The 57,671-nt window shown below is 57.6% G+C and carries 38 protein-coding genes (2 of these 38 cut by a window edge); 12 read left to right on the top strand and 26 right to left on the bottom strand.

The features are described from left to right. The 4 genes in view from G6L01_RS20560 to G6L01_RS20545 are tightly spaced (at most 17 nt apart) and all read left to right on the top strand, a layout consistent with a single transcriptional unit that may run on beyond the window. Window positions 1-820: the 3' portion of an ABC transporter permease gene (locus G6L01_RS20560; protein WP_070165437.1), read on the top strand. Its footprint begins 152 nt before the window's first position; the window shows 820 of its 972 coding nt (coding positions 153-972); the start codon falls outside the window, past its left edge; its stop codon occupies window positions 818-820. Window positions 821-822: 2 nt separating this feature from the next. Beyond that, entirely contained in the window at window positions 823-1,848 is a 1,026-nt protein-coding gene (locus G6L01_RS20555; RefSeq protein ID WP_070165436.1) for an ABC transporter ATP-binding protein, read from the top strand. After that, a complete protein-coding gene (locus G6L01_RS20550) occupies window positions 1,845-2,831 on the top strand; it encodes an ABC transporter ATP-binding protein (protein ID WP_070165435.1) in 987 nt (328 codons plus the stop codon). Before G6L01_RS20555 ends, G6L01_RS20550 begins: the two co-directional genes overlap by 4 nt. A 17-nt stretch (window positions 2,832-2,848) precedes the next feature. Next, window positions 2,849-3,793 carry an acetamidase/formamidase family protein gene (locus G6L01_RS20545; protein ID WP_070165434.1) on the top strand — a complete coding sequence of 315 codons (945 nt, stop codon included), beginning with the start codon at window positions 2,849-2,851 and terminating at the stop codon, window positions 3,791-3,793. A gap of 48 nt (window positions 3,794-3,841) precedes the next feature. Here G6L01_RS20545 and G6L01_RS20540 read toward each other — a convergent pair whose 3' ends face one another. The 9 genes from G6L01_RS20540 to G6L01_RS20500 form a co-directional block, all read right to left on the bottom strand. Next, entirely contained in the window at window positions 3,842-5,653 is a 1,812-nt protein-coding gene (locus tag G6L01_RS20540) for an acyl-CoA dehydrogenase family protein (RefSeq protein WP_070165433.1), read from the bottom strand. A 77-nt stretch (window positions 5,654-5,730) separates the two neighbouring features. After that, window positions 5,731-7,419, bottom strand: coding sequence for an acyl-CoA dehydrogenase family protein (locus tag G6L01_RS20535; RefSeq protein ID WP_070165432.1), 1,689 nt, complete (start codon window positions 7,417-7,419; stop codon window positions 5,731-5,733). Next, window positions 7,416-8,996: a PfaD family polyunsaturated fatty acid/polyketide biosynthesis protein gene (locus tag G6L01_RS20530; protein WP_070165431.1), complete on the bottom strand. Its 1,581-nt coding sequence runs from the start codon at window positions 8,994-8,996 to the stop codon at window positions 7,416-7,418. Before G6L01_RS20530 ends, G6L01_RS20535 begins: the two co-directional genes overlap by 4 nt. Window positions 8,997-9,011: 15 nt before the next feature. Next, entirely contained in the window at window positions 9,012-16,121 is a 7,110-nt protein-coding gene (locus G6L01_RS20525; protein ID WP_070165430.1) for a beta-ketoacyl synthase N-terminal-like domain-containing protein, read from the bottom strand. Further along, window positions 16,118-23,416: a type I polyketide synthase gene (locus tag G6L01_RS20520; protein ID WP_174089300.1), complete on the bottom strand. Its 7,299-nt coding sequence runs from the start codon at window positions 23,414-23,416 to the stop codon at window positions 16,118-16,120. The genes G6L01_RS20525 and G6L01_RS20520 overlap by 4 nt, the downstream gene beginning before the upstream one ends. Before the next feature lie 94 nt (window positions 23,417-23,510). After that, window positions 23,511-24,398, bottom strand: a complete 888-nt coding sequence (locus tag G6L01_RS20515) for a thioesterase domain-containing protein (RefSeq protein ID WP_139190114.1) — start codon at window positions 24,396-24,398, stop codon at window positions 23,511-23,513. A 34-nt stretch (window positions 24,399-24,432) separates the two neighbouring features. Next, entirely contained in the window at window positions 24,433-24,714 is a 282-nt protein-coding gene (locus G6L01_RS20510) for an acyl carrier protein (RefSeq protein ID WP_070165427.1), read from the bottom strand. Between the two features lie 50 nt (window positions 24,715-24,764). Then, on the bottom strand, window positions 24,765-25,223 hold the full coding sequence (locus G6L01_RS20505; RefSeq protein ID WP_070165426.1) for a DUF2269 family protein: 459 nt from the start codon (window positions 25,221-25,223) through the stop codon (window positions 24,765-24,767). 374 nt (window positions 25,224-25,597) lie between these two features. Continuing rightward, entirely contained in the window at window positions 25,598-26,896 is a 1,299-nt protein-coding gene (locus G6L01_RS20500; protein WP_174089299.1) for an NAD(P)/FAD-dependent oxidoreductase, read from the bottom strand. Window positions 26,897-27,696: 800 nt separating this feature from the next. On the opposite strand from G6L01_RS20500, the gene G6L01_RS20495 reads away from it, so the two are divergent. Beyond that, window positions 27,697-28,677 (top strand): mannonate dehydratase, encoded by a 981-nt coding sequence (locus G6L01_RS20495; protein ID WP_070165425.1) that lies wholly within the window; start codon window positions 27,697-27,699, stop codon window positions 28,675-28,677. Between the two features lie 13 nt (window positions 28,678-28,690). On the opposite strand, the gene G6L01_RS20490 is transcribed toward G6L01_RS20495, so the two are convergent. Continuing rightward, window positions 28,691-29,311 carry a nucleotidyltransferase family protein gene (locus G6L01_RS20490; RefSeq protein WP_070165424.1) on the bottom strand — a complete coding sequence of 207 codons (621 nt, stop codon included), beginning with the start codon at window positions 29,309-29,311 and terminating at the stop codon, window positions 28,691-28,693. A 258-nt stretch (window positions 29,312-29,569) separates the two neighbouring features. Here G6L01_RS20490 and G6L01_RS20485 point away from each other — a divergent pair, with 258 nt between their 5' ends. The 5 genes from G6L01_RS20485 to G6L01_RS20465 are packed head-to-tail and all read left to right on the top strand — an operon-like array spanning window position 29,570 to window position 34,406. Next, window positions 29,570-30,715: an extracellular solute-binding protein gene (locus G6L01_RS20485; protein ID WP_070165423.1), complete on the top strand. Its 1,146-nt coding sequence runs from the start codon at window positions 29,570-29,572 to the stop codon at window positions 30,713-30,715. Continuing rightward, complete coding sequence (locus G6L01_RS20480) at window positions 30,715-31,608, top strand: ABC transporter permease (RefSeq protein ID WP_070165422.1); 894 nt, start codon at window positions 30,715-30,717, stop codon at window positions 31,606-31,608. Before G6L01_RS20485 ends, G6L01_RS20480 begins: the two co-directional genes overlap by 1 nt. Window positions 31,609-31,618: 10 nt before the next feature. Next, window positions 31,619-32,428, top strand: coding sequence for an ABC transporter permease (locus G6L01_RS20475; RefSeq protein WP_070165421.1), 810 nt, complete (start codon window positions 31,619-31,621; stop codon window positions 32,426-32,428). Window positions 32,429-32,467: 39 nt separating this feature from the next. Next, complete coding sequence (locus G6L01_RS20470; protein ID WP_070165420.1) at window positions 32,468-33,550, top strand: ABC transporter ATP-binding protein; 1,083 nt, start codon at window positions 32,468-32,470, stop codon at window positions 33,548-33,550. Beyond that, complete coding sequence (locus tag G6L01_RS20465; protein WP_070165419.1) at window positions 33,543-34,406, top strand: glycerophosphodiester phosphodiesterase; 864 nt, start codon at window positions 33,543-33,545, stop codon at window positions 34,404-34,406. The genes G6L01_RS20470 and G6L01_RS20465 overlap by 8 nt, the downstream gene beginning before the upstream one ends. Here the strand turns inward: G6L01_RS20465 and G6L01_RS20460 are convergent. The 13 genes from G6L01_RS20460 to G6L01_RS20400 form a co-directional block, all read right to left on the bottom strand. Further along, window positions 34,385-35,224: an inositol monophosphatase family protein gene (locus G6L01_RS20460; RefSeq protein ID WP_070165418.1), complete on the bottom strand. Its 840-nt coding sequence runs from the start codon at window positions 35,222-35,224 to the stop codon at window positions 34,385-34,387. The two genes, G6L01_RS20465 and G6L01_RS20460, sit on opposite strands and share 22 nt — an antisense overlap. Before the next feature lie 158 nt (window positions 35,225-35,382). Continuing rightward, window positions 35,383-35,847 carry a cyclic nucleotide-binding domain-containing protein gene (locus G6L01_RS20455; RefSeq protein WP_012653944.1) on the bottom strand — a complete coding sequence of 155 codons (465 nt, stop codon included), beginning with the start codon at window positions 35,845-35,847 and terminating at the stop codon, window positions 35,383-35,385. Window positions 35,848-35,882: 35 nt separating this feature from the next. After that, the gene (locus G6L01_RS20450; RefSeq protein WP_070165417.1) at window positions 35,883-38,597 is read right to left on the bottom strand and encodes an ABC transporter transmembrane domain-containing protein; all 2,715 of its coding nucleotides are present in this window, start codon (window positions 38,595-38,597) and stop codon (window positions 35,883-35,885) included. 178 nt (window positions 38,598-38,775) lie between these two features. Further along, window positions 38,776-40,128, bottom strand: coding sequence for an adenylate/guanylate cyclase domain-containing protein (locus G6L01_RS20445; RefSeq protein WP_070165416.1), 1,353 nt, complete (start codon window positions 40,126-40,128; stop codon window positions 38,776-38,778). 195 nt (window positions 40,129-40,323) lie between these two features. Next, window positions 40,324-42,039 (bottom strand): adenylate/guanylate cyclase domain-containing protein, encoded by a 1,716-nt coding sequence (locus tag G6L01_RS20440; RefSeq protein WP_070165415.1) that lies wholly within the window; start codon window positions 42,037-42,039, stop codon window positions 40,324-40,326. A 162-nt stretch (window positions 42,040-42,201) separates the two neighbouring features. After that, window positions 42,202-43,032, bottom strand: a complete 831-nt coding sequence (locus G6L01_RS20435; RefSeq protein WP_070165414.1) for an MBL fold metallo-hydrolase — start codon at window positions 43,030-43,032, stop codon at window positions 42,202-42,204. A gap of 167 nt (window positions 43,033-43,199) precedes the next feature. Then, on the bottom strand, window positions 43,200-45,131 hold the full coding sequence (locus G6L01_RS20430) for a putative bifunctional diguanylate cyclase/phosphodiesterase (RefSeq protein WP_156584134.1): 1,932 nt from the start codon (window positions 45,129-45,131) through the stop codon (window positions 43,200-43,202). 48 nt (window positions 45,132-45,179) lie between these two features. Then, window positions 45,180-45,686, bottom strand: coding sequence for a putative pterin-binding protein (locus G6L01_RS20425; RefSeq protein WP_070165412.1), 507 nt, complete (start codon window positions 45,684-45,686; stop codon window positions 45,180-45,182). A gap of 784 nt (window positions 45,687-46,470) precedes the next feature. Further along, window positions 46,471-47,622, bottom strand: coding sequence for a SphA family protein (locus G6L01_RS20420; protein ID WP_139190113.1), 1,152 nt, complete (start codon window positions 47,620-47,622; stop codon window positions 46,471-46,473). A gap of 121 nt (window positions 47,623-47,743) precedes the next feature. Next, window positions 47,744-48,973 carry an MFS transporter gene (locus G6L01_RS20415; protein WP_081344089.1) on the bottom strand — a complete coding sequence of 410 codons (1,230 nt, stop codon included), beginning with the start codon at window positions 48,971-48,973 and terminating at the stop codon, window positions 47,744-47,746. A 522-nt stretch (window positions 48,974-49,495) separates the two neighbouring features. Beyond that, window positions 49,496-50,236 (bottom strand): IclR family transcriptional regulator, encoded by a 741-nt coding sequence (locus tag G6L01_RS20410; RefSeq protein ID WP_070165409.1) that lies wholly within the window; start codon window positions 50,234-50,236, stop codon window positions 49,496-49,498. Window positions 50,237-50,439: 203 nt separating this feature from the next. Continuing rightward, window positions 50,440-50,964, bottom strand: a complete 525-nt coding sequence (locus G6L01_RS20405; RefSeq protein WP_070165408.1) for a sigma-70 family RNA polymerase sigma factor — start codon at window positions 50,962-50,964, stop codon at window positions 50,440-50,442. Between the two features lie 182 nt (window positions 50,965-51,146). Further along, window positions 51,147-51,647 (bottom strand): YciE/YciF ferroxidase family protein, encoded by a 501-nt coding sequence (locus tag G6L01_RS20400; protein ID WP_070165407.1) that lies wholly within the window; start codon window positions 51,645-51,647, stop codon window positions 51,147-51,149. A 401-nt stretch (window positions 51,648-52,048) separates the two neighbouring features. Between G6L01_RS20400 and G6L01_RS20395 the strand changes: the two genes are divergently transcribed. Together G6L01_RS20395 and G6L01_RS20390 are read left to right on the top strand one after the other, a co-directional pair. Continuing rightward, window positions 52,049-53,107: an MDR/zinc-dependent alcohol dehydrogenase-like family protein gene (locus tag G6L01_RS20395; RefSeq protein ID WP_081344088.1), complete on the top strand. Its 1,059-nt coding sequence runs from the start codon at window positions 52,049-52,051 to the stop codon at window positions 53,105-53,107. 107 nt (window positions 53,108-53,214) lie between these two features. Continuing rightward, window positions 53,215-53,931 (top strand): Crp/Fnr family transcriptional regulator, encoded by a 717-nt coding sequence (locus tag G6L01_RS20390; RefSeq protein ID WP_070165713.1) that lies wholly within the window; start codon window positions 53,215-53,217, stop codon window positions 53,929-53,931. Window positions 53,932-53,970: 39 nt separating this feature from the next. Here G6L01_RS20390 and G6L01_RS20385 read toward each other — a convergent pair whose 3' ends face one another. The 3 genes from G6L01_RS20385 to G6L01_RS20375 form a co-directional block, all read right to left on the bottom strand. Continuing rightward, a complete protein-coding gene (locus G6L01_RS20385; protein WP_081344087.1) occupies window positions 53,971-55,053 on the bottom strand; it encodes a sensor histidine kinase in 1,083 nt (360 codons plus the stop codon). A gap of 2 nt (window positions 55,054-55,055) precedes the next feature. Then, a complete protein-coding gene (locus G6L01_RS20380) occupies window positions 55,056-56,498 on the bottom strand; it encodes a DUF7125 family protein (RefSeq protein WP_070165406.1) in 1,443 nt (480 codons plus the stop codon). Between the two features lie 314 nt (window positions 56,499-56,812). Further along, window positions 56,813-57,671, bottom strand: the 3' end of a protein-coding gene (locus G6L01_RS20375; protein ID WP_070165405.1) for a sensor histidine kinase. Its footprint extends 908 nt past the window's final position; 859 of the gene's 1,767 nt are visible here — the last part of the coding sequence; its start codon lies beyond the right edge, outside the window; it ends in the stop codon at window positions 56,813-56,815.

Genomic DNA, 57,671 nt, shown 5'->3' with positions numbered 1-57,671 from the left:
GATCCGCAAGGAATTCGGCTTCGACCGGCCGCTGCCGGTGCAATATGGCATCATGATGAAACGGCTGTTCATTACCCAAGATCTCGCCTCCTTCGTCAATCGCGGCATGAAAGTCGTGCCGCAAGTGACGGCTGCTGCCCCCGTCACCCTGTCGCTGGTGTTCGGCGCCGCTGTGCTCTGGGTGATCGGCGGCATCGCGGTCGGCGTCATTGCCGCCATGGCCCGCGATACGGCACTGGATCGCGGATTGATGGTGCTGGCGCTGATCGGGGTTTCCATGCCGGTCTACTGGCTGGGCGAGGTGATGAACCTCATTTCCCAGCACCGCTTCCACGACACGATCTTCTTCTCCTGGGTGCCATCGCTTGGCTACAAGCCGTTTTTCAGCGACCCTGCAGGCTGGTTCAAGACACTGATTATCCCATGGTGTACACTGGCCGCCCTTTATATCGGCATCTATGGCCGGGTGCTGCGGGCAACGCTGGTCGAATCCTATCAGGAGGATTTCATCCGCACCGCCCGCGCCAAGGGCCTCAGCCCATCGCGGGTCATGCTGCACCATGCGCTGCGCACCTCACTCATTCCATTCGTCACCATGTTCGGGCTGGATTTTGGTGCGCTGGTCGGCGGCTCGGCGCTGCTGACGGAAGTGGTGTTCGGGCTGAACGGCGTCGGACGCCTGACCTATCAGGCCCTGCTCAATCTCGACCTGCCGATGATCCTCGGCACTGTCATCTACGCCTCCTTCTTCGTCGTCATCGCCAATGCCCTGGTTGATGTCGTCTATGTGCTGATCGATCCGCGCGTGCGGGGAAGCTGAAAATGACCCAGACCGAAAAACCCCTGTTGCTTGATGTCAACGGCCTCAGCGTCTCCTTCGCCACCGATCGCGGCTATGTGCGGGCCGTGCGCGATGTGTCCTTTAGCGTGCGCGAAGGTGAAATCCTGTCTGTCGTCGGTGAATCCGGCTCCGGCAAATCAGTGACCCTCTTGTCGCTGCTCGGCCTGCATGACCGCAAGACCACGCGGGTGGACGGCACTGTCACCTTTCGCGGCCAGCGCATTCTGGAGATGTCGGCAAGCCAGATGCGGCGCATTCGCGGCAAGCAGATCGGCCTGATTTCCCAGGACCCGATGACGGCGCTGAACCCGGTGAAATCAGTGGGCTGGCAGATCGCCGAACAGATCCGCGCCCATGAGCCGATCTCGGCACGGGCGGCAAGGCTGCGGGCCATTGAACTGTTGGGCGAAGTCGGCCTGTCCAATCCGGGCGAGGCCGTAGACCGCTATCCGCATCAACTGTCCGGCGGCATGCGCCAGCGCGTCGTCATCGCCATGGCGCTGTCCTGTAGCCCGGCGCTGCTGGTGGCCGATGAGCCGACAACGGCGCTGGATGTGACCGTCCAGGCACAGGTTCTCGACCTGTTGATCCGCTTGCGCAAGGATTTCGGCTCGGCGATCATTCTCATCACCCATGACATGGGCGTGGTCGCCGAAGTCGCCGACCGGGTGGCGGTGATGTATGCGGGCCGCATTGTTGAACGCGGCACCACCGACCAGATCTTCTCGACACCGATGCATCCCTATAGCTGGGGCCTGATGGCCTCGATCCCGCCTTTGACCGGACCACGCCTGAAGCGGCTGAAATCCATTCCCGGCATGCCACCCACGCCAGACAGCCTGACGGAGGGCTGTGGATTTGCACCGCGATGTATGTTTGCGCGGGAGGGCTGCGCGGCACATCCGCCGTTGCGGCGCATGGGAGAGCAATCGGCACTCTGCGTGCTGGACGGGCCGGAACGTGAAGCCTTTCGCCAAGACATCCTGCCACTGGAGACCCTGGCATGAGCGAGACATCTCACACCACGCCCCTGCTCTCGACACAGGATCTCACCAAGAGTTTCACTGTCGGCAAGACCATGCGTCCCGGCTCCGGCAAACTGCTGCGCGCCGTCGAAGGCATCAGCCTCGACGTTTATCCCACAGAGACCCTGGGGCTTGTCGGCGAATCCGGCTCCGGCAAATCGACGCTCGGACGCTGCCTGACACGGCTCTATGATGTCAGCGGTGGATCGCTGACCTTTGACGGACAAGACATTACCAAGGTGGACGGCAAGGCGCTGAAATCGGTGCGGCGCAAGATGCAGATGATCTTCCAGGACCCCTCCGCCTCGCTCAATCCGCGCCGCAAGGTGCGCGATGTGCTGAGCGAAGTGCTGAAGGTCCATAAGATCCGCGAGGGTGGCGCTATCGAGGACCGGTTGGCCGAGCTGATGGATCTCGTCGGGCTCCGGCGTGAATATCTGGACCGCTATCCGCATGAATTTTCCGGCGGCCAGCGCCAGCGGATCGGCATTGCCCGGGCCTTGGCGGTCGAGCCGAAGATGATTGTCGCCGACGAGCCGGTGTCGGCGCTCGATGTGTCGGTGCAGGCGCAGATCGTCAACCTGTTCAGTGAGTTGCGCGAAAAACTCGACCTCACCTATGTGTTCATTGCACATGATCTGGCCGTGGTGCGGCAGGTCTCAACGCGGGTGGCGGTGATGTATCTCGGCTCCATCGTCGAGATCGGCGACACGGATGCGCTCTATGCCAATCCCAGCCATCCCTACACGCAGGCGCTGCTGTCGGCCATTCCGCAGCCGCATAAGCGTGACAAGCGCGAACGCATCCTGCTGACGGGCGAGATTCCAAGCCCGCTCAATCCGCCCGGCGGCTGCAAGTTTTCCACCCGCTGTCCTTATGCAAAGGATATCTGCCGCGACCTGCGGCCACCGCTGACGCCTGCCTCGGCAGAGCGCAAGGTCGCCTGTCATTTTCCGCTGGATTGAAGAAAAGGGAGCCCGCCATGTGCATCGCCTGCACCCACACCATCCACCGCGCCCAGCATCACTTCGGCTGGGACAGGGATTTCAAACCGGCGCTGGTCGCAAAACCAGGCGAAACAATCCTGTTTGAATGCATGGATGCCTCCGGCGGCCAGCTCAGCGCCGATGCAACGCCTGCGAGCCTTGCGACCCTGGATTTTGCCGGGATCAACCCGGTTTCCGGCCCGGTTTATATCGAGGGCGCCATGCCCGGCGATGTGGTCAAGGTCTCCATCCGCAAGTTTCATCCCTCCGGTCTCGGCTGGACCGCCAATATTCCGGGCTTTGGCCTGCTGGCCGATCAGTTCAAGGACCCGGCCCTGCATATCTGGCACTATGATGCGGTGTCCATGGCCCCTGCCCTATACGGCCCAGGCGGCAAAGTGCCGCTAAAACCCTTCGCCGGAACCATCGGGCTTGCGCCAGCCGATCCCGGTCCGCATTCGGTCGTGCCACCGCGCCGAGTTGGCGGCAATCTCGATATCCGCGATCTCGCGGCGGGCGTGACGCTTTATTTGCCGGTTGAGGTCGAGGGCGGATTGTTTTCGGTCGGTGACACCCATGCTGCGCAAGGCGATGGCGAAGTGTGCGGCACCGCCATCGAAAGCCGGATGGATGTGGAACTGACACTGGATCTGGTGAAGGGCATGGCCCTGCAAAGCCCGCGCTTCACCGTCACCGAACCCGTCACCCGGCACCTGGACGGCGCGGGCTATGAGGTAACGACAGGCATTGGGCCTGACCTGATGACCGGCGCCCGCGAGGCGGTGATGCGGATGGTCGATCTTCTGGCCGCCGAGCATGGCATGGCACCGGTCGATGCCTATATGCTTTGCTCGGTCTGCGGCGATCTCAGAATCAGCGAAGTGGTCGATATGCCGAACTGGGTGGTGAGCTTTTATTTCCCCCGGATCGTTTTTGCCTGATGGCATGACGAAGGCCGCATACGCAGCCTTCGTCAATGTCTTCGCGTATCAGCTATTGGTCAGCAGCTTGCCGCCCTGTTCCATGCTTTCACGGCTTCCCGCATATTCGAAGGGGAAGACCGAGAACGCCCGGTTGGACTGGTAGAGATCACCGATCACCTCGATCAGGCCGGACACGTCTTCCGGCTCCGGCAGGAACTCGGTCGGGTACATCCAGTGCATGATCCGCTTCAGGCAATAGCCAAGCCAGCCCGATCCATCCGGTAGAGAAGCAGGCATGCCACCGGCATTGGCCACGGCAAACTGGATGCAGCAGGCGGCGGCATTCAGGCTGCAATAGCGGTCCGTCAATGCATAGAAATTGGCGCTGTTGGAAAATCCACGACCGAGTCTCGCCTGAGCCTCGCGCCGGGCCTGATCCAGCTTGACGACCTCATCCATCACGCTCACTGCCAGCGCATATTCGCTCTCTGACACCAGCGGCTTCAACTCACGCAGTGCATCGGGAAGGCCCGCCAGACTGATATCATCGCCATTGCCGGAGAGGCCGAGCTTGCTCCAACGCGGCGGCCCAATCGGACGGCGGATATCGTAGATATCATCCAGCAATGCCCGGCGCGCTGCATCGAACGGCTGTTCACGAGCGGCCAGCGCCTTGCCAAGTGCCAGTTCCATCTGGCTGCCAACGACGCGCATATTCACATAGCTATTGCCATCGACAAAGCCGGTCATGCCGATATCGCGCAGCAATTTCTGGAAGACGCCGTGGCCGAAGCCATCGCGCATGTAGAAGCGCGCGCCGATCACGGTTGCCAGGCTTTGCAGCGATTGCTCCAGCCGCTTCGGCACCAGATATTTGGAAATCGAGGAATAGAGGAAAAGCTGGCGGGGCAGGCAATGCACCAGCCGGGTGGCGGAAGCGACCATGATTTCCGAAATCATCAGATCGGTATAGGCATCGGCGATCTGGCGACGGCTGACCGGCAATTCGATCACCTTCTGGTTGCCATAGAGGCTTCGATTGGCAGCAAAGCCATAGGCCAGCCGCAAGCCGGTATCGACGGCGCCGAGGCACATGGCGGCCACGCCAAGCCGCAGGGATTGCTGGCTTTTCAGCGACACTTCCAACCCCGCGCCTTCGCGGCCAAGCACCTGACCAACCGGCACCTTGGCATCTTCGTAGCGCACCCCGCCCAGCGGCAGGCCGCGCACGCCATAAAGACGCTCATTGGGCAGAACCCGGTAATTCTTGCGCTCAAGATGACTACGATCGACGATCAGCATGGTGTGAGAAACCGGCGAAATCGCCTCGTCGGTGCGGGCATGGACGATCATCGCACCAGCACGGTCGGCAAAACCAATCGGCCATTTTTCGCCATTGACGCGGTAGAACTCACCATCCTTGATCGCCGTTGTCTCGTTGGTCAGAAGGTCGCTGCCATGGCGGCCTTCGCTCAACCCCCAGGAAATCGAGCCACCAGAGGCGACGAAGCGGCCATATTCGCGGATCTGCTCTTCCGTGCCGCAGGTGACAATTGCCAGATAGCCGATGAAGGGCAGGATGGCGATGGTTGCCAGCGTCATATCACGGCGGGCAATGGCCCGGTACATTTGCAGGGATTCCGGATAGGAAAACATCATGCCGCCAGCGCCTTCCGGCACCAGCCACTGGCTGATGCTTTCGCCCACCAGCGCATCATAGGGACGAGCGGGAAACCGCTCTGCTTCATCATCGGCCATGATCTGCGCGAAGGAGGCCGGTGCTGCCGTATCCCACGGATCGCCCATGGCCAGATCCAGCTGCCGCAATGTCGCCAGGACCTCGGCAGACCCTTTTTTCTTCACCTCGGGAAATAGCATCTGAAACTCCTGATCAAAATGTCTTGCATGGCCCTGTCGAGACCACCTGAAAAAACTAGAAAAATATTCGACCACCGCTAAACCGCAGCGTGCCGCCTTCCATCGTCGTAAACCTCTTCAGCGGGCCCCATAGCGTCAGCGAGACTATGCCAGGCCGCCTGGTAGAACTGATCTTCTCCGCCGAAGGCATAGCGATCACCGGCCAACAGGCGTTGCAGCATGAAGGGCAGAAGCGCATCCCCGCCTTCAGCCAGTGCCGATAGCGCGCAGCAGGACACGGCATAGAGCCTTGCAAATTGCGCCCCGGCATTGACGGCTTCCGGTCGTTCACCCTGGCGCAGGGCCAGCAGTTCAGCCATGCCCTCTTCCAGGCTGGCAAAACGTGCTTCTGCCTCATGCAGCGCGTCCACCACCGCACGATCCTGCTCGGATGCCGCCTTGGCAAAGCGGTCAGCAAGCCCGGGCAACAGATCCGTCAATGGCTCGCCTGCCCTGTTCAGCATCGGCACTTTGGCAAGCACCATGGCCGGGCAAGGCGACGACGGTGACAGCTCCGCCTGCAATTGCGAAAACAGCGCATCGGCAAGACCCGGCTCCAGTTTGGAGCGGCGCTTCGTTAGACTGGGCAATTGATTGGCCAGCATGCCGAGATTAACCTGCGGATTGATATCCATATATTGCGCCACTTCACCGTCGCGTCGCAATTTCTGAAGGATCGCCGAGACCGGCTCCTCCGCCAGCACAGACCGGGCACCCAGGGCTGCCATCAGGCTGGTGAAAATCCGGCTGCTGAATTCCTGAGCGATCTGCTTGGCCACCGCCGCCGCCACCGGAAAATGCTGAGGACGGAAAGACGCGAAGCGGGCCGCAGCCTTTGCGACACTGTCCATGATCCGGTAATCGGCATAGGCACCCGCCAGTAGGAAATGCTGGTGCGGATGGCCACCATTCGCCTGTTTGGCTATCTCGCCATAGGTCAACCGCAAGGCGCTTTCGCAGGGGCCGAGCATGGCACCAATCGACAGAAGCTTGATGACGGATTCGGCGCGAAACACCAGTTCGATGCCTTCGCCCTCGCCGCCCACCCGGTTTGCAGCATTGACACAGGCCACGTCGATATCGACATCGGCGACATCAATGCCGCGCATGCCGGACAGCTCTGCGCGCGGATGCGGCAGGGTGGATTCCCATTGTGGCTGCCGGTCGATCAGAAACAGCGAGAAGGCCGCCGGTCCGCCTGCACCCGTCTTGGCCATAACCATCAAGGCCCGCGCCTTTTCGGCCTGACCAACCAGCCATTTGCGGCCATTGATCACATACCAGTCACCCTGACGTTCCGCCTTTGTCTGGTTGTTGATCAGATCGCTGCGAATGCCGGGTTCGTTGACGGCAAGGGCAATGCTGTTGCCCGCGAGCAGCCAGTCCGAAAAGATCTTGCGCTGCGCCTCGGTGCCAGCCAGATCGAGCACGGTGATGGCCCCGATGGAATACATCAGCCGGGGCATAAGCGATGGATTACGACCCGCCAGAAGGCGCGCCATTTCAAGCACCGCTTCCAGATCCACCAATTCCCCGCCCGTATTCCAATGGGCTGGAATAATCTGCCGGATAAAGCCGGACTCGACCAGTGCCGTTGCCTGAAGGTCGAGACTATCGCCGTCAAGATCAGCCTTCACGGCAGTGGCGAAGGAAAAGGGGTGGTCGTCTTCAAGCGGATCGCCCAACAGCGTCCGCAACCGGTTAAGATAGGAGGCAGATGTTGTCATAGCGGCGCAATCTCATAGGACATCGGATGGGGGAAGCGAACACCGGCCATGGCCAACCAATGCAACCGCGTCTCAAAGGCCGCGCCCTGCAACAGATGGGTGGCGACATCCACCACTCGGCGTCCCTCCGGCTGTTCCAGATAGGTGCCAGCCGTCCATTCGTTGAAGTCACCAATCGCCGGACCGCTCCAGATTTGGTAGTCGATCTGGCGGCCCTCTTCCCCGGCATTGGCCCAATGGGATGCCTTGCCGAGATAGGCGCGAAACACCAGCGCCATCTTGCGCTTCGGATCGGCCTCTGCCTCCGTGACCTGTTTGGGGTCGCGGCCGACAAAATAATCCGCCGTCATCCGCCAGACATCGGCAAGGCTCTGCTTGAACAGTTTCTGCTCCAGCTCTTGCACCACCGGTTCCGGCAGAGCATCCAGACTGTCATAGCGGCGATAGAGATCGTAGAGCATCTTGGCGCGGCTGGCGAACAGCGTGCCGCGCTTCAAGACCTGCAACTCCACCCCCAGCTCGAACATGTCGGCGGCGGGTGCCATCGTGGTATCGGCAAAGCCGCATTTGGCCAGAAGGGCGCGCACCGAAGGCGATGAGCCGGATTCCTGGCACGCCTGGTTGACCGAACCAGTCACCACATAGGCGGCACCCGTTGCAAAGGCAGCGGCGATTGCCTTGGGCGAGCCAAGCCCCCCGCCGACACCGATGCGGATCGGCTTGGCATAACCATTCTTCTCAGCCACTTTCTGCGCCTGCCGCAGCAGGATCGGCAGCAGCACGACCAGCGGCCTGCGGTCGGTATGCCCACCGGAATCGGCTTCAGCGGTAATGTCGTCGGCAATCGGCACCTGGGCCGCCAATGCGGCCTGTTCCTCGCTGATCACACCCTGGGCCAGCAGCTTTTTCAAGATGTTTTCCGGCGCTGGCTCCATAAAGACCGAGGCCACTTCCGAGCGAGAGACCTTGGCGATCAGCCGATGGCCGATATCGATGCTGCCATCCTCGCGGCGGCGAAGGCCAAGCGCCCGGTAGCGCACCAGTGCAGGCGTCAACCCCATGAAGGCGGAGGCTTCGACAATGGTGACACCATAGCGCAGCAGAATATCGATCAGGCCGTTTTCCATGGCCGGTTCACTGGGGCTATGGATAAGATTGACCGAAAACGGCGCACCCTGAAGCGCCGAGGTAATCTTGGCCAGCGCCTGATCGACCTGCTCCAGCCGGACCCCGCCCGCACCGTAGCTTGCCAGAAACCCCTGCTGCGCCAGCGCAATCACCAGGTCCGGCGAGGCGATGCCATTGGCCATCGCGCCTGCCATATAGGGGAAGCTGAGATCGTAGCGGGCCAGAAAATCCGGGTCCCCCAGCGCACTTGGCGCCAGGGCTGGGTAGCGGCAGACCACTTTGAAACCGGCTTCCAGCGGCTCCAGTTCCGAGGTCACCCCAAGCCGGGTGCCATCGCTGACCACCGCGCCGGGCTGATCCAATTTCTGCAATTGCCGACGGATTGACGGGGTATCCCAGACAATAGCAGGCGTTGCGGAGGCGTCTTCAAATCGTGCATTGATCGTCATGATATCCTCCTCGGATTAAGCCGGTTTGATGGAAATGCTCATCGACAGCGCTTCATAGATACGCAGCCGGTCATTGAACAAATCGGTATCGGCAATCACCACCAGACCTTCGCCTTCCCGGCGGATTTCCTTGATATGCACTTCGAGGCCCATGCGCTTGTCAGTGCGCAGCAATTGGCCGCGATAGCGCCAATTGACCGGCACGCCGACCGCAATGCCGAAGCGTGGATTGGCAATCCCCGCGTCCAAACCTGTTTGGATGGCAAAGAGCTGCATGGCTTGCAGGATGGCCTCCAATCCAAGCGAGCCGGGCATGACCGGATCGCGGTGGAAATGGTTGGTGAAATACCATTCGCCCGCATCAATCGTCCGCTCGCCCTTGACATAGCCGAGGCCGAACTTGCCGCCCTCGCGCACCAGGCTTGCCTGATGCAGCAGCCGGAACCGATGGCCGGGCGGCAGCCGCCAATGGGGCTTGTCCGCTGTACCGGCAAACAGATGCGCGGAGGCCGGGTTCAGAAGATCGAATTCCTCGGCTTTCGCGCTGTTTTCCTCCAGCCAGAACTTGCTGAGCTTGCCCTGGTCAAGGCCAAGCTGGTTTTCCAGCGCCCGCTTGGTGAAGTAGCCGAAGGAAGATTGGCCCTGATAGAAAGGCTGACCATCAACCTTCAGGTTGAAGTCGAAGTTTTGCAGGATCGAATCCGTCACCATCGCATTGCTGAGCAGTTTCTGGCTGTGGCGGATCGTCCTGCCGCGCACATCCGGGTCGGAAAGATAGACCGCCGTGCCATCCAGATTGCGGATCGAATATTCCTTATCGGGATATTTCAGGGTTGGCCCCAGCGCATAGCCATTGAGAATGGCTGCCTGAAGCGCCGATTCCAGCACCACGAAATTCGGGATATGCGGATGGCTGTTTTCCTGGAAATACCAGCTGTCGGCAGCCGCATCATATTCGGTATCCATCACGGCACCGGGGACCAACTGGCCGCGCGTGCCTGTGGTTTCCAGGCAGCGATCGACAAACTGGAAGCAACCATTCGGAATATGCGGGGCGCGCAATTCCTCGCCGTAAATGTTGAATTCCGGGCCGAGACCGATGCGCAATTCGCCCTTGGCCGCGTGGTGCATGCTCATTTCATTGAGCACGACCTTTTCACCGCTCTTGGTTTTGCGTCCGCTGAACCAGGTCGGATCGCCAAAGCGCGGCTCAACCGAGACGCCGGGCTTTTCCACCACCTGCAAGCCCAGATTGGACACACGCACCAGCGGCTTGCCATGCTCATCATAGATCAGCACATCGGCGATCACATAGGGACGCGGCAGCAGGGCGCTTTCCTGAATGAACAGCTTATAGTGGACCTTTTTCACGTCAGGGGTGATCTGGCCACGGACCGTGATCTGCATTTCCCGGTGAGTGACCGGCTCAAACACCCCATCGGCAAAGCATTGATGCATGCCATTGGCGATCAGATAGACCTTGAGCAGCTGGGTTGCGCCTTCGGCGATCAGCGACCCCGGCAGGACCGGATCATCAACAAAATGCGAGGTATAATACCAGCCATCGGCGTCAAAGCTCTTTTCGGCCTCCATGACATAGTGTTCGCCCTGCCAGGAGCCGATATCGGTGACACGGTCAATCATCAGCAGCATTTCGGGCGGCAGTCGAATGGAGCTGCCGCTTTCCGGATGCTGCGAACCGGGGCCGAAGACCTCGCCGATCCGGCCCTCGGACAGCGCCACCAGATCGGATTTTTCCAGCGTGTCGCGCACCCGTGGCAGAAGGGGTTTGACCAGAGTGAGCGGGGCTGCGGGCGGTTGCTTGATGACAACGCCGCCACCGGCATTCAGCTCATCCTCGGTGAAGAAACCGGCGCAACCGCTGTGCAATTGCAGCGCCAGTTCGCCATCGACATAGCCGTCATAGCGGAAGAAGAACAGCAAGCCATCGCCCTGCCAGACGAACCGGTCGATGGTGATGTCAAAGCGCAATGTACTGCCTGCCTGCGGCAGGCGGCCGTAAAAGCTCAACCGCCCATCCAGCAGCCGGTATTTGCGGACACCCTTGTTCTTGAAATCAATGCCCAGCAGCGCAACCAGCAGCAAATCCGACTGACCGGATTCCACGGCAATGCCTGGAGGCATCTGGCCGTCGATCAGATACCAGGCGTCGGCTGGAACATCATATTCTGTTGTCAGCGAGCAAGGCTTGTATTCCCCGAACGTGGCATCGACCTTGGTGACCCGCGACACGAAGAAATAGGGCGGCGCTGGCAGACGAACCCGAACCGGATAATCATCAATTGGCGCAAATTGCGCGCCCAAGGCATCGGCAACCTTGCCGCTGGCAAAGGTCAATAGATCCTGTTCATCCAGAAACCAGCCCTTTTCCTGCTTTTCACGGGCGCTGGCAGGCAGTACGGAGGCCACGGCAACAGGTGCTGGCGTCGGCGCAACGGGTGCAGGCGCAAGGGCGACAGGCTGAGGTGCCTCAATCTCCAATACGGCAGGCGCGGCATCAATGGTTGCCGGATGGGACAGGCTACGCTGAGCTGGCCGTACCCCATGTGCCCCATTTCCGTGTGCCCCATTTCCGGCATGCTCGCGCCAGATCTGCACGAGGTCGGACTGGGTTTGCAGGAACGTTTGATGGCCGAGGCGCTGGCGCTGCAAAAAGGCTTCGACAGCCTGGGCGATCCGCTGAGACTTATCCTGGCTGATGGTAATATTCTTGGCCATGAATGGTTGATCCGCTTCGACAGGTTTCGGGGAAAGAGATGGAAGACCGGGATTTGGTCTTGCTGGCTGATAGTCCGGCTGGACGTCGTCTTGGGTGTCGTCATCCAGCAATTCGTGGACAAAGCTGGTGCCTTCGAGGATGAAGGCTGCCGTCGGCCCCCAAGCAATAGACCTTGCCACAGCGCTGGGCGTGAATGGCAGCGCTGCAGCGGGTTTGGTTTCCATCGGCCTGATCGCATCGCCAGCAGTGGCACGCAAAGCCGCACCGCCCGGTTGCAGGCTGATGACGGTTTTGGAACGTTCAGCCTTTGCCCCAGGCACCAGGCTGGTAAGATCGACCCTGACACCGTGAGAAACCAACCGGGCAAGAGCCGCAAGCAGGCTGCGCCCATCATCGGCCCCACGCTGGTTAAGATTGATCGACAGATAATCCCGACCTGTGAGGCATGAATTCACCCAGCGACTGCATGTGGCCGAAGGTCCGCATTCGATGAATATCCGGTAGCCATCGTCATAGGCCTTATCGACCAGCCGCACGAAATCCACCTCAGAGCACATCACATCGGTAATGGTCCGCGACAGGCCTTCACGGCTGAAATCCGTCATCCGCCCATAGGTCGAGGTGGTATAAAGATGCAGATTGTCCGCTGGTGCTGTGGTCGGATGATCGTGCAGGGCGGAAATCTGATGCGCGACCCTTTGCAGCAGCGGCACATGCAGGACATGTGAGACCGGGCTGCGATAGGCGGAATAGCCTTCCAATTGCTTGACCAATGCCGTTACCGCTGCGGGCAGACCGGCAATCACCACTTCCTTGGGGCCATTCACATGGGTGATGAACACATCGGAACGAGGAGCAATCGCGTCGCGCACCGTCTCCACCGGAGCAAGCAGCACATAACTCGACCAGACCTGATTGTCGCGGACCTCAGGCCCAATATCGAATGTGTCGCGCACCGCCTGACGGGGACCGCCAATCGAGGTTTCGAACAGTGGCAGGTCGTTGCGCAAGCCATGCTGGTCTATCGGCCAGATGCCATTGGCAAACAACATGCTGACTTCGCCCATGGAATAGCCAAGCGCACCATGGGCCTGCACACCGAACTGGTCCCGCAGCAAGGCGGTATACATCAGGGCAAAACCGACACCGGTCTTCATCATTGCCGCAATGTCCTGCTGCATCCCGGCTTCGGTCTGCATCAGTCGCACAGTCGCGTCCTGCCCGGGCTTGTGGCGCGGATAGAGCTGGTCATGGCAGAGGGTTGCCGCCGGATCATCAACAAATTGCTCGAAAGCACGCAGGCTGTCGGGGTAACGGCGCAGCAATGTGCGTCCCAGATGCGGATAGCTGTTAAAACCACCGGGATACATGAAGGCGATCTTGCCCTCTGCGCCCTGTGGCCGGTCGGTAAAATAGCTGCCCGCAGGCGTCTGGAACTCCACCCCTTGGCCTTCACCCAGGAATTTCTGCGCCTGACGCGCTTCGGTCAGCAATTGCGCCGGATCTCGACCAGACAGGACCAACACCCGTGCACTGGGCCTTTCACGAAGATTGGCTAAGGCTTCGGTTTGCAATGCCTGCCATGGCGTTCCCTGTTCAAGTGCCGCGATGACCGTAGCAAGAACACCCACGAGGGCTCCCCGGTTCTCGGCTGCGACCGGCAGGAAGGGTGGGTAATCGGCTTCCGGCTGGCGCAGGGTTTCCACCACCGCTTCGCTGAGACGGAAGGCGGCGTAGCTGCCGAACGGTCCAGCGGCACCCACGCCCGCCACAAGCGGACGGCTCCGCTCCTGGCGCGTCCACGGCACGCTTTCGGCCAGAATCCCAAGCCCGGCCTGTTCGATGGCGACCGCCAAAGGCTGGTTCACCTCCGCATTCAGCCAGGCCGGTGGCGTGGCCGGAAGATAACGGCCCGAAAGGCATAGCGCCGCCCGGATCAAGGCCGCCATGGGCTGGGCAACCTTGCAATGACCGCTCAAGTGTTCAACGCCGCAGACGACCGCACCGGGAGCATGGGTGGCAACCGCCGCCAGTTCCGCCCCATCGCCGCCGACCTGTCCGGCCATGTCCATCAGATCAAGGCTGTGTCCATCGACAATGGTCGCCAGTGCAACCGCAATGGCACTGTCCTCACCTTTGCCCATATGACGGATGGAAATGTTATCAAGTACCGCATAGGGTGCAGCACTTGCGCCCAAACCGGCGGGAGCAAGCAATATCGCACCCGCGCCATCGCCTAAGGATTTGGCGGCTTGTGGGTTCGCACCCGCAGAGCCGGCCTGTTCCAGCGCATAGGCTTCCAGACCGGCATTGAGATCAACCGCGACAATCAGCGCTGCTTCCGCCTTGTCATCGGCAATCATCAACCCGGCCTGTTCAATGGCATAGGCAACGCCCAGCATTCCAGCCGAAAGCGTGAAAACCGGTCCAGTGAAATTCCATTGCGAGGCAATGCGGCTGGCGCAGATATTGCCGATATAACTGGTGATTTCCGTGGAGCGCAGCGGTCCCAGAACAGCGCGTTTGCAGGCCTCGATCAGGCCGTGACGCTCATCCTCGCTGAGCTGAAGACCCTGCCGCACCAGCGCCTGGTCTATCCAATCCGGCACCAGCGTGCGGCCTCGGCGCAGATGGGCGCTCAGATCCAGCTCCAGCACCACCAGTACCGCCACCGGGCGGGCGGAGCGCTTTTCGCCGATATGGCCATAGCCAGCATCGGACAGCGCCTCATTGGCCACCTTTAGCACCAGTCCCTGCTGGGCGTTGAAGGCTTCGGTTTCGGCAGGAGGGATACGATTGCGAAGGAAATCAATGTCATAGGCGTTGATGGCAGCCTGAGGTGGCGCATCGGCAGTAACCGTAGCGCCACGCCAGCGACGATTGGACGGTTCGGCCCAGACAGGCTCACCGCCAAAAGACGCCGCCTCGAAAGCCTGGAGGCTGGCGGCATTGCCGTAATGGGCGGCCATGCCCCGGATTTCCAGCGGCGGCGGTTGGAGGGTTTTTGCCGCGCCATTATCTCCTTGCGTCCGTTCCCCTGAGAACGTCCGGTCATCGGAGACGATCATATGCGCATTGGTGCCGCCAAAGCCGAAGGCGGAAATGGCCGCATGACGCTTGCCAGCCGGTGTCGGCCAGCTCTGGTTTTCGACCACCAGCCGCTGCTCCATGCCCGGCGCGTCCATGCTTTTTTGCAGTTTTCCAATGCCGGGCGTAGCCGGAATGGTACCTTCCTGCATGGCCAAGATAACCTTGGCCAGACTGCTCATGCCTGCCACAGTCAGAAGATGGCCGACATTGGCCTTGACCGAACCGATCAGCGGGAAATGCTGCTTATCCGCACCGAAAAAGCGTTGCAGCGATGTCAGTTCTGTGCGGTCGCCAAGCGGCGTGCCGGTGGCATGGCATTCGACGTAATCGATCTCTTCAGGCTGCACGCCGGTGCGGGCATAGGCGCGCTGATAGGCCAGCCGCTGGCCATCGGCATTGGGGACAAGCATATGCTGACCCGTGCCGTCATTGGAGAGGCCGACACTTTCGATGACAGCGAGGATGATGTCATTGTCGCGCAGCGCATCTTCCAGCCGCCGCAGCACGACGACGCTGGCACCCTGACCCGTGACGATACCATCCGACGTGCTGTCGAAGGGCTGGCTGACGCCATTATTCGGAAAGGCACCGAGATCGCCGAAGGAGACATGGATCAGCCAAGGGTCGGGCAGGCAGACGCCCCCCGCCAGCATGGCATCGGCCTGTCCGCTCCGCAGATAACTGGACGCAAGTTCGATGGCGTAAAGGGAGGAAGAACACGCAGCATCAAGGCTAAAGCTTGGGCCGCCGAGGCTCAAGCCTCGTGTTACGGCATAGATGCCATCGGCGCTGAGCACACCATGTTCGGCGGGTGGTGCCGTCAAAGACGTGTCCACCAACGTCCCGGACGAAAGCCCGAGACCGTCTTCCAGCCCTGCGGCTATTTCCCGCTCCCAGACCGGGACAACGGCATTGTTGGAGGCGAAGGTCGGGAAGGTATAATTACCAAGCACCATGCCAACCCGGCCAAGATCGACCCGCTCGCCAAGCCTGCTGGTCTGCAAGGCCTCTTCGGCAACCCGTCGGGCCAATTGCCAAGGCAGATCGAGGCCATCGCCGCCTTCATCTGCAAGGCCCTTGGTCACCTCGTCCAGATCGACGAAGCCGCCGCGGAGCCAGCGAACCTGATCAACATCCTCCTGACTATCCCTGAGATAGAAAGGGTCGATCCGGAAGTCCTTGACCCCGCCCGTCGAGCGGGAGTCGTTTTTTGCAAGGAGGTTGCGCCAATAACTATCCAGGTCGTTGGCACCTGGAAAGCAGAGCGACAGGGCGGTGATCGCGATGCGGCTCATTTAACAGCCTCGACGGATTTTGATCCCTGCGCGCCAGACTGCGCCTCGTCACGCTTGACCGTGGTGGCCACCAATTGCATCTGCAAGCGGCCATCAAGGTCATAGCCCGTCAGTTCCCAATCCAGTTCCTGGGCGCGGCTGGCCTTGAGGCGGGCGGCAATCAGCCAATCTGATCCAGGTTCAGGGCGGCTCGTCAGCGTCGCCGATCCAAGCCGCATCGGCAGGCTTGGGCTATCAGCTTCCAGCCGCGTTGCGGCCAGCGCTGCTTGCAGCACCGCATCGACAGAGACAGCATCCAGCAATGTGCTGTCAGCAAATCCGTTCAGTGCCGCACTATGGATGGCCGCGGGCTGGGCGATGCGGAACAGGTAGCTCGCGGTTTCCAGCTTCCTGTAGGTCTTGAGCATTTGCAGGCTCTCGCCATGGAACAGCGTGCCGTCCGTATAGAAGCCATTGGCAGGTGTCGAGGGTTCCAGCGAAGGCAGAGCTTTGCCCGGCTGTGGCGGCATGAAGGCGGCCTTGCGCAGCAGGATATTATCCGCCTTGTAGCGTGGGCGACCAGACCCATCGGCCAGCATCACATCCAGCCGGATGGTTTCTTCCGTCTCGGCGCGGAGTGCGCTGAGCGACAGTTCGAAATCACCGCGCCAATCCTTGTTGATGACAAGGCCGTTCAACACGTTGAACTGATCGAAGCCCGAGAATGTCCAGCCTGGAAGCAGGCTTTCCAATCCATCCGCAACGAGGCCAAGTACGAAGGCGGCTGGTACGACAGGACGTCCCTTGATCTGATGATCGGCCAACAGCAAGGACTTCGTCCAGTCGTGGCCGCTCAGCGCCAGCCGCCTCGGTGCCTGTGGCAATTCGGCAAAGGGGACGAAGCGGGCATTGATCGGCTTCAACCCACCCACCAGGACTGCGCCGGTTGCTGGCAGAGGCATGGCGGTTTCCCGGGCAAAGAACTGACCACCGATATCGCGTGGGATGATCGGAACGCCGCGTTTCATGAAGATATCGCGGATTTCCGGCGTCACCATGCCGCCAAGCCACGGGCCCCAATTGATCGCCCTGACATCGACACCCTTCACCGACTGGCTGGCGGCGAAGCGGTTGAGCATTTCATTGGCCATGGCGTAATCGGCCTGACCCGGATTGCCAAACAGACCGGCAACCGAGGAAAACAGCAGAACGCGGTGGAAGGGCTTGCCCGTCAGCGCCTTGATCAGACCGGCCAGACCGAAAATTTTCGGCGTGAAGACACGGTCCATTTCGCTGATTTTCTTCTGGGCAATCGCCGCATCGGCAAGCGCGCCAGCCCCATGCACAAGGCTGATTTTCGCGGCCTTCTGAATTTCGGGGTGATCGCCGAGGCTGGAAATCGCCGGAGAGGAAATATCGAGCGACAGATAGCTGGCATGGCTGCCGAGCTTTTCAAGCGCGGCCAGCAAGTGGCGGATTTCACGGCCCGCCAGAACCCCACGCACTGTCTGATCGATCAGCTTCGGTGTCACCGGCGCTTTCCCTTCGCGCAGTGCGGCAAGGGCTGCGCCCTTCAATTGCGCGTCGGTTTCGAGACCTGCAGCCCAGGCCGGTTCGGCTTCAAGCGCGGAGCGACCCAGCAGGAGGAAGCGGCGAGGAGCGGCAGAGGCTAAGGCCAACACGCAATCGGCTGTCACACCCCGGGCACCACCGGTGACGATGAACAATTCATCGGGATCGGCAACGGTCACGGCATCACTGGAGGAAATCGCCTCGATGGAAGGCTTCCAGCGCCCCTGCCCGTCAACACCGATTTCGGTAATGCTGTGGCGAGCATCGAACACTTCCTGCACCAGCAGATCGGCAGCGGTAGCATCTTCGATCTGCGGCGCAATATCGACGGCGCGGGCAAAGATATGGGGTGCTTCGGCGGCATAGGTCTTGACCAGGCCGGACAAGGCACCCGCCGCGACCGTTGCAAGGCTGCCGTCCCGGTAGCCAAGGGCTCCATCCATCCGCGACAGCGTCATGAACACCGTGCGACCCTGGGAAGCCCGCGCCGTGAGCGGCGTGATCGACAACTTGGCGAGCAGCAAGGCCCGTTTCAGCCAGAGAACCGATGCATCACTTTCAGCGCCGGGAAGCGCGTTGTCGATTGTCTTGGGGTGAACATAGATCACCCCATCCCATGGACCCTGAGCTTCGAATTGCTGTTTCAGCTCGGCTTCGTCCTTGCCAGCCGCCAATTGCGGACCAGACTTCGAGGAGACCTTACCTTCGAACCGCAGCCAGACAGCTTCGATACCCTTGCTTTTCAATCCCTTCTGAAGGGCAAGGATCAGGGCATCATCGGTACCGGTCAGTAGAAATTTTGCTCCCTTTTGAAAAGCCTGCTGCGTCACCAGATCGAGCGGAGCTGGCAAAAGGGTGACGACACCGCGCCCGATCAGATCGTCACCATCCTTAAAAGAAGCGAGAGCTGCCTCTTTCTGCTGGGGCTCCCCAGCGTTTGAAGCCTCCCCCTCGGCAAGGGTCAGAATTTGGGCCAAGGTGCGCAATTCACCCATACGATCAGGGGAAAGCTCCGCCATTTGCGGCAGGCGCTCCTTCAAGGCGCCGAGAATTTCCACGCGCTTGATCGAGTCGATGCCGAGATCAGCTTCGAGGTCCATATCGAGGTCGATGACATCGGTTGGGTAGCCGGTCTTTTCACTGACGACGGCGAGAAGTGCTTCGCGGACAGCGCCAGCGGGCAGTCCGGCAGTTTCAGGAACAAGTGCCTGTGTCGGAGCGAGCGCCGGGACGACGACAGATGCCGGGACAGGTGCAGCCGCCGGGGCAGCAGGCGCATCCGTGACCGCACCTTCGGTGGCCAATGCCAGAATTTGGGCCAGCGTGCGCAATTCACCCATACGATCAGGCGAAAGTTCGGCCATTTGCGGCAGACGCTCTTTGAGCGAGCCGAGGATTTCCACACGCTTGATCGAGTCGATGCCAAGATCGGCTTCGAGGTCCATGTCGAGGTCGATGACATCCGAGGGATAACCGGTCTTTTCGCTGACGACAGACAGCAGGGCTTCCCGCACAGCTCCGGCCGCAACAGCAGGAGAGGTCGCCGCCGATACGGGAGTAGCGATAGAGACGGCGGCGGGCTGTGCGACCGGAGCAGGAGCGGCGGAACCAGCCAGTTCCAGAATTTGGGCCAGCGTGCGCAACTCACCCATGCGATCAGGAGAAAGTTCGGCCATTTGCGGCAAACGCTCTTTCAGCGAGCCGAGGATTTCGACGCGCTTGATCGAGTCAATACCGAGATCGGCTTCGAGATCCATCTCGAGATCAATGACATCGGCGGGATAACCGGTTTTTTCACTGACAACCGCCAGCAAGGTTTCCCGGATGGCTCCGGCCGCGACAGCCGGGGCGGATGCCACTGGTGTCGGGGCGACGATGGACGCAGCGGCGTGCTGCGCGGCCGGAGTGGCAGAGGCTTGAAGCGCCGGGGACGCAGAGCCTGCCAGTTCGAGAATTTGGGCCAGTGTGCGCAGCTCACCCATACGATCAGGGGAAAGCTCCGCCATCTGCGGCAGGCGCTCTTTCAGCGAGCCGAGGATTTCCACACGCTTGATCGAGTCGATACCGAGATCGGCTTCGAGATCCATGTCGAGGTCGATGACTTCTGCGGGATAGCCGGTCTTTTCACTGACGACAGCCAGCAAGGTATCGCGGACAACTGCTGCTGGCGCAGCGGATGCGGCAGCAGGAGCCGCGGCCTGTGAAACCGGCGCAGCAACAGGCTTTGCGGGGACAGGAGCCGACGGGGCCACGGCAACCGGTTTGGCGACTGGGGCCTGAACCGGGGCGGCAACCGGCGCAAATGCCGGGGCTGCGACCGCAGGTTTGGCGGCGGCAACAGGTGCGGCATGGGCGACAGCGGTTTCGATCATCCGCTTGACCGGTTCATGCCTTGCAGGCTCATGCTCAACCGTCCTGACGCGAGCAACGGGCAGTTCGCCCTGACCAAGAAACAGGCTGGGCAGGCTGCGCATGAATTCCCGATGGGTGAGGTTGGTTTCCTCGTGGATCTCGCAGAGCATATCCACATGCGCGGCGCTCAACTCGCCTGCATTGTGCACCAGGGCTTGCAAGGCGCTTTGCTCGAACTTGAGATATTCGCGATGCAATTCGCCATTGGACCGCGCCAATTCAGCGACGATATCGCCGCCACCGAGAGCCACGGCTGGCTCAGACGAGGATTCATTCTTCAGGATGGACATGGGTTTCTCCGCAAATGACGATCTGGAGGCAGGCGCCGTCAGGGCAACGGCTTGTTTGGGTGCCAAAGGCTCGGACGGCTTTTGCACGGATGCCGCTTTAATTGAGAGCGCCGGGGATGGCGCAGGAACGCCGAACGCGACATTTGCAGCGACTGGCTTTGCTGGTTCCGAACGGACAGGAGCTGGGGCAGCAGCCAGCGGCTTTGCGGCGACAGGCTGTGGCGGCGTGGGAACCGGTTTAGGGGCAACCACAACCGGATTGGCCAGCGCCTTGGCAAAGGCCTCCTTGCGGGACGGTGAGACGTAATTCATGCCATTGAGATTGATCTCGCCCTTCTTGGCCGGAGCCTCGATAAGGCCTTCGGTCCCGACCGGGCTTTCAAGTGCAATACCGGCAACCGCCAGATCCACCACCGCTTCGATAAGACCGGCATCCGCCTTGTCGGGCTGACCATGGTCAAGCGCGATTGCCAGATGGGGCCGGTCGCCGAGAATATCGGCGGTCATTTTCGACAGCGTCGAGCGCGGGCCGAACTCGATGAACACGCGGATGCCATCGGCATACATCTGCTCAATGATCTTGACGAATTCGACCGGCTCGCGCAACTGCCCCTTGAGTTGAGCGGCAACATCCGCAGCCGATGCAGCATAGGGCTTGCCATTGCGATTGGCATAAACCGGGATCTGCGGCACGGCAAAACTGGTCTGGTCGATCCGCTCGGCAAATGCGGTGACAGCGCCTTCAACCTGCGGCGTGTGAAACGCCCCGGCAACATTCAACCGGACAAAGCCGATGGAGGCGGCCTTGAGGTCGGCTTCGAATTTCTCGATGGCCTCGACTGCACCGCCAACCACGGTCTGCTTCGGCGTATTCAAATTGCAGAAATGAACGCTGCCCTTGGTGGCGGCAATCAGGCTTTCCAATTGCTCCCGCCCGGCTTTGACAGCCGTCATCGTACCAGCACCATCGCCGGTCACGGCAGCCATGGCATCGCCACGCGCCTTGGCCAGGCTTGAAAAATCGGCATCGCTCAAGGCCCCGGAGGCCCAAAGCGCCGTCAATTCGCCGAAGCTATGGCCAGCCACCGCTTCCAGCTTGAGGCCAAGATTTTGCAGCCAGCGATAGTGACCTGCCGACAGTGCGCCAATTGCCGTTTGGGCATATTGCGTGCGGCGCAAGGCCTGTTCCTGTGCCTTGCGATCCGCATCGTCAAAGGCCGGGATCGGGAACATCACCTGGCTGAGGGGCTGGGCGCCGTCCTTGGCAAACAAGGTATCGGCCGCACCGACGAAATCGCCGAGCGCTGGAATGGCGACCGCAGCCATGCGGCCCATATTGGGATGCTGCGACCCCTGTCCGGCAAACAGGCCGGCCAGCTTGGCATTTGCAAATGCACTGGGGCGGAAAGTGATGCCCTTTGGATGACGCCATTCGGTTGTGGCATGGCGGCTGTCGAGCAATTGGATCGCTTCACTCAACAGAGCGCGGCGGCTGGTCTCGTCTGCGGCCACTAGGCCCAGGCGCGGATGGTTTTCAGGGATTGAAACGTCGAAAGGCCAGGCAGTTTCGCCTGTGGCGGTGAGAAGGTCTTCACAACGCTTGCGCAAAGCCGCAACCGTCGGGGCTGCAACGACGATGGGTCGCGGCAGGACGCTGCGCAGCTTCGGTGCCTTCGCGGTCTGTGGTGCTTCCTCCAAAACGAGATGGAAATTCGTACCACCAAAGCCGAAGGCGCTGACACCAACCCGGCGCTTGGCGGTCTTGGGATCGCGGAACCAGGGACGCGCCGTGGAATTCAGATAGAGTGCCGTCTCTTCCAGACCCAGCTTCGGGTCCGGCCTGTTAACATTGATGGTCGGGGGCAAGACGCCGTGCTGCAAAGCAAGCGCTGCCTTGATGGCGGAAGCGGCCCCCGCTGCTGCCTTTGTATGGCCGATCTGCGATTTGACCGAGCCGAGCGCGATGGGCGAAGAAGACCCATCATTGTCCCAGCTCTTCAGGAAGGTCTTGAGACCATCCACTTCGGTCGCATCACCCACCGCCGTGCCGGTGCCATGGGCCTCCCACAGGTCAACATCATGAGGAGAGATGCCCGCCTGCTGATAGGCGCGTTGCAACGCCTTGACTTGTCCGGCGGCGCGCGGTGCGTAAATGCTCTTGAACTTGCCATCGCTGGCCGAACCGAGACCCTTGATGACGGCATAGACCTGGTCGCCATCGCGTTCGGCGTCTTCCAGCCGCTTCAGCAGCATCATGCCGATGCCTTCGCCAATCAACGTGCCATCGGAATTCTCATCAAACGGCGAAATCACCCCCTTCTTGCTGAAGGCGGGCGTCTTGGAAAAGCACATATACATCAGGATTGTGTTTTCGGCGTCGCAGCCGCCGGTCAGCATCATGTCGGCGCGACCGCTGTGCAGCTCATCGACGGCCATGCGCATAGCCGCCAGCGAACTGGCGCAGGCCGCATCCACCGTGCAATTGATGCCACCAAGGTCGAAGCGGTTGGCGATACGCCCGGCGACGACATTGCCCAACATGCCGGGGAACGAGTTTTCCTCCCAAGGCGCGTAGGCAAGCTTCAACGTCTCGACGATATCGTCAACCTGGGCCTTGGGAAGGCCCCGGCTCTCCAGAACCTTCTGCCACAGCGGATATTGCAGGCGCGAGGTTAGCGGCGTCACCAGCGAATTGGCACCGGTAATACCGAGCACGACGCCAGTCTTTTCGCGGTTCAGCTTGGCATGTTCGTAGCCCGCATCCAGAAATGTCTGCTTGGCGACGCTGAGGCTAAGGATCTGTAGAATGTCAGTGACATCGAGCTGAGACGGCGGCAGACCGAACTCGACTGGATTGAAGGCCGTTTCAGGAATGAAGCCGCCCCGGCGCGCATAGGTCTTGTCAGGCGTTGAAGGATTTGGATCGTAGTAATCGGAGATTTTCCAATGGGTCTCCGGCACGTCCTTCAGGCAATCCTTACCTTTGACAATATTGTTCCAGTATTCATCGGCATTTTTTGCTTCCGGAAATAAAGCTCCCACGCCAACAATTGCGATAGGAGAAAAAACATCATATGCGCGCTGCGAGAACCCGTCCATTATTCGGCCCCTTCCAAAAGGTTTTCGTCAATATATTTCAAATCAAACGGTGCGATATATTTTCAATATGTGTTGAAATGTGATCCAGGGCCTGTTGCTCCAGCAACATTTCGTAATGGCCCAGCGGCAGGTTCGAGACGGTGAGATTGGGTGCCAACTGCCCCCACCCCATGTCTTCATGCAGGTGAAATATCTCGTATAATGGGTAATCCGACCGAACCAGATGCACGGGAAACCCGTAGGATTGCGGCTTGTGCGCAAGGATGACCGCGATATTACGGTTCATTCCCCGCGAAAACTCCCGGTAGACTTTGGAAAATCCGACAAAGCTGGTGGTTTCCGGCAGACCGCCATTGGCGATCAATTGAAGACGCATCAGCTCGATCAGATCGTCTTCCGACAGGCGATGGGCATCGCTGCCTGCCACTTCCCAGGCAACCCGCTTCAGCGCCCGCATATAGTCTGTGAACCAACGAACTCTGACCACCTGTGAACGGCTGAGGGTAATCAACCGCTCTGTCTGTGTCCCATCCATCACGCCATTGAACAGGCGTGGTGCGATGCTGTCGAGCAGGACGGCGCCGCAAGCGCCGTCCTTACGCCGGCTTGCCATTTCGCAAGCCAGCACGCCTCCAAAAGACCAGCCCAGCAGACAGAGCCGCTCAGTGTTCCAGACCTCACCCAAATCCGCGATTGCTTCATCGGCAATCTCCCCGAGAATGCCCTCGGGAAGATCGGTCTTACCCAGCGCCGACGTGTAGCGCTTGTTGAGAGAAAGCTCGACCAAGTGCCAGGAATAGCCTTTCATTCGCTCCGCAAGCTGTATGTAACTGCGGATGGGCATTCCGCCGGGATGAACGCAAACCACCGTCATCCCGGCATTCTCCCGGTGGGCAAGTTCACTTGCAGATTTCGGGATATCCATTCGCCATACCTCGCTAGATTGTGGCTTCTGGAATTCAGAGTTCGCCTTTTTCGAAGAGATCCTTGGCCTCGACGAGATAGTGGGCCAGCTTCTCAATGGTCGGGTGGTACCACATGGCCGTCGGCGGCAATTCGAAGCCGAGCCACTGTTCCATTTCCCCTGCGAGCACCAATGTCTCGGTGGAATCCAGGCCGAAATCGGTGAAGATCTTGTTCACATCGATTTCAGATGCCGGAACCGAAAGCTTGTAAGCGAATTTCTCGACCAGCCAGGTCTTGGCTTCTGCGTAGCTGAACTTGGTTTGAACGTCAGACATTATTCGTCACCCTTTGTTACGTTGAAATGCATTTTGAAAAATCGGTCACGTCACCGCGTGACCATGAAAAACAAGGCGCAGATCGCGAAAAGGTTGGCGAGGGTTCCCCAGAGATACCATCGCTTCGCCAAGGCGCGGAACGGCTTGGCAATCGCATCGAAATCCGACGCCTCGTTGAGAAGCCTTCGCTGGCGGATCTGATTGGGGATGAGCCCCAACATCCAGGACAGGCCCGACAAGAGAAAACAGCCCACTCCATATAGCAACCACGGCGTGTCGATGAAATTCATACCGTAGCTGCGAGCCATATACCCACCTGTCGCAGACAAGAGTACAGCTCCACCGAATGTAAATACATAATCAGTCAAAAAAACCAATTTTATCGCATATCTAAGTATATCAAGATTACTGCTTCGATCCGCAATCAGTTTCCATACAGCCGTTACAACAATATTACCGAGAAACATTGTTGCGGCAAAAACATGAATGAACAGGAGCACTTCCGACATGGCCCATCCTGCAATACCATTGCTAGACGCAAAATTAGCATCAAGCACCCGAAATGATTGCAACATCCGGCTACGTGCCGGCGTTCGACTGTCGCAACGTGGCTATTGTTTTGCCGCCCTTGACGGACAACCTTAACGGCACAATTCTCCACTCCCGAAAACAGGCTCAGGGCGATCAATACCGTTATGGCTTTATTGTAAAGGGCAGCAATATCTCATCATATCAATATCTTAAGATATGAAAATGACTTATCGCCCACCACTCGACGACACATGACTTCCAGGAAAGCACACCCAGTCAGGAATGCGCCTTACGCTAAAAATCTTGCCTCGATTAAAAAAGCGGAGGCCTATCGACTATACGCCTCGATAGGTTACGCCGTCTTCCCGATTGGAGCTGCGGCATGCCGCTTCACAAGGCGTGCCGCATGTGTACCGGAATAGACGCCGCTTTCGTGGAAACCGACGAAATCCGGCCCGAGATCCCTGACAGAGAAGTAAGAACCTGCAAAATAAATCGGACCATCGTCATTGATTGACGGCAGGCGCGCCTGCATTTTGCTGCTTTCAATGGTAATGACCGGATGCTCGTAATCGAAGGTCTTTATCACCTTGGCAGGATCAATGGGCAGCGGGCTATCCAACGAAACCAAATAGTCCTGCTCCGCCTTAAATCCTTGAATTGAATTCATATGATAGACGAGATAGGGCCGCCTTTTGCCATCCACCGTCATACAACCGTAATTCCAGCTCTTCCACCTGTGCTGCGGCACAGGCATCACGGATGCATCGGTATGGAGAACAGTGTTGCAACGATTGTACTGAAACGTCTCAAGAATTTCGCGTTGCTTCACGCTGGGATTGTCAAGCAATTTCAAAGCCTGATCGGCATGGGTAGCGACAATGGCATAGTCGAATTTTTCCCAGTTTCCGCCGGCCTGAACCTCAACACCGTCCGCAAGAGCACGCACGGATGTTACCGCCGCATTCAACCTTGGTGGACGCTTGAGACCGCCGATCAGGATATCGAGATAGCCCTTAGCGCCTCCCTTGACAGCAAGCCACTTCACGCCCTTCCCCCCAAGGCCATCCTTGCCATGATTGAGGAACATGCCAATGACCATGACCGCGGGAGAATTCAACGTAACCTCAACAGGAACAGACCAGTATGAGCAGGAAATCTGGATCATGTAGCCGTTGATAAAATCGTCAGTGTAACCATAGGTTCGGAGATATTCCTCCAATGGAATCTGACACTTGCCCTCCATGATATGGCGAGGCGCTTCCCTCAGCAGGCGATCCGCCTGCTCCCAGACCGAAATGAATTCCGGCCCATAATTCGCCCGAACATAAGCCTCGTCCTTTTCAAATTCCTCTGTGCCGTAATAGGTACCGGCATCGACATCGAAGAAGTTGAAACCACCGGAATGCTCGGTCAGCGGCACGTTCAGCTCAGCAAAAAACTTGGTAAGCTTAGGATAATTGGGCGGATTAAACACCATAAAGCCCGTATCCACACCGACATCGCCCAATGGATCGGAAACGACCACTGTGCTCGCATGCCCACCAGGCCGGTTGTCCTGCTCAAAAACATGGACGTCAAAGTCTTTATCAAGCGAATAAGCTGCACTCAGTCCGGAAATGCCGGAACCTATGATAGCGACAGATGCCACACTTACCTCCAATAGGAATTAAATAATTTGCTTATTTTAAATATTCGAATGGATCGAGCGATTCTTAAAATTCCGTAAGCCAGTTTATATTTTGCGTTACTAATTTTTTTGATTTGTTTTTTTCAAAAACTATCTTTGTTATTCAGTCAAAGGATAGCAATATTTAACCGACTGTCAACGAGCAATGCAATCAGAGGTAATTGTTTTTTCGCAGCTGCGGCCACACTTTTTTAGCAAGTACAAAACACACATACACATCAAAGGTTTCAGCCCCAAGGCATTACTCGCTTTTCCGATGTAGTCGCAGCAGCCCGCCTGGACATCTTACAAAAGATGCGATGAACAGTTCCGCGACGAACGCCCTCGCACAGCGCTCCACACTCACCAAAGCGGGATGCGCCCGGCACCTTGGAAGGGCAACCCACACCATTTGACTTTTTCAACCATGCGCATTTGGAGATTGAGCCCGCCCCCAACCGAGAGCCCCGACCATGGATCTCTTTTGATTCAGAAAACCTATGATGAGACCCGTGGCGCCGCGCAAATTCGCATGCCCGACACGATTTAGAGTCACATCAAAGACATATTATATCTTGCCATGTGTCATAGTACGAAGTGATTAATTGTCGCCTACTGCACCATCTTCGCACCACGATTTACATAGACAACGACTTCTAATAGCTTCGATAAAAGCGATAACATGCGACAGTCCACCAAGCAGAAAAGCCTCAAAATATCTCGACACCCCGTAAAATTCATATTATGTCATGATAAACAGCACTTGCATGAGGAGGAGCGTCATGTATTTAGGAACGCAGGTTGGCGCGCGAGACGACGACGATTATCGGGTGTTTGCGCAATTGGGGCTCAAGCATATCTGCGCCGATCCTCCGGGCGATCCACGCAACTGGACACTTACAGATATCGAGCGCCATCGCGACAAGGTCGAGAGCTTCGGACTGATCCTGGACATGCTGCAATTGCCCTTGCCCTCCAGTCCAATTGAAAGAGCATCCTATCCGGATATCCTGTTGGCCGGTCCAGACCGCGACCGCCAGATCGATGCGGTTTGCAAGATGATCGAGAACGTGGCCGCAGCAGGAATTCCGGCGGCAAAATACAATCTCAACCTGATCGGCATTCCCCGCACGCCGATGGAAAAGGGCCGAGGCGGCTCAATGAATGAAAGCTTCCGCTGGGACAAGGCCGATCAGACCGCAGCACCGGGACTGGCTGGCGTTCTTTCGGAGGATGAGAATTGGGAGCGGATCGATTATTTCCTGGAACGAGTCGTGCCGGTTGCCGAAAGCAACAAGGTGCGCCTGGCCTGCCATCCGCACGATCCCTACACGCCGCCTGGCTATAAGGGTGTAACACGGGTCCTTGGCACCGTGGAGGGGCTGAAGAAGTTCGTGCAGATGCGCGAAAGCCCTTATCACGGCCTGAATTTCTGCCAGGGATCAATCGGTGAAATGCTGGACAATCCGCGCCAGGAAATCGACGATATCATTCGCTGGTTCGGAACGCGCGGCAAGATCTTCAACGTCCATTTCCGCAATATCAGCGGTGGCAAACTCTCCTTCATGGAAACCTTTCCCGATGAAGGCGATATGGACATGGTGCGGTCGGTCAAGATCTATCACGAAGTCGGCTACCAATATATGCTGATGCCGGATCATGTTCCCACCATCAGTGGACGCGATCCAACCGGCGTCGCCTTCGCCTTCTGCTACGGCTATATCGCCGCCCTGCTTGAAAGCTTGAATTCGACAAGAACGTAAGACAATACGGACATTATCCGCTCAACACACCGCCAGCCGCCAGAACGGCGTCTGGCGTATCGACATCGACAAGGGCCGCCGGGCCAATATCGACATTGATCACCGGTAGCGCGCTGGCAGCGATAATCGCCTTGGCGCCCTTGTCGCCCGTCAACGACAACAATGCCGGACGAAGCGCTGCTGGTAGAATAACCGGATTGCCCGGCATCTCACCTGATACGGCACGGATGATGGCCCTGCCGTCCGCCCGCTCAAAGGCTGAAATCAGCGCATCCAGATGGGACGCCGTCAGTCCGGGCATATCGCCGAGCACAATCATCACACCATCCTTGCCAGCTACATCTGGAGCATTCAGTCCCGTAATCAACGAGGATGCCATGCCCCCGGCAAATCCGGCATTGAAGCTGATTGTAGCGGCGAGGCCTGAAAGACAGGCCTCCACTTCCTCCCGGCGATAGCCGGTGACAACAGTGACGGATGCCGACCGGCTCTCAAGGCTGGTCACAACCACGCGACGGATCAGCGGGACACCATTAAAGAGTGCCAGAAGCTTATGCGCGCGCCCACCCATCCGGCGCGCCTGCCCGGCGGCGAGAACGACAATGGCCGTGCTGACAGTTTTTAGTTCCGACATCGGCACACTCTTTACGCTTTGTCTCGACAACGACTGATGATTGGAAGCTCCGCTTGTTTGCAAGGGCTAATTTCACAAGGCACGATTTTCCAACGCTCGCTTGGACAGCGGACTACGGGATGGCAGAAAACAATCTATCCCTTTGCTCGAAAAGACACAAAACAGTCATCCAGCCATCATGGCGCTGTCACGGTCCAGCGGTAACGCTGCCCTAAAATATCAGGGGTTTTATATCTCGACCTGTTTCGGAGACCGATGATGAACAGACGCGACTTTCTGCTAGCTTCCTGTGCAAGCGCTGGCCTGGCCGCCATGCCGAATTTCACCTTTGCTGCGGGCAAGGAAATCAATGTCTATAGTGGCTCCGATGCCAATATCATCGACTTCTGGAACAACATCATCCGCCCGAGCTTCGAGAAGGCCAATAGCGACCTGATGATCAAGGTAATCGATGCCGGCGACAATAACGGTCTGCGGGCAATTGGCGATCGCGCCCTCGCCGCGCTAAAATCCAACAGCGATCCGCAGGCCGATCTGTTTGAGGCCTTCAATCCCCGCCTGCCAACCGGCGCCATCGATGCCGGTCTCTGGGTGAAATTTTCCGAGAAGAATGTCCCTAATTTTGGCCGTGTCAATCCGATGGCCATTGATCTGTCGCAGTCGCTGCCTTATCGCGGTTCGCAGGTTCTTCTGGCCTATGACAGCACCAAACTCGATCCGAAGGATGCGCCGAAGACCTGGGAGCAACTGATTGCCTGGATCAAGGCCAATCCCGGCCAGTTCATCTACAACCGCCCCGACAAGGGTGGTTCGGGTGGCAATTTCGTCCGCCGTGCCATCCATGAAGCGAATGGCCGCGATCCGAGCAAATTCACCGTTGGCAATTACACCGCGGAAGCGGCGGAAAAAGCCTTGCCGCCGAGCTGGAAGATCCTCAACGATCTCGCCCCATCGCTCTACGAAAAGGGCGCCTACACCTCTGGTAATTCGCAGTCGATTCAGCTGCTCGCCCAGGGCGTCGTCACCATGGTGCCTGTTTGGTCCGACCAGGCCCTCCAGTCGATTGCCCAGGGCGTATTGCCTGATACGACCCGGCTGGTGCAACTGACCGACCTGGCGCTTTGCGGCGATTTCGCCCGTGTGACGATTTTCTCCAACGGCGCCAACAAGGATGCCGCCCTGAAACTCGCCAATGTCCTACTGTCTGAAGAAATCCAGTCGGCAATCATCACAGAGCTCGGTGGCTTTCCGGGTGTGTCATGGGATTATATTTCCAAGGACCTGCGTGAGAAATATGCCGATGTCATTCCTGCATCGATCCCGACATTCCCCAACGGCGATTGGGAAATGGCAGTCAATGACGGCTGGTTCCGCAATGTCGCTCCAGGCCTGGCGCGGGGTTGATGACCAGCGCGATCAGTTCGCTGCCTCTCGATAAAGGGCAGAAGGCAAAGGCTGGACGCGGGCTGACTGGCCTGCTTCTGGTCGCCCTTCCTATCCTGCTCTTGGGCTGGCTGATCATTTATCCGATCATCTCGGCGGTGATCGGTACACTTGTCGTGGCCTCGCCCGAGGGCGGGTGGCACGTTTCCACGGCGTCCTACCGGTTCTTCTTCAGTGACACCTACAGTCTGCGCAATCTCGGCATCACCCTCTGGACCACCGCCATCTGTGGCGTGGTGCTGCTGCTGATCGGCGTGCCGATTGCGCTCTACTTGCGCTTTTCCTCCAGCAAGCTTGCCGCTTATGTGCAGGCGCTGGCGATCTTTCCGATGTTCGTGCCGTCAATCATCCTCTCCTATGCGCTGATCCGCACCATAGGCCCGAATGGCACAGTGGATATCCTGCTCCACGCCGTGGGCCTGCCGAAACTACCGACGCCCTATCTGACGCCCTGGGGGCCGGTGATCGGTCTGGTCTGGGACAATCTGCCACTGACCGTGCTGATGCTGACGGCGGGTCTCAGCGCCATTTCCAACAATGCGGTTGAGGCGGCACGCGATGCCGGGGCAAGGCCATTGCAGGTGTTTGTCCATATCATCCTGCCGCGCATGGCCAATTCCTTCCTGGTCGCCAGTTCCTTTGCCATTCTCGGAATATTTTCGGCCTTTACCCTGCCCTATCTGCTCGGCCCGGCCTCGCCAGAAATGATGGGGCCTTTCATGCAGCGAACCTTTGCCGATCTGAACGATCCGCTCAACGCCACAACGCAGGCCGTGATCAGCTTCGGCTTTTGCCTGTTTTTCGGCGCGTTCTATGTCTATTCGATTGCCAGAAATCAGGAGCGAACACGATGAGGCCCCTGCGATGAGAATACGCAGGATCGACTGGACGGGCCTTGCTTTTGCAGGCCTGCTCACCCTGTTTATCGCCCTGCCGCTGCTGGTGGTCGGCACCTGGGCCTTTACCGAGGTCTGGCGCTATCCATCGGTCATCCCGCAGCAGTTCGGCCTGCGCTTCTGGTTTCTGACGCTTGGCCGTGCCGATGTCTGGGAAGCGCTGTTCCTCAGCCTGCGCCTCACCGCCACGGTAACGCTGCTGTCGGCGGTGATCTGCCTTCCGGCTGCCTATGCCTTTGCCCGGATGAAATTTCCAGGCCGCAATCTGCTGTTCCTGTCTTTTCTTGCCTCGCATGCCTTCCCCAAATTCGGCCTGTTGGTAGCCATTGCGGCGATTTTCCTGAAGCTGCATCTGATCAGCACCTTCTGGGGCGTCGCCTTGATCCAACTGGTCGGCACGCTGATGCTGATGATCTGGATACCGGTTGCCGCCTTCCAGAATGTAGACCGGCGGATGGAAGAAGCGGCCCGTGATGCGGGCGCCCGGCCCTTGCGGGTTTTCTGGTCGATTACACTGCCGCAGGCAGCGCCGACCATCTTTGCCGCCTTGCTCCTGACCTTCGTCAGCACGTTTTACGAAACTGAGGGTGCCTGGTTGATTGGCGCACCGCAGGTCCGCACCATGCCTGTCTTGATGGTGTCCTTCATCAACAATCAGATGGTGGTGCAATATGGTGCGGTGCTCTCGGTCATGCTGTGGGTGCCCTCCTTCCTCGCACTGATCCTTGCTCGCAGAGCCATCGGCACAGGCGCATTCGCCAAGGGCTTTGGTGCTTGAACGAAACCTTCGCCTGCAACGGGATAGAAACGAACACCCATGGCCCAACTGACCCTTGATCGTGTTTCAAAGCAATTTTCCGACTCGACAGCCGTCGATGCGTTCTCGTTGCATGTGGAGGATGGCGAGCTGGTCTGCCTGCTTGGCCCTTCCGGATCGGGCAAGTCGACGCTGCTGCGAATGATCGGCGGATTTGAAGCGCCGACCAGCGGCTTGATCCGCATTGACGGTCAGGACGTGACCCGTCTGCCGCCGGAACGGCGACCGACCGGCATGGTCTTTCAAAGCCACGCGCTCTGGACCCATATGAATGTTTTCAAGAATATCGCGTTCGGCCTGAAACTGCGCGGCATGGCGAAGAGCGAAATCGCTGACCGGGTCGAGGCAGCGCTGGCCATGGTCGGGCTGAAGGATTACGGCCAGCGCCAGACCTATCAACTGTCGGGCGGCCAGCAGCAGAGAGTGGCACTTGCCCGCTCGCTGGTGCTGGAGCCGAAAATCCTGCTGCTGGATGAACCCTTTGCCAGCCTCGATCAGCATTTGCGCGAACGGCTGCGTGAGGAAGTGCGCGATATCCAGCAGCGGCTTGGCATTACCACCCTGTTCGTCACCCACGGTCAGGACGAAGCGTTAGCTCTGGCCGACCGTATCGTGGTGATGCGGGCTGGACGCGCCGAGCAGATCGCTCCGCCGGACCGGGTCTACCGCGAGCCGGAAACCGAATTTGTCGCAGGTTTCATCGGCCAGATGAATTTCATTCCCGGCATGATGCGCCGGGGCGCATTCACCCATATTGATCTTTCTCTGGCGGTCGATTCCGATAGCAATCCAGAGGATGGCGATGCGGTGCTGGCCGTTCGCCCGGAAGCCCTGCATTTGTCGCCCACCGACCGGGTGGACGCGGCCTTTGTCTGCCGGGCTATCGATTTCGGCAGCCATCTCATGGTCGATCTTCAACTCGGTGATGGCACGCGGGTAAAGGCCATGACCGATCCGGGAACCCGCTGGCAAAAAGGCGACCGCGCCGAATTGCAGGTCAGGGCTTTCCGGGTTTTTCGCCACAATAAGGTGATCTGTGTGTCCCAGACCGCCGAGCGATTAAGGAGTCTGGCCAATGTCTGACGGTTTGTTTATTGAGCGTGACGGTTTCAGAACCATGCTGAAATGGCATCGCGGTCATAAGCAGGCGGGTGATATTTCCTTCACGCCGGACCGGATCGCTGAGGGCATGGCGCTTGGTGCCAGCGTCGAAATCGATCTTGTCTGTCATGCCGTTGGCGGCCTAGCCGTGCTGCACGACGAGGTTTTGGACAAAGCCACCACTGGCCAAGGCCCGGTGCGTGCAGCCTCAGTGGACCAACTGCGCAATCTGTTCCTGCGCGACCATGACGGACAGCCAAGTGCCCATAGGGTTATGCTGATCGATGATCTCGGGCGTATTCTGGCCAGCATTTCCCATCGTGCAGGTGCCGTATTGCAACTGGACCTGAAGGAAAAAGCCAGCGACTTGACGCAGCAGGACATCGACGCTTTCGTTGCCGCCATCGGGCCGGTGCGTGAACGGGTTATCCTGTCGGCAGGTGATGCAAAAGCCGTTTCCCGCCTCGCAGAGGCCCTGCCCGGCCTGCCGCTCGGCTACGACCCCTGCCATGGCGGCGCCATTGAACGGTTGATGGAAAGTGGTGACTTCGTTGCGTTCATCGATGATGCCGTTGCCGCCATCCCCGACGCCGAGATGATCTATCTCGACCACGAGGCGGTGCTGTTTGCCGAGGATCGCGGTTTCAACATGGTCGCCGCCTTCCATGCTGCTGGAAAACGGATCGATGCCTATACCATCAACAGGGCGGACGAGGTATCGCTACCACGCGTCCTGCGGCTGCTGGCGCTGAAATGCGACCAGATCACCACGGATGATCCGGTCGGACTGCAAGCGCTGATCGCACTCTACGACAATCAACGGTCCATGGCGGGCTGAAACCCGGCAAGCAGCCAGGGATGCAACGCGGGCGTGGCGGCGAGAATGCCGCCTCCAGCGTCAACCGGCATTCCGCCAAAGCCTGTGACCAGGCCCCCGGCCTCGGTCAGGATCAGGGCAGCGGCGCCATAGTCGTGAACCTGCAAGCCATCCTCGAAAAACCCATCCAGCCGACCGCAAGCCACATAGGCAATCGAAAGAGCCGCCGAACCGAGACGGCGTACGCCAGCGGTATTGTCCATCAACCGGCGGAGTGCGCGGTGATAGAGCTCCTCATCGACGCTTTTCACTTGTCCGGGAACCGGCAGGCCCGCCCCGACCAGCACATTCTGGACATCGGCGACCGCGGCACAATGCAGTTTTTCGCCGTTCAGACAGGCGCCCTTGCCAATTTCAGCGCTGAACAGCTCATCGAGCATACTGTCATAGACCACCCCGCAGGTGATTTTACCCTGTTCGGCGATGGCGATGGTCATGCCGAAATGCGGCAGACCCCAGGCAAAATTGGTCGTGCCATCAATGGGATCAATATAGATAACCGGTGCATCTGGGCCGCCTCTACGGTTGCCAGTCTCTTCCTCGCCCTGGATGGCATGGTCCGGAAAGGCCTCGCAAACACGGGCAACGATCAGGCGCTCGACGGCGACATCGATTTCGGTCTGGTAATCGCGCGGACCTTTGTGAACCATCTGGTCAGCATAACGGCGGCGCAGCGACTGACGCGCCAGCGCTCCGGCTTCAAGAGCAATGCTGGCAAGGGTCAACAGGCGTGGAGAACTGTCAGGCGCGAGACGGTCGTGGGCGCTCAAATCGGTCATGGCACATTCCGGGATGTTTGGGACAATAGCCTCGATTCAGGGCAGAACGAGGTCGAATGGATGCCGAAACTTCGCGGAAATGGGAAGAAAAGCAAGTAAAGGATATATGACAGCCCGGCTATCCGATATGCCAGGTGCTGAGATAACCGCTCTCGGTATCAGTTCAGCAATTGTTGCTCGCGGCTGCGGGCCGCGGACAGTTCAGACGTGGTGTGATTGAGACGATCAGCCAGAACCCGGGTGATCTCCGAGGAAATTTCGGGAAAATCGCTCATCAATTTCAGAAAATTTTCCTTGCTGATTTTCAAGACTTCAAGCCGGGAAGCCGCCCGCACGGTTGCCGTTCGCGACACATCGCAGAGAATGGCGATTTCCCCGACGATAGAATTGCTCTGGACTTCCGCAACCTTGATTTCTCCGGCATCAGAATTGACCAGGACATCGGCGGTCCCTGAAAGCACGACATAGGCTGCGTCACCGACATCGCCTTGGCGAAACAGGTTTTGGCCTTCGCGACAGGTCATCCGGTCGGAAGCAAAAGCCAGAAGCTTCAGCTTGGCTGGAGCAATCTGGGAAAACAGCGGCACACGCCGCAACATTTCAACTTCGTCCTTCAGTAGCATTTGCGTCTTACCCCCTATCGCGCCTGATCACGATATTACGAGAGAAACTGTTTGAACATCCCGTCTTTGGCGGAAAGCTCATCGAAACTCCCGGTTTCGACAAGATTTCCTTTGTCGAAGACGAGTATCCTGTCAAAAAGACCACTTATATCCGCATTTGGCAAAACCCAGATGATCGAGGGCCGATGACCGTCGCAATGCAGGTTCTGCAGGATATGACCGACGATCTTATCCTGCGCCCGCTGATCGAGCGCCGACAAGGGCCTGTTGAAGATGAAATAATCCGACCGCTTCAGCAGCGCGCGCGCCAGATTGAGCTTCTGGCGCTGAACAGCGGTCAACCGCCGCCCCTGCGAGCCGACGTCGAAATCCAGCCCGATCGACAGCACGCTTTCGGCAAGGCCGAGGTCTGCAATAATGTCGCGGATGATCGCCTGTATCCTGTCGGAAGCATCGGCTTCACGCACAGCCAGTCGGCCAAACAGGACATTATCCATCAACGATGCCGACAGGGTGAACCGTTCTGCATCATGACGCTCGATCTTTTCCGCCAGATCTTCAGGAATTGCGGCATGGAACTGCTGGCGTGCATCGACGATCTTGTCCATCAACTCTTGCGTCAAAAGGCCGAAACGGTGGCGGGGTTCGATATAGGCAAAGCTGAGGCGGATAATGCTGCTGCGCTCGCTGGCCGAGGCTTGCGTTGCGGACGTGCCTTGAAGCTTTTGCAGCAAAGCCTCGTAGTCGGGAAGATCCTCCGCGCTCATGAAGGTCAATTGCTGGAAAAACGGATGGTCGGGCGGAAGGTCTCGAAACAGTTCGACTGCATTCGCCGCGATTTCAAGTCCCATTGCGTAGAACGCGTCGCCAATGCCGGTGTCGCGCATCACCTTGCGGAAATAGGGATGAGCCGCCAGCCCTTGACCATTGATCATCATGGGTTTCATCTTACCGAACAGCAGGTTTTCACCCACCGTCGCCTGGCTGTTATAGGCATCGGCCTCGAAGGGCACGACAATGTCGTCCAGATCCTCCTCATTCAGCCGACGCCGCAGGGCATGGCGGATCTCGACAATTCGTTCAGTCAACGCCTGATGGGCAAGCGTATCCACTTGCGAACGCAGGGCGAGATCGAAAATATCCTCCGAAATCGTCACCGCATCCAGAACCGGACGGATCACTTTCAACAGACCATCCGGCCCTTCGGCTCCAGCCGATCGATAATCCACCCAATCGCTGTTGAGATCGAGAAGCGGATTACCGGATCTCTGCGCCTCCAGAAGGTCACGTTTGTTTCTGCGCGCCGCCAGTCCGTCATAGGTGACATCTGTCAAAGGTGCATGTTTCAACCCGTAGAGAAGATTGTCCCGCAGAGTGCCATGGAAGAAATAAGCATCCGAGGACACGAACGAAAGCCGCCGACCGGTGACCGATTCCGGCATGGTGAGAATATCCTGGCCGCCAATGCTGATATGGCCGGATTCCGGCCATAGAATACGCCCAAGAGCTTCCGCAAGCGCCTCACCGCCGCCGCCGTTCTGGCCGACAATCGCAACCGTCTCGTTTGGGGCAATATCCAGCGAAACGCTATTGAGCAGGCGTGCGCCGCTATCATCGCACAGCACCAGGTTCGAGGCCACCAGTGCCTCGGAAAGCGGGCCGACCGGGGTGGCTGCAACCGTGTGAACCCGCGCATCGACCAATCGTTCAACATCGAATTGCTCGACCACCTGAGCATATTTGACCTGCACGTCCTGGCGGGCCTGATCCCAGTCTATCAACTCCTTCAGCGGGCCCGGCAGGTCTTTGTAGGCGCTAATAACGGCGATCAGCTGGCCAATGTCGAGCCGCCCCTCCAGCGCCATGTAACCGCCAATGGCATAGAACAGGAAGGGCGTCAGTTGAGCCAGGAAGTTATTGATGAATTTCACCATAAACTTCCACTGATAGAGATCGTAGCGGATCGAAAAAATCAGGCCGAGACGGGCAGCAATGTCGGCGCGCTCGAAATTTGATGTATCATGGGCATGGATCGTATGGATGCCATCGACGATTTCGCCAACCCGGCCGGATAATTGGCGCGCCGTCAGCTGGCGCTGGCGACCCAGCTCCAGAAGCCGTCTGCGCATGCGTGGAATGATAATGGCCTGAACGCAGACCATGCCGGCCGCGATCATTCCCAGCCAGACATTCTGAAGGATGATGAAGATCAGCGCCGTCAGCGCCTGCCCACCCAAAAGTGCGGGCTGGACGAAGGCATCGCCGGTAAAACCACCCAGCGGTTCGACCTCGTCCTTGATCATCGTGGCGATCTCAGCGGATTTGACCCGCTTGAAATGCACGGGCGGAAACCGCAGAACCCGATCAATCAGTTCGAAGCGAATCCGGCGCAGCATCCGCTCACCAAGCCGCCCCTTATAGGTATTGATATAGAATTTGAACAAACCGTTCAGCACGACAAGACACAGAAAGACGACGCTGAGCGCTATCAACATTTGCACTCGGTTCAACTCGAAACCGCGGAAGATTTCCATATGGCCAAGCCATGGCAAGTCGAAAGCGACATGCATAAACGGCTTTGTGGCCCCGGCCTCTTCAAAGCCCTGGCCCTGAATAGGGCCATTGACGATCTGCTTGGGCAGATCGAAGGACAGAAAATAAGGGATCATCGAAAGACCGACGATGCACAGGATCCACACCTGTTGCAGATAGGTATTCGACCAGATGTAACGCCCCAGGCTTTTTTCCATCGTCACTCGTGAAATGCAGCGCCTGTCGTCCCACGCCCCATGCCGCACGACAACGCCTTTCATCATATATGGCGCACTTCTCTTCGCTGTAAAGCGGTCAAGCGAAGATCCGTTGCCAACAATCCTTCACGTTGACGACTGGATCTCTATGGAACCTATTGTCCTGCATCCCCCTGATTTATTGCAGGAACCGGTCCATCATCGCTTGGGACTTTTTCTGCCCGTTCAGTTGTACGGCATCGCGATGTAGGAGAATCAAGCGCTCGGCTTCCGAAAGGCCGGTGCGATGCAGATCCGCTTCAGCTTCGTCACGCCGAAGTTCAGCCATCCGCGGGCCGGGTTGGAGAATCGTCACCCTCTGGCGAACCCCCCGCAGCTTTTCCTCGCCAAGGGTTATCCAGTCGCCGGCGCAGTATCCGGCAAAGGCATGGCTGGCCACCACGTCACTTGCGTATTTCTTGGTCAGCAACTGAAGCCTGACCACTTCATTGACCGCCGAACCGAAGGCTGAAAACGTCAACCGGTCGCGCAGCCCGACATTGCCGAACATCACATTGCCGACATGCAGGCCCAGGCCATAGCCGATAACGGCTACCCCTCTTTTCCGGCGCTCCTTGTTCAGGTCCGCCAACCGAGCCTGGGCGACACGCACGGCCGAAAGTGCTTTCTCGCAAGCCTGACGGGACGGGTCCTTGTGGCGGTCGCAAGGATAGACGGCCAGAAACCCATCGCCCAGGAAACTGAGGATCTGCCCGCCATTGCGGTTGAACGGTGCAGCGATCGCGTCGAAAAAATCATTCAACGTATCGATATAGGCCTGGCGGCCCTCTTTTTCGGCCAGCATGGTCGATTGGCGCATATCGCCAACCACCAGTGCGGCCCGGATGGTTTCACCGTCACCCCGGCGGATCTGGCCATTCAACACCCGCTTGCCGGCATCGCCGCCCAGATAGGTGGTCAGCATATTGTTGGAAAGTTTGCTGAGAACAGCCATTTTGGCGGCAACCGCCAGATGGTTTTGAATGCGCAGCAGCGCGGCAATCATCTCCTCGCTAAAGCCGTCCTTGGCATCCGTGGACCAGGAACCCAACATGCCCTGCACGGACTGGTCCCCGAAGGGCTGCATGAAGGCAAGATAATCGGTGACATTCTCCTTGCGCAAATCCTCGAAGATCTCGAATTCAACGGGGCCTTCGGCGGGAATGCGCCGGCGCAAATAATCGAGATCCCGGCTCAGCAATTGATAATAGGGGCTCTGCAAAAACATATCCGTATTGTCGGCATCGTGACGATAACCTTCAATCATCAGTCCGCTTTGTGGCCGCCAGGTAAAGCCCACAGCTTCGTAAAGAGGATGCAGCATGGCAAAGGACAGATGGACCCGAACGATCGGCAGACCGGCGGCGGCGATCCGGTCGCAAAAGCCCCGAACGATATCTTCGAGCGTGCTGCCGGAAAGGGCAGCCTGTGTCAGCCAATCGGCGACTTTCTCCATGAAGATCGCCGAGACCGGTGCGGATGCAGTCGCCATGAAAGGTCCTATCAAAAAGACGCGTCGTTAAAAAACAGGCCATGGCCAGGTTCACGATACTGAAATAGGGATCTCCTCCACTCCAGACAATGGCAGCCAACGTCCACGATGCCTTATATACAATATACTTCAACACGCTGGAATCGGGACGATGCTGTCGTTTTGTTTTCGCATCGGGTTTTCTGTCGGCGCAGGTTATGTCTTGCCAACCTCGGAAAGGTTGAGCGCAACGCGTGTCGCCTCATTCAGGATGAAGACTTTTAACGGCTCCGCACGACCGCGAATGGAAATTTCCCGGCCGGCGCTTTCCGGCACCGCAAGCCCCGCCAGAGTAGCGACGGGTTCGGAAATCACCAGTTGCGTTTCGAATTCCTTGGCCACCGATTCAAGCCGGCTGGCGACATTGACGGTATCGCCAATGGCTGTGAGATTACGAACGCTGCCGTAACCCAACGTTCCCACTACGGCCGGACCGGTATGAATACCAATGGCGATCCTGAGCGGTACCGTCAGTTCGTTGGCCAATTGCCGGTTCAACTCCTCCAGACCGGCAATAATACCGTTTGCCGCCTTCAACGCCTGGCGACACGCCACCTCGGGCGAGCCCGTGACACCGAAAAGCGCCATGGCGCCATCGCCGATGAATTTATCCAGTCGCCCTCCTGCCTCTTCCACGGCATGGCCGACCACGGCGAAATAGCGGTTCAGCAGAAAGACGATGTCGAAAGGCAGCCGGCTTTCCGTCAGCATCGTGAAATGTCGCAGGTCGCAGAACAGCACGGCAATATCGCGTTCGCGGCCGGGTATTACCTCATGACTGCTATCCACCGTGGCGCTTTGCGGCATCGCCACCATAAGCGGCATGACTGTGAGGTTCGCCTTGGGGCGAAGCTGGCAGGCAAGTCGCACACCGGGGCCAGCCTTGATCCGGTTCAACGTACCCTGCTCCAGCGTTTCAGCAGGCGGCAGCTGTTGCTCTCCATCGATAACCTGGACACGGCAGGTCGAACATTGGCCCTTGCCGCCACATACGGCATAATGCGGTTGACCAGCCAGACGGCTGGCCTCAAGCAGGGTGAAGCCACGCGGCACCCTGACCGTCTCGCCGTTCGGATAACGGACGGTGATCAGATGCGCCCGCTCGGTCAGTCTGCGGGCAATGCGCAAGGCGACAACCACGCCGATAGACAGGAAAAACAATCCATAAAGTGCCAGACGGATAATCTGGATCCATCCCGCTTCGCTTGATGTCAAGGCGGCCGGTTCGTAATAGCCTCCCGGATAACCGCTCAACCAGAAGGTTGGACTGGCAATCGTGCGGCCCATCTCGACAAAACCGAGCAGAGACAGGATCGGCAGCAGAATGGCCACCGTCAGGAAACCCGTTTTGGACCTTTCATACCATGGCCGGAAGCGCAGCCAAAAATGGACTCCAATACATCCATGCAGCCATAAAATGACGATGGCCAGCGACTGCCGCCATCCATCGACAGGCGACGTGCTCCACATGGAATGGACAACAGACTGATAGTTGTCACGCAGATGAAAGAGCGAGGAGGCAATCCTGGTCGCGACAATATGGTCGATGATCAGCAGCGGCACCACCAGACCAAGCACGATCTGCAACGCTTCGGATTTGGGCATAGTAAAGCTGCGGCGGATATAGACGGCGCGCAGGGCCAGACCCATATGCGTAAGGAGAGAACCGTAAAGCGCGACTGTGCCGGGGGGGGTACGCCAAACACCCAGAAACCACAAACGGGCGCGATCGGCGAAATCCACCGAAATCAACCCGGTGGCATGATTGGCCATATGCATGGCGAGGAACAGGAAAATCACCAGCCCCGAACCGAGCCGGGCCTTGCGTATCCGGCGTTCCGACCAGAGGCTTTTTTTGACGTCCACGGCCATAAGTTTCAGTTCTTCAAAGCCACTTCCCGAAGATCCAGCAATGGCAGTTTTCACAGGACCTGTAAATCACCGCCAAGTTTCCCGATTGATTTTATCGATTGTATGACCAACACGGAAATCAGGTTTCGCGTTTTTGCCCATGCTGACAGGTATCGAGTGCTGTCAGATATCGAGAACCATTCCGTCACGAGCCATAAGCGTCGCCGGAAACGCCTCCTGCGCCAACCGTTCCAGCAGCGCCATTTCGCTGTCGATCCGCCAGGGGGCGTGATGGAACAACAACAATCGGTCCACATTTGCCTCCTGGGCCAATTTCACGCCCTGCTCCCAGCTTGAATGGCCAAACCCGCGATACCGCTGCATTTCCGCTTCGGTAAAGGCGGCGTCGTAGACCGCAATATCGGCACTGGCCATCAGCGCCAGCGCTGTCGGGTCGAGTTCACCGGGTTGATGTTCTATGTCAAAAACCAGTGCCAACACCTTACCTGCCCATTCCACCCGGTAGCCGATGCATCCGCCCGGATGATTAAGCGCAAATGTGCCGATGGAAATACCAGGACGAGGCGTCAGAATATCGCCGGCCCGAAAATCATGAAACAGCAGCGAGGCCTTGCAGATATCCATCTTCACGGGAAAATATGGCGGGCTGACAAATTGATGGATCATCTGATCCGTCGTCATGCTACCGGCCAGGTGGCCGGACCAGATATTGACGGTGATCTCGGGATTGTAGATCGGCTTGAAAAAAGGCAAGCCAATAATGTGATCGTAGTGACAGTGGGAAAAAAACAGGTCGACATTGCTGGTCTTGTCTCCCATCATATCCAGACCGGCCTGACGAATGCCGGAGCCGGCATCGAAAATCAGCCTATGTTCGCCGCAGCGCACCTCGATACAGGGCGTGTTCCCGCCATAAACATCGAATTCCGCGCCACAGACCGGGATACTGCCGCGAACACCCCAGAATTTCACCTGAAACACGCTACTGTTCACTTTTATCCAAAGAGTTTCGGTCGCGGGATTAAGACGATTGGTTTTGGACCGGTTGCCAATACATCATTCCTGAAATTGCCAAGGATGCAAAGGAAAATGTCAGGTGCCTGTCCCAGCCCTGTCTCTTTCCGAGCATAACCTTTACCAACCATAGGGAATTGCGCCAATTACCATGACTGGTCGAAGGTTACTTCCTTGTTGTCATCCTCCTGACGAAGGTGGGAGAGAAAGCTCGCCGGTTGTGGCCTGCCGATCAGGTATCCCTGCACCTGATCGCAACCCAATCTTTTCACGCATTCGAATTGTTCTTCCGTTTCCACACCTTCAGCCGTTGTGGTCATGCCAAGACTGGCGCCAATCCCTGTCACCAACTCTGCGATTGCCAGGGCATCCGCCCTTGTCGTCACATCGCGGATGAAAGACCGATCGATCTTCAACTTGTCAAAAGGAAAGCCCCGCAAGCTGCCGAGCGAAGAATAACCCGTCCCGAAATCATCCATGGCAATCTGAATCCCGATCGCCTTCAGTTCCCTCAAGGTTTTCAGGGTCAGTTCGTTTTTGTCAAGCAAGACGGATTCGGTGATCTCAAGCTCTAGACGGCCCGCAGAAAGGCCGCTGATTTCCAAGGCATCCAAAACCTTTTGCACGAGCGTCGTGCTGCGAAACTGCACCGACGACAGATTGACCGCAATTTTGAGATGGCCGCGCCAGCTTGCCGCTTCCACGCAGGCGGTACGCAGAACCCAATCCCCAAGCCCATCAATGACCCCCATTTTTTCGGCGACAGGGATGAAATCGACCGGCGACACAGAACCGCGGCTTGGATGTGTCCAGCGGAGCAATGCTTCATAACCGCAAATCTCGCGCGTCGCGGTGGTCGCCAATGGTTGGTAGTAGACTTCCATTTCCCCGTTTTGCAAAGCCGTTTGCAAATCCGCTTCGAACGACTTTCTGTCCTTCAACCGTGTCTGCATCTGGCTTTCAAACACACAGGCATGGCTCGGCCCCAAAGCCTTGGCTTCATAGAGAGCAAGGTCAGCACGCTTGAAGAGTTCGTCGGTGTCCGGCTCGTCATTGAAGATTGCCACGCCGACACAGGTGCCGATCTTGATCGCCTGGTCTCCGACAAGGTATACAAGACCAAGTTCATTCATCAGACGCCTAGCAAAATCCATGGCCTGGTTCTCGGTCAGACCGGTGGACAAGATCGCGAATTCGTCTCCTCCCAAACGACAGACAAGATCGCCATGGTCCTTGATATCGACCAGCCGGCTCGCGACCATGCGCAGCAAGGCATCACCGATGTCATGACCAAGCGTATCGTTCACATCCTTGAACCCATCGAGATCCAACAGCAAGATGATGGCCGGCGGTCCGCCAGCTTTGGCCGATACCAGCCTTGCTTCCAGATCCTGACGAAAGAGGATGCGATTGGGCAGACCTGTCAGGGAATCATGGTGAGCGACATATTCAAGGCGATTATTTTGCGATTTCAGCTCCCAGGACGCCGCGCGCAAATCGTCTGTCAATCGTTGCATACGCCGATGTGCTTTATCCAGAAGACTGTTGTGACGCAGAAGCAAGCCGACAAGCACAATGCCGCACAGGATAAGACCGCCAGCAAGGGCGGTATAGATGAGATGAAGGTGCCGCAACTCGGCCTGGGCGGCACCAATCTTGCTGACGTCGGCTTCGAGAGCAGTCGATGCCAGCCTTGTCATCGGACCATCCAGAAGTTCCATTTTCTGCAACAGCGCTTTGATGGCTTCGAGGTCCAGCGTTCCGAACCGCCTGTTGAGAGTTTCAAGAACGTCGCTGAGCTTGGCGATCAGATCCACACGCTGCGGATCGGCATCAATGAAGCTCTTTAAATTGCCTTGCTCGAATAATTCCAGCCGGCTCAGCATGATATCCAGACGGAGACGCAAATCATCCCGGTCAAACTCACCCATGTCGAATGCGGATGTCGCCAGCCGGTGCTCAAGCCTCATATATTCGGAGAGGGTTTGACTGACGGCCCAGGAATCATTGTAACGGGCGAATTTCTCAAGCGTCGTTTGCCGTTCGGCTATGACATAGGCGATATACCCGGTTGCCATGACGAAACAACATATGATCGTCCCAAGAATACGCCTCACGCCGCGCCTCTATTCCACAATGAGCTTTGAAACCTGCCATGCCGATCGCATGTAATATACCTGACTTTGAAGCTGTTGGTCGCTGTCATAGGGATAGACAATGAAAAGTGGTCCTTTATCCCTCACTGGCATATAATTGTCGTCTCGCTTGAAAGCGAGCAAAACATTGAACCTATTGAAATCATCAAGCGGAATTGTTGTCACATAATCGTTCAGAGCAACAGCTGTCACCTTCGTTCCCTTGGCACCAACAAAATTCATCAGCGTTTTAAGTGGCACACCCTCAAAAGCCGTACGCCCTTCATACCACGGGTTCGTGGTTTTAATCACTGTAGAACCAATGGCTTCCAGCATGCCAAGGTCAAATGCAGCCCCTTCCGCCGTGTTACGGTTTTCAATATTGCCGGAAATCACCAGGATCGACTTGCCTTTCGGTTCAGCGAATGTTCCCGCCAGCGCCATAGAAATGGGAGCGACCGACAGCACGATATAGGCCCAAAGGCGGACGAATCTCATTATCATTCTCCTGACGATCAAGCGCTAACGCAAGGACGACAACGCCATTTGAAATTCGAAGAGCGTTTTGCCACAATTGTGATCGTCCGGCATGCTGGTTCGGTAACTTTTCGCTTATTTCATACAAGAGTTTACAAGTACAATAAAGCATCCAAGGGTGTTTAACGATGACAGGCCGCAACGCAGCGTATTGCAGATTGAAGCGCATCTTCACGAGAAAAATCAGTTTCCCGTCATCAAAGTTAAAGCCAGCAAGATGCGATCTCGATTCATCGGTAATTACTTAGTTCGAATACTATATGAGAAAATTCGCATGTACCAGAGGGGTCGTTGATTTGCATGCCCGACCGATTGGCGACGGTAATTTTTCAGATCAGCGACTGACAGACGGTTTGCTGAGCGCTCCCCAGCGTACGAGGCAATCCAAGCAATGTCCTGACGTGACAAGAATGATGATCTCTGAGCAGAATGACCTGCTAGTCCGTGCGTTCGAATGGCGGGCAATCCGCTCTACCATCGGCATGAATTACACATAATATCTTGTGATCAACGAACGACTCGGTCTGGCCGCCTGTGAATTCCTTGTATCGGTTATAATTCACAGAAGCAGGCAGAAAATTAAAGCACGACAGTCTCTTATGGGCGCTTGATAAATTCCCAAAAGAGACTGTCGTGCTGTATTCACAAGGATTGATTCCGAAGCCCAAGAATTGGCATTTTCCCCTGAAAAACTTCAGAGGATAGAAACGGCGAAGATCTTCGGACGATCTTCGCCGTCTGCCAATTACCAGAGCTTTTTGATAAAGTTCACTTGCAGATAATCACCCTTGAATGAATTCCTATTGTAGACATCCGTCAGGTATTTGATAGTCACGGTCGCACGCTGTGAAGGAAAATCAACCGCCACGATGGGACCGAGGCGTATGGATTTATGCCGCCGTCCGTCTGTGGCTGGATTGGCTGGAGACCCATCATCATCCTGAACCTGCCATTTGACATTGCCGGCAAGACCCAACTGGTATCGATTATACCGTTCCGTGACGGCGAAATCGGCAGAAAGATAATCACCGTCGCGATAAGTGTAACCACCCGTCGAGTCATCGCGGTCGAAATTGTGATTGTAGAAGATACGGGTCGAAAACTCCGTCCCTTCCAAAAGAATAGGACGGGTTCGATAGGTCATGGCAATGTTTGGAGACAGAACCCAGTTGCTGAAACCTGGATTGCCAACCTTCTCATTGTCGAACAAGCCCATTGGTATGGTGACCCCAACACCAAGACCCAGGGTGAAGCCAACCGGCATCGGCGGAATGAAATCAGCAGCGGGCTTGGGTTGGCCAGGAGCGCCAGGAGGCGGGCCTTCATACCAGCTCTTCGACCAGAAGAAGATATCGGAATAGGCGTCGAACCAGCCGGTATTTTTGGAAGACAGATTGGCTGGCGTTGTTTTTGTAATCGTCAGATCGTGCTCTCCGTAAACGAAGACCAGAGACGACGCCACTCGCCCGCCAAAAATCTCTCCGTCATAGACGTAGAGCCCACCCAACTGCCCCTGAAAAAGCCTTTCGCTTGTATCAGGGAACATCGAATTTCCGCTATTGTCTCGCAGAGAGTTCCGCCAACTGCCCCAACTGCCGCCGACCGCATAGAAGCCAGCCTCAGGCGGCAATTCGGCAGCCCTGATATCCGTAGAAGCGCCCGGTGTGGACGTCTGATAAAATTCGGCAGCAAAGGCCTGCCCACCTTGAGAAGCCAATAGACAAGAGCCCATCAGCAGAACCGCAAAATCTAACCGTCTATTTCCCATAAACTTGTCCCACTTTCCCAGCCAAAATAATAGGCCACCCCAAATCCGGCACCGTCGAATCGCTCCGGGATTCGCTCCATAGTAAATCCCAGAGCACCCTAACCGCCTCTTCTTGCTCCAAGCTTGCAAAGAAACATCGCAACTCCTTAAGGTAGAAATATATTTAAGAGGTTGCGTATGGAGAAGGGTGTTAAAGCAATGCTGAGCGCGTCACAAAGGGCGCACTCAGCCTCGCCTGGTTCGCTTCGTCTCAATGAAGACCGACCAATTCACGCTTGATGGTGACAGGCTCCTTCAAAGCCATGCCGAATATCGACCAGATGGCGAAGACGCCGGCTCCTAGCAGCGTAAAGCCTGCAAAACTCGCCATTGCCCCAACCATTCCGCCAGAGGCTGCGACGACACCGCCAACAACAAGGGGGCAAATGAACTGACCGATGAAAAACATCGACGTCCAGATACCGGAGGCCCTGCCCCGATAAACATCCGGCAACCGCGCCATGGTGAAGGCCAAGACCAGAGGCAGCGAAATACCGCAACCAATATTGTTGATGAACATGCCAGCGATTCCACCCATCAATGAGGTCTGGGTGTAGAGCAGGATGAAACCGACACCCTGCAACACCATGGCCGCCGACAAGAGCACACCGATGGAGCGCCGCGCCTGAGACCGGAACAACAGGGTTCCGGCGACGACGCCGAAAGAACCGGCAGCGCTGGCAAGACCAAGCACGCTTGGCTCGACAATGCCCCTCTCGGCAAGCAGCAGGGACACATGGACCGGCATCACGTAGAAGAGTATGCCGCAGATCATCGTCAGGACGAGGCAAACGATAAACCGCGTATTGAAAAGCCTGCCTTCAGCTTCCCGCGCATCCGCAGGCATGTCAGCCGGACGGCTCGATGTGGTCGTGCGTGACGGCTCAAACAATACCATCAGGATAAGCGGAATAAATAGCGCCGTGGCACCATAGACCAGGAACGGCACGCGCCAGCCGTAACCACCCAGAAATCCTGCCAGGACGAAACAGACGGTTGCGACAAACGAGGCCGACCCGAATTGCAGAGATAGCCAGTGCGCCCGACGTTCACCTGCGAAATAATCGCAGATCAGGGCCGTCCCTGCGGTCATCACCCCCGCTTCGGCGATGCCAACCACAACTCTCGACGCGATAATTGTATAAAGGCTATCCAGCCAAGCTGGCATGACGCCGGCAATGGCGTAAAACAGCATCGAATAAAACAGCAGTGTCTTGCGACCGATTCTGTCGGCGAGTATCCCGGCAAGCGGGGCAAGCAGCGCCACGAAAAGAGCTGGCGTAACAAGTGCGATCGGAGCAAGCAGCGACGCATTCGCCACCGAAGAAAAATGCTGGATGATCTGCGGTAGGACCGGCGCGAACAATGTCGATCCGATCGGCGCCAGCCAGGCCATTGAGATGAGTAGTACGCCTTGAGGTATACCGGCGGCTCTTTGCATGTCTATCCTCCTCCATAAATAACCAGATCTTGAAGACCGGTCCGCAATCCGCACACAGAAATTCGATGCGGGGCAGCCTGCCCTACAATCTGTATTGTTTTGAAATGAGGTTCCGCGAATTCAGGTGATCCAGTTCAACTTGCACAATCGCCTCCAAGCTGAGGGGTTGACCAAACCAGATCCACCTCTCTTGCAGAAGCTACCGCACCGAACGCATCACCAGTCACACCAAAGACGCCGCAACATTCTCAAGCTGATGAACAACCCCTCCTAAAGCCTAATCCGGCTCCAGGAATTGTGAACATGGCCATCAAGTTGAATACGATTGCTAAGCAGTGCTGCGACGTAATCTCCTCCCCTTCCCAACGCAACTGCGTCAGGACCTCCTCATTTCTTTGCATATTGAGGAATATCAAATCGCTAGTCAACAAAAATTATTATATTTTGATAATATCGAAAGGATTTCTAACTATACGTGCATTATTTCGAATATATGAGGCAAGCACAGCTGGTATAAAACTTTCAAAACCAACGGGAATTTAGCTTGTCAGCAAGGATTGAAGATGCTGGCAACAAAAGCATCGCCAGCCGCCGTTCAGTGGAGTCATCGAAATCGCTGGCACGGACGATCAGGCTGAAGCTGGCATTGATTGCCCCTTGCGCACAGGTGACGGGCACGGAAATACCAACAAGCCCCTGATCCACTTCGCCACGCGTCACTGTAAAGCCGCGCTTGCGGATGGCGGCCAATTCAGACGCAATATCGTCAAACGCCCGGTCCACGCCCTCCGCGCCTTTTATGATCTTGCTCAGCTTTGCCCGGGGCAATTGCGCCAGAATGGTTTTCGACGTAGCACCCCGCAACAATGGCATGGGCCTGCCTCGCTCATAACTGGTGGCGATATCGGTGGCGGGGCTACGGTCATCGGCAACGCAAATTACCTGGTCGCGATACAGCCGTGCGATAACCGCGACACAAGGAAACTGAACGGCCGACACAACGTCACGCAGCAAAGGCACGCCCTCGCGAATCAGCGGGTCGGAAAGGCGAAGACGTCGATCAAATTCGATAAAAACCGCGCCGAGGCGATAATGACCTTCCCGGGAGGGATCAAGAAACCCTTGCCCAACCAACTCGCGTACCGTGCGGTAGACTGTACTGCCCGGCACATCCAGCCGCTCAGCGATATCCTGTATGGTCCACTCGGACGTCTTCTCGTCGAATAGCCTCAAAATATCGACAAAGCGTCCCAGTCCGGCCATGCTTTTCCTCAGAAAGCTGAAAGAATCCCACTATCAGGCAATTTCTGACTCGCATTTCAGGCCTGGCAAGTCAATCGCCAGCCTGAAATGCCCTCTGATTTCCTGCAAAACCGTGGCACCCTGCCAGCTACCGGCACTCAAACTGTGCCGATAAATTGAGTTCTCCTCGCAAATTGGGGCGCGATTGAAAAATACCGGATCTGTTACGCTAAACTGAAATGCACCGACAGGGCTTTCCGGGCTCGATTGACCCGGCTTTTTACGGTTCCCACCTCGCAACCGCAGGCAAGAGCGGTTTCATCATAACTTGCGCCGCTCGCCACCATCAGCAGGGAACGCCGCGAGGCCTCCGGCAAATCTTGCATGGCCAGACCGAGATCGGCGTATAAAACCACCCATTCCTGTGGTGGCTCCATCACCATGCGCAGGTTCAACTCCTCATCCATTCCCACATGCTCGCGCTTGCGCCTGTTATAGGCCGTATAGAAGGCGTTGCGCATGATTGTGAATAACCAGGATTTCAACGCCGTACCGGCTCGAAACTGGGAGGAAGAGTTCAAGGCTCTGAGAATGGTATCCTGAACCAGATCCTCGACATCGCCATTGGGGCCGACAAGCCGTTTGGCGAAACGTTGCAATGCAGGTAGATGCGCCTCTATTTCCGTGTGAACAGCCGTTGTAAATGCCATCGCGCCGCCGGTACCAGCGCTGTTCTCGAAAGTTGCCATGAAACAGATCTCCTTCTGCGGGCATCAACGAGCACAGGGCCAGGTTGTTTCTGTACGCTACCGCACCAAAGAAATGTGACGTTTGCCACCAGGATCCTTTTCATGAAGACAAAAAAGGCCGCACACCGGCGGCCTTTTCTGGGGAAGAAACCTTTCGCAACGGCGAAAGGTTCGTCCAACGATCACGCTGCCTTGCGTGCGCTTTTCTTGTTGGCGCTACCTTCGCCTAGAGCCGTCAGCTTTTCGTCCGTAGCGATTTCTTCCTTCAGGGTCGCATCGAGCAAGGCGGCGGCCTCCTTCATACCGAGCTGCAATGCCCAGGCCTTCAACGTACCATAGCGGGCAATTTCGTAATGCTCGACTGCCTGCGCCGACGAAATCAAGCCGGCGTCAAGAGCGGGAGAGCCCTTGAAATCCTCCATGATTTCCTCGCCTTCGGCGATGATGCCCTGGATTGCCTCGCAGGTCTTGCCGCGGGCATTCTTGCCCAGAAGTTCAAAGACCTGTTCAAGCCGTTCGATCTGGCCCTGGGTTTCTTCACGATGATGAAGAAATGCGTTCCGGCCCTCTTCCGATTGCGCTGCGCGTGCCATTTTCGGCAGCGCCTTCAAGATTTGCTTTTCAGCAAAATAGATATCCTTAAGCGTATCCAGGAACAGGTCGTTCAATGTTTTCTCAGCCATTTTTTCCTCCGGGGAATGGTGCAATTCCTTGGCGTCTTTGCTGTGGCTTTCGTCTGGAACTGCGTGAAAAATCGGGAAGCATTTTGAAGGCTTCCATGTAAGCCACCCTTCCCAAACCAGGGTTGCAACCTAAAAGTTCCCCGAAATATCCAGCAGACGATCCAACGGGTGAAATGGCACCGTAAATAGCTGCTCAACGCAATGGCACCGAAATATTCAATAACACCTTCTTTGACAGGACTTGTTTGACCGGATTTGGGAACCCGAGCGGGTTTTCTAAGTTCAATGGGAAACCAGGCACGCCACACCATGCGTCCAGACCAAGACCGCGCCTCAAAGACGAGAGCGTCAAATCCCTTGGTAAATGTCGCAGGCCCGGGCGAATGACAGGAAGGAACCGGATGGACAGGATTTCCGCAGCGTATCGCGAAAAACCGGATACCTATGAGATGAAGGCAGCGGTTGTCACCGGGCCGGGACAGATCAACATCGTATCCCATACTCTGCCCCAACCCGGATGGAGCCAAGTGCGAGTGAGGCTGGAGGGCTTTGGTGTCCTCGCTTGCGCCCCTCTCTCTCATGATAGACAAGCTCCTGATAGAAAAGGGCGGATGCTGACCTCTGTCGAACCGGTGGGCTTGGATGGGGAAGGATGGGGCATCATCGACGCGATTGGTCCCAATGTCAGGAGCCTGTCGGTCGGAGACCGGGTTGCGTCACTTGTCCGGTCCGCTTATGCCAGCCACCATCTGGCCGATGCAGACAGTGTCATTTCCCTTCCGCCACGTCTGGATGGCATGCCGTTTCCAGGCAGGTCCCTGAGCCGAGCGATGAACATCTTTCGCCGTAGCGACATCAAGGCCGGACAAAGGGTGGCCATTATCGGCATAGACTTTGTCGGCGCTCTCCTCATCCAGCTCGCATCGAGGGCGAAGGCGCATGTTATTGCCATTTCGCTCCGTCCGACATCCGTGACGATTGCCAAGAGCATGGGAGCGGCAGAGGCGTTTACCATAGACGAGCGTGGCGCGACGGACGATCCTGTGCGGATCATCGAAGCCGTCAATAAGCTCACGGGCGGATATCTTTGCGACCGAGCCGTCGACATTACCGGCGAGACCAGGATGATTGCTCTGGCGGGTCAACTGACCAACACGCAGGGCCGCCTGATCATGGCCGGTCGCCAACAGGTCGACCCCCGCGAAGGCGTTTCGCAGTGGTGGAAAGCGCGCGGAGCCACGGTAATCCAGACAGATGAAGGCAACACAGAAATCGGCCCAGAAATCAGTCCAGAAATCTGCGTCGATGGCATGCTTGAAGCGGTGGCGGCAATCATGGATGGGAGGCTCGATCCCACCCCCCTTTATACCCATCGCTACCGACTGGAGGAGTTGGGTCAGGCGCTGATCGACACCCATGACCAGCCGGATGGATTCATGAAAGCACTGGTGATCTATTGATGAATGACAGAATTTTGAAAAATGGCCGCGCAGCTGAGGATCGCGCCGTTTCAATCTTGCCGATCCTTGCCCCTGACCATAGTGCCCGAACAGGTACGGAGACAGACATGCCTATGCGTAACCGTCTTCTGGGGCTGCTGGCGCCGGATGAGCTCGCCGCCATCGCGCCCGCTCTCGAGCCTGTCGATTTACCGCAAGGGCTGGTCTTGTCGCAGCCGCACGACATCGACCAATACTGTTACTTCCCTGTTTCGGGCGTCGGCTCGACGGTGATCGTTTCTCCGGTTGGTAACCAGAGCGAGGTCGGACTGTTTGGCCGCGAAGGCATGTCGCCGGCCTCTGCGCTGCTGGATAGCGATCGCAATCCCTGCCGGGTGATCATGCAGGTCGCAGGCACTGGGTTGCGCCTGGAAACACGCCGATTGGTTGACCTGATGGATAGCAGGCCGCCCATGCGCCGCCTGCTGCTTCGATGGGCCTATGTGGTCAATATGCAAATGGCTTTCACTGCCCAGTCAAACGCCATTCACTCTATCGACAAGCGCTTGGCACGCTGGATCCTGATGTGCCACGACCGGCTGGACAGGGATGAATTATCGCTGACCCATGAATTTCTGTCGATCATGCTGGCCGTGCGGCGCTCGAGCGTCACCGCCTCCTTGCATGTGTTGGAAGGCGAAAGATTGATTTATGCGGAACGCAAGGCAATCCGCATTCGCGATAGAGCAGGTCTCGAAGCCTTTGCCGCCGATGCTTATGGCCCCGTGGAACAGGAATATCAACGGCTATTGGGGCCATTGAGAGATCTGCCGCCTGAGGTTTGACGAAGAGCATATCGGCACGACTGCGAACGCAGATATCTGTTAGCTGGAGACTGAAGCAGGCGAGATCCGCGCAAAGGGTCCGGCAGCGCTGCAAACCAGACCATTCTCGGCAAACTGGATATCCGGCGTCGCTGCAAACAGCGATGCAAGGGCAGAGGTAACATAGCGTGTCCCATAGCCTTGCCGAGCCGGTGTACGGACAGACGGCCCATTGCTTTCCTGCCAATGGAAGTGGAAGGTCGGCTTCTCACCGCGATCAACAGCCCAGCGAAGGGAAACACGCCCCTCCGGGACAGACAGGGCGCCATATTTGATCGCATTGGTGATCAATTCATGCAGGCAAAGCGCCAGCGTCGTTCCGGCTTCGCGGCTGACAAGCAGATCGCTGCCATCGACGGCAATCCGTTCGGTGCCATAGGGTGAGACGATCAGATCAACCACAGCCGACAGCGACACATCCTCGCCCCCTGCCTCGAAAACTGCCGTATGGACATTGGACAGCGCCAGCAGCCGCCCATTGAAATCCGTCGCAAGATCGTCAAGGCTTTCGGCACCGCGCCGTGTCATGCGAAAGATCGATGTCACGGTGGCCAGGATATTCTTGACCCGGTGATTAAGCTCGGCCCGTAATTCCCGCTCCCGCTCGATGGAATCGCGCACCTGCCGCTGGCGCAAGCGCACCAGCAGGTTGGACTGGATACCGCTGACCAGTTCCAGCGGCGCCACCGGCCGTGTGTAGAACAAAAGCCGTGCACCCGGCCAGGCGGAGAGCAATTGGTTGCGGATGCGTATCAGCGGTGCGCCCCGCTCCAACAAAACGATGATCGGCACTTCAGACCAGTTCGGCTGCCGGCTAAGATGCTCGGCGGTCAGGGCGACGATCTGCGGCGTCAGAGCCTCATGCGAAACAATCACAATCCCGGGTGACGCCTCCAGAAATTGGGCGAAGCATTTGGCCTCCGTTACTGCCCGAACCTCGATCAGATGTTCGCGCAAAAGCGCGCTGACATAATCGGCATCCTTGCGAAAGGGTGCGCAGACCAGCACCCAATCTAGCTCCTCCTGGGCCAGTTCCTTCTGGGCCAGTTCCCGTTGTGCCAGTTCCTCCTGGGGCAATGGCATTGTCATTTCGGATCAGGAAGTGGGTTATAGGAAACGACGCTGACACTACCGCTTTCGATCAGCAGTTCCCGGACATCCAGATCATGCGGACCGTGGCGCTTTTTTACCACGGTGATGCTGCGCCGCAGCCGGCCCTCATGCTCCATGATTCTCAAGAGAAGCACCGTATCGCCGAGGAAACTGACATCAACGTCAATGCCGACATTCTGGCCCAAAAGCCCGTGCTGGGCGACGATCAGCATGGTCAGGACACCAGATCTCGCTAGATATTTCAGCAGGGACTGGATATCCCGCACTGCCTTTTCCCGATGCGGCAATGAATTCAGATAGCCCGTCAGGCTGTCGATGACCACGACACGCACCTTGTTCTGCACGACGGCATCCTGAACGATCTGGCCGAACTCGCCGGGCGAGACTTCATTCGGGTTGAAATCGCGCAGGATCAGTTTGCCATCCTTGTGGAACTGCCGCAATTGCATGCCGAGGCCTTCAGACCGGCGGAAAAACGTTTCCAACCGCTCCTCAAACAGGAAGAGAGCGACACTTTCGCCGCGCTCAAGGGCTGCCGTAGCATAGAGCGACGACATGGTGGATTTGCCCGTACCGGCCTGACCGATCACCAGGGTGGTCGTTCCCGCTTCCTGGCCGCCGCCGAACATGTCGTCCAACTCGCTCACGCCGGATTTGATCAATTGCGGCTTGGTCGCTTCTGTCGCCGTGCTGGGCATGATGCGTGGAAACACGACAACGCCTGCGCCTTCGCGGATCGCCATGTCATGATAACCGTCGGCAATCGGAACGCCTCGCATTTTCGACACTTCGATCCGGCGCCGAACACCGCCATATTCTTCCAGCGACTTGTCGAACCGGATAACGCCATGGGCCAGTCCTTCGACCTCCTCGCCACTACGGTCGAGACCGGGCGATTGAGTGTCGAGAAGCAGCGCCACAACCTTTCGCTTCGACAGGAAAGACTTGAAGCCGATCAATTCGCGGCGGAAACGGGGGGAGTCGCCCGTGATCAGCCGAATTTCCAGCAGCGAATCATAAACCAGACGCTGCGGCTTATGCTCATCGATAGCAGCCTCTATCGCCTTGCGGGTCTCATCGAGCCGCAGGTCGGCGGTCATGAAAATGCTCTGCTCGTCGGCCTCGTCGATACTGCCCGACGTCGACAGTTCCTCGACATGAATACCATCCAGCGTCCAGCCATGGGAAACCGCAATAGAGCGCAATTCGGCAGCACTTTGGGACAGCGTCACATAAAGACAGCTCTCGCCCGCTTCAACACCGGCCCGCAGGAACTGTATGGCTGCGGTGGTTTTACCCGATCCGGGAGCGCCTTGAAGCATGAACAGGTTCGGTAAGGGCAATCCGCCGCGGAGAATTTCGTCCAATCCTGCGATGCCCGTGCTGGCAACTGCAGCTTTTTTGCGTGGTGGCATATCTGTCTTCCATGACCATGCAGGCAAATGCATCGTTCAAAAGAGGGGGAATAATATCTCGATGCCGCATAATTCCTTTAACCCGGGACGATTGCGGGAATTCTATGGCAGGATTTTTTAGCTTTAAGTCAATGTCCACCCAGATCCAAACCCGCCCGCGATGAGCGATGTAGGGACTTTATATTTGTCTTGCGCAAAATTTCAATAAAATCCGCAAAATCGGCCAATGAGGAGAACCAGATCGAGGAAACAACCCTCCCCGCTTGGCGGATCATTCAGGACGAACCACCTCTCAGGCGGACGCAGACCGCTGTTCAAGCCTCCAAGCCGGCGAGGGTCTGCTGCGTACCCAGAGCATCGGATTGCGATGTCTCGGACCGCTCTGGCCTCTGCGACACCAAACCCGACTGGACCACAGCGAAGGAAAGATGGAAACGAAGACCATCGGGCCGGAAATCGCTGCTGATCCTGGGAGACAGGCTGCGAGGGAAAGCACTGCGGATCAACCGCGACCCAAATCCTTCGACACCGGCCCCTTTGTGACCAGAGGCTTGGGGACCAGACCCTTGAAGCGTGGGATCAACAACCGGCGGTCCGTCTACTTCCCGCCATTCCAGCTCGATCCGATCCTGCTCTTGCCACCATTCTACCTCGACACGTCCATCCCGTTCGCGAAGAGCCCCATATTTCACAGCATTTGTGGCAAGTTCGTGTGCGATCAGCGATAGCGCGACAGCAGCCTCCGGCGGCAAGGTGCAGGGTGCCCCCTGGAGAATAATCCGCCTGTCGCCCTCGCTATCGAAGGGCTGAAGCGCCCGCTCAAGAACATCGCGCAAACCGGCACTTTTCCAGTCTTCCGACAGAAGGATATCGTAGGCTCCCGCAAGCGCTGCGACGCGCCGGGCAAAAACGCCATTTTCCTGGGAGCGATCCTTGAATGTCTGCCTCGCGATGGCCTGGATCATCGCCATCGTGTTCTTGACACGGTGCGCCAGCTCTCTGGCCACAAGTTTGCGGTTTTCTTCGGCGCGCGCCGCTTCGCATCGGCGCGCTTCCAATTCGTCCAGAAGACTATCGACCGTGGCGCCAACCTGTCCCAATTCGCTGGAGCGCCCGGTCATCCCGGTTCTGGCCGCGAGATCCCCTTGGCGCCATCGCTGAAGAACGGCAACA

It is taken from the genome of Agrobacterium vitis (genome assembly GCF_013337045.2).
GTDB lineage: Bacteria > Pseudomonadota > Alphaproteobacteria > Rhizobiales > Rhizobiaceae > Allorhizobium > Allorhizobium vitis_B.
The sequence above is the reverse complement of the archived record's forward strand: the minus strand, read 5'-3'. Positions and strand labels throughout refer to the sequence as shown.

Coding starts and splice junctions, on each gene's coding strand:
- G6L01_RS20430 (WP_156584134.1), bottom strand. CDS start 45,131: ATGGCAACCGGGTATATCGCCTATGTCATAGCCGAACGGCAAACGACG.
- G6L01_RS20385 (WP_081344087.1), bottom strand. CDS start 55,053: ATGCCATTGCCCCAGGAGGAACTGGCACAACGGGAACTGGCCCAGAAG.
- G6L01_RS20550 (WP_070165435.1), top strand. CDS start 1,845: ATGAGCGAGACATCTCACACCACGCCCCTGCTCTCGACACAGGATCTC.
- G6L01_RS20405 (WP_070165408.1), bottom strand. CDS start 50,964: ATGGCAACTTTCGAGAACAGCGCTGGTACCGGCGGCGCGATGGCATTT.
- G6L01_RS20460 (WP_070165418.1), bottom strand. CDS start 35,224: ATGACCGATTTGAGCGCCCACGACCGTCTCGCGCCTGACAGTTCTCCA.
- G6L01_RS20395 (WP_081344088.1), top strand. CDS start 52,049: ATGGACAGGATTTCCGCAGCGTATCGCGAAAAACCGGATACCTATGAG.
- G6L01_RS20425 (WP_070165412.1), bottom strand. CDS start 45,686: ATGAGATTCGTCCGCCTTTGGGCCTATATCGTGCTGTCGGTCGCTCCC.
- G6L01_RS20510 (WP_070165427.1), bottom strand. CDS start 24,714: ATGTCTGACGTTCAAACCAAGTTCAGCTACGCAGAAGCCAAGACCTGG.
- G6L01_RS20475 (WP_070165421.1), top strand. CDS start 31,619: ATGAGAATACGCAGGATCGACTGGACGGGCCTTGCTTTTGCAGGCCTG.
- G6L01_RS20415 (WP_081344089.1), bottom strand. CDS start 48,973: ATGCAAAGAGCCGCCGGTATACCTCAAGGCGTACTACTCATCTCAATG.
- G6L01_RS20410 (WP_070165409.1), bottom strand. CDS start 50,236: ATGGCCGGACTGGGACGCTTTGTCGATATTTTGAGGCTATTCGACGAG.
- G6L01_RS20445 (WP_070165416.1), bottom strand. CDS start 40,128: ATGGCGACTGCATCCGCACCGGTCTCGGCGATCTTCATGGAGAAAGTC.
- G6L01_RS20490 (WP_070165424.1), bottom strand. CDS start 29,311: ATGTCGGAACTAAAAACTGTCAGCACGGCCATTGTCGTTCTCGCCGCC.
- G6L01_RS20380 (WP_070165406.1), bottom strand. CDS start 56,498: ATGCCACCACGCAAAAAAGCTGCAGTTGCCAGCACGGGCATCGCAGGA.
- G6L01_RS20480 (WP_070165422.1), top strand. CDS start 30,715: ATGACCAGCGCGATCAGTTCGCTGCCTCTCGATAAAGGGCAGAAGGCA.
- G6L01_RS20545 (WP_070165434.1), top strand. CDS start 2,849: ATGTGCATCGCCTGCACCCACACCATCCACCGCGCCCAGCATCACTTC.
- G6L01_RS20465 (WP_070165419.1), top strand. CDS start 33,543: ATGTCTGACGGTTTGTTTATTGAGCGTGACGGTTTCAGAACCATGCTG.
- G6L01_RS20390 (WP_070165713.1), top strand. CDS start 53,215: ATGCCTATGCGTAACCGTCTTCTGGGGCTGCTGGCGCCGGATGAGCTC.
- G6L01_RS20455 (WP_012653944.1), bottom strand. CDS start 35,847: ATGCTACTGAAGGACGAAGTTGAAATGTTGCGGCGTGTGCCGCTGTTT.
- G6L01_RS20495 (WP_070165425.1), top strand. CDS start 27,697: ATGTATTTAGGAACGCAGGTTGGCGCGCGAGACGACGACGATTATCGG.
- G6L01_RS20530 (WP_070165431.1), bottom strand. CDS start 8,996: ATGACGATCAATGCACGATTTGAAGACGCCTCCGCAACGCCTGCTATT.
- G6L01_RS20440 (WP_070165415.1), bottom strand. CDS start 42,039: ATGGCCGTGGACGTCAAAAAAAGCCTCTGGTCGGAACGCCGGATACGC.
- G6L01_RS20485 (WP_070165423.1), top strand. CDS start 29,570: ATGAACAGACGCGACTTTCTGCTAGCTTCCTGTGCAAGCGCTGGCCTG.
- G6L01_RS20400 (WP_070165407.1), bottom strand. CDS start 51,647: ATGGCTGAGAAAACATTGAACGACCTGTTCCTGGATACGCTTAAGGAT.
- G6L01_RS20470 (WP_070165420.1), top strand. CDS start 32,468: ATGGCCCAACTGACCCTTGATCGTGTTTCAAAGCAATTTTCCGACTCG.
- G6L01_RS20535 (WP_070165432.1), bottom strand. CDS start 7,419: ATGACAACATCTGCCTCCTATCTTAACCGGTTGCGGACGCTGTTGGGC.
- G6L01_RS20450 (WP_070165417.1), bottom strand. CDS start 38,597: ATGGAAAAAAGCCTGGGGCGTTACATCTGGTCGAATACCTATCTGCAA.
- G6L01_RS20540 (WP_070165433.1), bottom strand. CDS start 5,653: ATGCTATTTCCCGAGGTGAAGAAAAAAGGGTCTGCCGAGGTCCTGGCG.
- G6L01_RS20525 (WP_070165430.1), bottom strand. CDS start 16,121: ATGAGCCGCATCGCGATCACCGCCCTGTCGCTCTGCTTTCCAGGTGCC.
- G6L01_RS20555 (WP_070165436.1), top strand. CDS start 823: ATGACCCAGACCGAAAAACCCCTGTTGCTTGATGTCAACGGCCTCAGC.
- G6L01_RS20505 (WP_070165426.1), bottom strand. CDS start 25,223: ATGTCGGAAGTGCTCCTGTTCATTCATGTTTTTGCCGCAACAATGTTT.
- G6L01_RS20515 (WP_139190114.1), bottom strand. CDS start 24,398: ATGGATATCCCGAAATCTGCAAGTGAACTTGCCCACCGGGAGAATGCC.